The organism is Pantoea sp. B9002 (assembly GCF_013385945.1).
Classification (GTDB): domain Bacteria; phylum Pseudomonadota; class Gammaproteobacteria; order Enterobacterales; family Enterobacteriaceae; genus Pantoea.
The window spans coordinates 1-57,671 of sequence record NZ_JACAPA010000027.1 but is presented as its reverse complement, the minus strand read 5'-3'; the positions used below and the strand labels follow the sequence as shown (position 1 = coordinate 57,671).

General features: G+C 56.0%; 49 protein-coding genes (1 of these 49 running past the window's edge). 23 read left to right on the top strand and 26 right to left on the bottom strand.

The annotated features are described in order from the left end of the window. Nucleotides 1-453, bottom strand: the beginning of a protein-coding gene (locus tag HX773_RS14500) for an OmpA family protein (RefSeq protein WP_176972102.1). The gene continues 1,020 nt to the left of window position 1, outside the view; 453 of the gene's 1,473 nt are visible here — the first part of the coding sequence; the start codon lies at nt 451-453; its stop codon lies beyond the left edge, outside the window. 245 nt (nt 454-698) lie between these two features. Continuing rightward, nucleotides 699-1,607 (bottom strand): AraC family transcriptional regulator, encoded by a 909-nt coding sequence (locus tag HX773_RS14495; protein WP_176972101.1) that lies wholly within the window; start codon nt 1,605-1,607, stop codon nt 699-701. Nucleotides 1,608-1,786: 179 nt separating this feature from the next. Here HX773_RS14495 and HX773_RS14490 point away from each other — a divergent pair, with 179 nt between their 5' ends. The 3 genes from HX773_RS14490 to HX773_RS14480 all read left to right on the top strand — a co-directional run bounded on the left by HX773_RS14490 (nt 1,787) and on the right by HX773_RS14480 (nt 4,519). Further along, nucleotides 1,787-2,881, top strand: coding sequence for an NADH:flavin oxidoreductase/NADH oxidase (locus HX773_RS14490; RefSeq protein WP_176972100.1), 1,095 nt, complete (start codon nt 1,787-1,789; stop codon nt 2,879-2,881). A gap of 271 nt (nt 2,882-3,152) precedes the next feature. Next, nucleotides 3,153-4,136 carry an aldo/keto reductase gene (locus HX773_RS14485; RefSeq protein WP_176972172.1) on the top strand — a complete coding sequence of 328 codons (984 nt, stop codon included), beginning with the start codon at nt 3,153-3,155 and terminating at the stop codon, nt 4,134-4,136. A gap of 107 nt (nt 4,137-4,243) precedes the next feature. Then, nucleotides 4,244-4,519, top strand: coding sequence for a hypothetical protein (locus tag HX773_RS14480; protein WP_176972099.1), 276 nt, complete (start codon nt 4,244-4,246; stop codon nt 4,517-4,519). Between the two features lie 105 nt (nt 4,520-4,624). On the opposite strand, the gene HX773_RS14475 is transcribed toward HX773_RS14480, so the two are convergent. Next, nucleotides 4,625-5,728 (bottom strand): NADH:flavin oxidoreductase/NADH oxidase, encoded by a 1,104-nt coding sequence (locus tag HX773_RS14475; RefSeq protein ID WP_176972098.1) that lies wholly within the window; start codon nt 5,726-5,728, stop codon nt 4,625-4,627. Nucleotides 5,729-5,944: 216 nt separating this feature from the next. Further along, nucleotides 5,945-6,451, bottom strand: coding sequence for an SRPBCC domain-containing protein (locus HX773_RS14470; protein WP_176972171.1), 507 nt, complete (start codon nt 6,449-6,451; stop codon nt 5,945-5,947). Nucleotides 6,452-6,615: 164 nt separating this feature from the next. On the opposite strand from HX773_RS14470, the gene HX773_RS14465 reads away from it, so the two are divergent. Together HX773_RS14465 and eptA are read left to right on the top strand one after the other, a co-directional pair. Then, the gene (locus HX773_RS14465; protein ID WP_176972097.1) at nt 6,616-7,530 is read left to right on the top strand and encodes a LysR family transcriptional regulator; all 915 of its coding nucleotides are present in this window, start codon (nt 6,616-6,618) and stop codon (nt 7,528-7,530) included. Between the two features lie 89 nt (nt 7,531-7,619). Next, complete coding sequence (eptA, locus tag HX773_RS14460; protein WP_176972096.1) at nt 7,620-9,263, top strand: phosphoethanolamine transferase EptA; 1,644 nt, start codon at nt 7,620-7,622, stop codon at nt 9,261-9,263. 182 nt (nt 9,264-9,445) lie between these two features. Here eptA and HX773_RS14455 read toward each other — a convergent pair whose 3' ends face one another. Beyond that, nucleotides 9,446-10,222, bottom strand: coding sequence for an ABC transporter ATP-binding protein (locus tag HX773_RS14455; protein ID WP_176972095.1), 777 nt, complete (start codon nt 10,220-10,222; stop codon nt 9,446-9,448). A 194-nt stretch (nt 10,223-10,416) separates the two neighbouring features. Here HX773_RS14455 and HX773_RS14450 point away from each other — a divergent pair, with 194 nt between their 5' ends. The 3 genes from HX773_RS14450 (at nt 10,417) to HX773_RS14440 (ending at nt 13,669) form a co-directional block, all read left to right on the top strand. Then, complete coding sequence (locus tag HX773_RS14450; RefSeq protein WP_176972094.1) at nt 10,417-11,490, top strand: ABC transporter substrate-binding protein; 1,074 nt, start codon at nt 10,417-10,419, stop codon at nt 11,488-11,490. 10 nt (nt 11,491-11,500) lie between these two features. Then, nucleotides 11,501-12,508: an ABC transporter permease gene (locus HX773_RS14445; RefSeq protein WP_110867221.1), complete on the top strand. Its 1,008-nt coding sequence runs from the start codon at nt 11,501-11,503 to the stop codon at nt 12,506-12,508. Nucleotides 12,509-12,619: 111 nt separating this feature from the next. Further along, nucleotides 12,620-13,669, top strand: a complete 1,050-nt coding sequence (locus HX773_RS14440; protein WP_176972093.1) for a PLP-dependent cysteine synthase family protein — start codon at nt 12,620-12,622, stop codon at nt 13,667-13,669. 75 nt (nt 13,670-13,744) lie between these two features. Here HX773_RS14440 and HX773_RS14435 read toward each other — a convergent pair whose 3' ends face one another. Further along, nucleotides 13,745-14,803 (bottom strand): ABC transporter substrate-binding protein, encoded by a 1,059-nt coding sequence (locus HX773_RS14435; protein ID WP_176972092.1) that lies wholly within the window; start codon nt 14,801-14,803, stop codon nt 13,745-13,747. Nucleotides 14,804-15,002: 199 nt separating this feature from the next. On the opposite strand from HX773_RS14435, the gene HX773_RS14430 reads away from it, so the two are divergent. Further along, entirely contained in the window at nt 15,003-16,151 is a 1,149-nt protein-coding gene (locus HX773_RS14430; protein ID WP_176972091.1) for an acyl-CoA dehydrogenase family protein, read from the top strand. Beyond that, nucleotides 16,148-17,221, top strand: coding sequence for an LLM class flavin-dependent oxidoreductase (locus tag HX773_RS14425; protein ID WP_176972090.1), 1,074 nt, complete (start codon nt 16,148-16,150; stop codon nt 17,219-17,221). Before HX773_RS14430 ends, HX773_RS14425 begins: the two co-directional genes overlap by 4 nt. Nucleotides 17,222-17,273: 52 nt before the next feature. Here the strand turns inward: HX773_RS14425 and HX773_RS14420 are convergent, their stop codons facing one another. Genes HX773_RS14420 through HX773_RS14390 form a run of 7 tightly spaced genes read right to left on the bottom strand, consistent with a single transcriptional unit; the run spans nt 17,274 to nt 23,765 of the window. Then, entirely contained in the window at nt 17,274-18,596 is a 1,323-nt protein-coding gene (locus HX773_RS14420) for a M20 family metallopeptidase (protein WP_176972089.1), read from the bottom strand. A 3-nt stretch (nt 18,597-18,599) separates the two neighbouring features. Continuing rightward, nucleotides 18,600-19,544 (bottom strand): ABC transporter permease, encoded by a 945-nt coding sequence (locus HX773_RS14415; protein ID WP_176972088.1) that lies wholly within the window; start codon nt 19,542-19,544, stop codon nt 18,600-18,602. After that, nucleotides 19,541-20,482, bottom strand: a complete 942-nt coding sequence (locus HX773_RS14410) for an ABC transporter permease (RefSeq protein WP_176972087.1) — start codon at nt 20,480-20,482, stop codon at nt 19,541-19,543. The genes HX773_RS14415 and HX773_RS14410 overlap by 4 nt, the downstream gene beginning before the upstream one ends. A gap of 11 nt (nt 20,483-20,493) precedes the next feature. Continuing rightward, on the bottom strand, nt 20,494-21,465 hold the full coding sequence (locus HX773_RS14405; RefSeq protein ID WP_176972086.1) for an autoinducer 2 ABC transporter substrate-binding protein: 972 nt from the start codon (nt 21,463-21,465) through the stop codon (nt 20,494-20,496). Nucleotides 21,466-21,496: 31 nt separating this feature from the next. Next, nucleotides 21,497-22,264: an ATP-binding cassette domain-containing protein gene (locus tag HX773_RS14400; RefSeq protein WP_101761367.1), complete on the bottom strand. Its 768-nt coding sequence runs from the start codon at nt 22,262-22,264 to the stop codon at nt 21,497-21,499. Next, nucleotides 22,261-22,920: a TenA family protein gene (locus tag HX773_RS14395; protein ID WP_176972085.1), complete on the bottom strand. Its 660-nt coding sequence runs from the start codon at nt 22,918-22,920 to the stop codon at nt 22,261-22,263. Before HX773_RS14395 ends, HX773_RS14400 begins: the two co-directional genes overlap by 4 nt. Then, nucleotides 22,920-23,765: a BtpA/SgcQ family protein gene (locus tag HX773_RS14390; RefSeq protein WP_176972084.1), complete on the bottom strand. Its 846-nt coding sequence runs from the start codon at nt 23,763-23,765 to the stop codon at nt 22,920-22,922. Before HX773_RS14390 ends, HX773_RS14395 begins: the two co-directional genes overlap by 1 nt. A gap of 28 nt (nt 23,766-23,793) precedes the next feature. Between HX773_RS14390 and HX773_RS14385 the strand changes: the two genes are divergently transcribed. After that, nucleotides 23,794-24,663 carry a PfkB family carbohydrate kinase gene (locus tag HX773_RS14385; protein WP_176972083.1) on the top strand — a complete coding sequence of 290 codons (870 nt, stop codon included), beginning with the start codon at nt 23,794-23,796 and terminating at the stop codon, nt 24,661-24,663. A 4-nt stretch (nt 24,664-24,667) separates the two neighbouring features. Here the strand turns inward: HX773_RS14385 and HX773_RS14380 are convergent, their stop codons facing one another. Continuing rightward, the gene (locus HX773_RS14380) at nt 24,668-25,618 is read right to left on the bottom strand and encodes a substrate-binding domain-containing protein (protein ID WP_176972082.1); all 951 of its coding nucleotides are present in this window, start codon (nt 25,616-25,618) and stop codon (nt 24,668-24,670) included. A 498-nt stretch (nt 25,619-26,116) separates the two neighbouring features. Here HX773_RS14380 and HX773_RS14375 point away from each other — a divergent pair, with 498 nt between their 5' ends. The 6 genes from HX773_RS14375 to HX773_RS14350 all read left to right on the top strand — a co-directional run bounded on the left by HX773_RS14375 (nt 26,117) and on the right by HX773_RS14350 (nt 32,252). After that, a complete protein-coding gene (locus HX773_RS14375; RefSeq protein WP_110867209.1) occupies nt 26,117-27,145 on the top strand; it encodes a LacI family DNA-binding transcriptional regulator in 1,029 nt (342 codons plus the stop codon). Between the two features lie 370 nt (nt 27,146-27,515). Beyond that, the gene (locus HX773_RS14370) at nt 27,516-28,262 is read left to right on the top strand and encodes an ATP-binding cassette domain-containing protein (protein WP_176972170.1); all 747 of its coding nucleotides are present in this window, start codon (nt 27,516-27,518) and stop codon (nt 28,260-28,262) included. A gap of 18 nt (nt 28,263-28,280) precedes the next feature. Then, a complete protein-coding gene (locus HX773_RS14365; protein WP_162129959.1) occupies nt 28,281-29,282 on the top strand; it encodes an ABC transporter permease in 1,002 nt (333 codons plus the stop codon). Between the two features lie 3 nt (nt 29,283-29,285). After that, a complete protein-coding gene (locus HX773_RS14360) occupies nt 29,286-30,365 on the top strand; it encodes a phosphotriesterase (protein WP_176972081.1) in 1,080 nt (359 codons plus the stop codon). Nucleotides 30,366-30,378: 13 nt separating this feature from the next. Then, the gene (locus tag HX773_RS14355; protein WP_176972080.1) at nt 30,379-31,134 is read left to right on the top strand and encodes a glutamine amidotransferase; all 756 of its coding nucleotides are present in this window, start codon (nt 30,379-30,381) and stop codon (nt 31,132-31,134) included. Continuing rightward, nucleotides 31,134-32,252, top strand: a complete 1,119-nt coding sequence (locus HX773_RS14350; RefSeq protein ID WP_176972079.1) for a M20 family metallopeptidase — start codon at nt 31,134-31,136, stop codon at nt 32,250-32,252. The genes HX773_RS14355 and HX773_RS14350 overlap by 1 nt, the downstream gene beginning before the upstream one ends. A 115-nt stretch (nt 32,253-32,367) precedes the next feature. Here the strand turns inward: HX773_RS14350 and fhuE are convergent, their stop codons facing one another. After that, nucleotides 32,368-34,563 carry a ferric-rhodotorulic acid/ferric-coprogen receptor FhuE gene (fhuE, locus tag HX773_RS14345; RefSeq protein ID WP_176972078.1) on the bottom strand — a complete coding sequence of 732 codons (2,196 nt, stop codon included), beginning with the start codon at nt 34,561-34,563 and terminating at the stop codon, nt 32,368-32,370. 655 nt (nt 34,564-35,218) lie between these two features. On the opposite strand from fhuE, the gene HX773_RS14340 reads away from it, so the two are divergent. Next, the gene (locus HX773_RS14340; protein WP_176972169.1) at nt 35,219-35,620 is read left to right on the top strand and encodes an H-NS family nucleoid-associated regulatory protein; all 402 of its coding nucleotides are present in this window, start codon (nt 35,219-35,221) and stop codon (nt 35,618-35,620) included. Between the two features lie 65 nt (nt 35,621-35,685). Here the strand turns inward: HX773_RS14340 and HX773_RS14335 are convergent, their stop codons facing one another. The 4 genes from HX773_RS14335 to HX773_RS14320 all read right to left on the bottom strand — a co-directional run bounded on the left by HX773_RS14335 (nt 35,686) and on the right by HX773_RS14320 (nt 40,311). Beyond that, nucleotides 35,686-36,546 carry a 5'-methylthioadenosine/S-adenosylhomocysteine nucleosidase gene (locus HX773_RS14335; protein WP_176972077.1) on the bottom strand — a complete coding sequence of 287 codons (861 nt, stop codon included), beginning with the start codon at nt 36,544-36,546 and terminating at the stop codon, nt 35,686-35,688. 141 nt (nt 36,547-36,687) lie between these two features. Beyond that, nucleotides 36,688-37,887, bottom strand: a complete 1,200-nt coding sequence (locus HX773_RS14330; RefSeq protein ID WP_176972076.1) for an aminotransferase class I/II-fold pyridoxal phosphate-dependent enzyme — start codon at nt 37,885-37,887, stop codon at nt 36,688-36,690. An 18-nt stretch (nt 37,888-37,905) separates the two neighbouring features. Continuing rightward, the gene (locus HX773_RS14325; RefSeq protein WP_176972075.1) at nt 37,906-39,207 is read right to left on the bottom strand and encodes an LLM class flavin-dependent oxidoreductase; all 1,302 of its coding nucleotides are present in this window, start codon (nt 39,205-39,207) and stop codon (nt 37,906-37,908) included. A 33-nt stretch (nt 39,208-39,240) separates the two neighbouring features. Beyond that, nucleotides 39,241-40,311 (bottom strand): iron-containing alcohol dehydrogenase family protein, encoded by a 1,071-nt coding sequence (locus tag HX773_RS14320; protein ID WP_176972074.1) that lies wholly within the window; start codon nt 40,309-40,311, stop codon nt 39,241-39,243. A gap of 336 nt (nt 40,312-40,647) precedes the next feature. Here HX773_RS14320 and HX773_RS14315 point away from each other — a divergent pair, with 336 nt between their 5' ends. Genes HX773_RS14315 through HX773_RS14305 form a run of 3 tightly spaced genes read left to right on the top strand, consistent with a single transcriptional unit; the run spans nt 40,648 to nt 43,645 of the window. Next, nucleotides 40,648-41,193, top strand: coding sequence for a GNAT family N-acetyltransferase (locus HX773_RS14315; RefSeq protein ID WP_176972073.1), 546 nt, complete (start codon nt 40,648-40,650; stop codon nt 41,191-41,193). Then, the gene (locus tag HX773_RS14310; RefSeq protein ID WP_176972072.1) at nt 41,190-42,332 is read left to right on the top strand and encodes an amidohydrolase; all 1,143 of its coding nucleotides are present in this window, start codon (nt 41,190-41,192) and stop codon (nt 42,330-42,332) included. Before HX773_RS14315 ends, HX773_RS14310 begins: the two co-directional genes overlap by 4 nt. Beyond that, nucleotides 42,332-43,645 carry an MmgE/PrpD family protein gene (locus tag HX773_RS14305; protein ID WP_176972071.1) on the top strand — a complete coding sequence of 438 codons (1,314 nt, stop codon included), beginning with the start codon at nt 42,332-42,334 and terminating at the stop codon, nt 43,643-43,645. Before HX773_RS14310 ends, HX773_RS14305 begins: the two co-directional genes overlap by 1 nt. Here HX773_RS14305 and HX773_RS14300 read toward each other — a convergent pair. Together HX773_RS14300 and HX773_RS25960 are read right to left on the bottom strand one after the other, a co-directional pair. Further along, a complete protein-coding gene (locus tag HX773_RS14300) occupies nt 43,642-43,866 on the bottom strand; it encodes a hypothetical protein (RefSeq protein ID WP_008103158.1) in 225 nt (74 codons plus the stop codon). The two genes, HX773_RS14305 and HX773_RS14300, sit on opposite strands and share 4 nt — an antisense overlap. Before the next feature lie 113 nt (nt 43,867-43,979). Further along, nucleotides 43,980-44,105, bottom strand: coding sequence for a hypothetical protein (locus HX773_RS25960; protein WP_008103156.1), 126 nt, complete (start codon nt 44,103-44,105; stop codon nt 43,980-43,982). A gap of 377 nt (nt 44,106-44,482) precedes the next feature. Here HX773_RS25960 and HX773_RS14295 point away from each other — a divergent pair, with 377 nt between their 5' ends. Beyond that, entirely contained in the window at nt 44,483-48,193 is a 3,711-nt protein-coding gene (locus tag HX773_RS14295; RefSeq protein ID WP_176972070.1) for an FAD-dependent oxidoreductase, read from the top strand. A 226-nt stretch (nt 48,194-48,419) separates the two neighbouring features. Here HX773_RS14295 and HX773_RS14290 read toward each other — a convergent pair whose 3' ends face one another. The 5 genes from HX773_RS14290 to HX773_RS14270 all read right to left on the bottom strand — a co-directional run bounded on the left by HX773_RS14290 (nt 48,420) and on the right by HX773_RS14270 (nt 54,970). Continuing rightward, complete coding sequence (locus tag HX773_RS14290; protein ID WP_176972069.1) at nt 48,420-50,708, bottom strand: molybdopterin guanine dinucleotide-containing S/N-oxide reductase; 2,289 nt, start codon at nt 50,706-50,708, stop codon at nt 48,420-48,422. 34 nt (nt 50,709-50,742) lie between these two features. Beyond that, nucleotides 50,743-51,504: an amino acid ABC transporter ATP-binding protein gene (locus tag HX773_RS14285; RefSeq protein WP_137387006.1), complete on the bottom strand. Its 762-nt coding sequence runs from the start codon at nt 51,502-51,504 to the stop codon at nt 50,743-50,745. Then, a complete protein-coding gene (locus HX773_RS14280; RefSeq protein WP_176972068.1) occupies nt 51,497-52,420 on the bottom strand; it encodes an amino acid ABC transporter permease in 924 nt (307 codons plus the stop codon). Before HX773_RS14280 ends, HX773_RS14285 begins: the two co-directional genes overlap by 8 nt. Continuing rightward, entirely contained in the window at nt 52,417-53,313 is an 897-nt protein-coding gene (locus HX773_RS14275; RefSeq protein WP_176972067.1) for an ABC transporter substrate-binding protein, read from the bottom strand. Before HX773_RS14275 ends, HX773_RS14280 begins: the two co-directional genes overlap by 4 nt. 466 nt (nt 53,314-53,779) lie before the next feature. After that, the gene (locus HX773_RS14270; protein ID WP_370463610.1) at nt 53,780-54,970 is read right to left on the bottom strand and encodes a glycoside hydrolase family 5 protein; all 1,191 of its coding nucleotides are present in this window, start codon (nt 54,968-54,970) and stop codon (nt 53,780-53,782) included. A 343-nt stretch (nt 54,971-55,313) separates the two neighbouring features. Here HX773_RS14270 and HX773_RS14265 point away from each other — a divergent pair, with 343 nt between their 5' ends. Continuing rightward, nucleotides 55,314-57,485: a TonB-dependent siderophore receptor gene (locus HX773_RS14265; RefSeq protein ID WP_176972167.1), complete on the top strand. Its 2,172-nt coding sequence runs from the start codon at nt 55,314-55,316 to the stop codon at nt 57,483-57,485. The last annotated feature ends 186 nt before the right edge of the window (nt 57,486-57,671 follow it).

The window sequence follows — 57,671 nt, the reverse complement described above, 5'->3', positions numbered from 1 at the left end:
GGATTGCTGGCCGCCTTTCATCGCTGTGGCAATTTTTTGCACCTGACGCATGCCGCCGCTGGTCAGTTCTGCACTGTCGATGGCGAACATGGTACCGTCCTCAACTTGTGCAACAATCCCAACCGGCTCCTGCTTGCTGTTCTCCTGCGCCTTAAGCGCCTGAGTGCTAATGCGAATTTTTTCTTCCTGGGCGACTTTAGCCAGCGCCTGTTCACGATTCTGCCAAACGTTTCCGACCACGCATCCCGCTACGCCGCCCGCTAGTCCACCCACCAGAGCTTTCTTTGCGTCATGAGTGACAAGGTAGGTAATGCCGCCACCCAGTGCGGCACCGCCGATACAACCGGCAGCGGTACCGTAATCACGAGCAAAGTCATTCATTGAGGCACAACTGGAAGTCAGAGAAGCGGCGATCAGCACGGATGCGGCTTTTTTAGAAAAGGGTAAATTCACATCAAATCCTTGATTGAAAAATCCTCTGTCGTGCGGAGGAAACAATGATTAATGGTTGAGGCTGATTGATAAAAAAAATTCACAGGTTTGTATCGGCAGCAATGCCGATGACTTTAGACCTCAGTGGCGAATTTCTTCTATTCAAGGAGATAGGGGATTAAAACGGGTTGACGCAGGAGGAAATGATGAAATTACCTTTAGCAATATTATCCAATTACCGCTGGCAAAAGGGCAGCGAATACCCTTTATCCCTCTCCAACTAAACGCATGCGTTTGATATCTCTTTGCGGAGATTCGCCAAACTCGCGTCTGTATTCACGGCTGAACTGCGATGCACTCTCATAACCAACCATCAACGCTGCGCTGTTGGCATCGAGATTTTTACTCAACATTTGCTGTCTGGCTTCCTGTAGTCGTAGCTTTTTCTGGTATTGCAAAGGGCTGACACCGGTCATAGCGCGAAAATGCTGACGAAACGTCGATGGACTCATAAAAGCATTCGCTGCCAGTTCCTCCATGCTGACAGGCCGCGTGAAGTTTTGTTTCAACCAGCCAACAATCCTGGAAATATTCTGACTGGGCGAACCGGCGGTAGCGATATGTCTCAACTGCGGACCATGGTTGCTGGCTAATAAGCGCATCACAATCTCTTGCTGGATAAGCGGTTCAAGATGAGTAATTAAATCCGGTTCATCCAGTAACTTAATTAAGCGGCTTAACGCATCAATCAACCCCTCATCCAGAGGTTCGACTGACAGTGGATTGAGCGGTATTTCCTTGCTGGGCCTGGCGGGTGGCATCAGCGCGGCAATCTGCACTACCACGCGAGGATCAAGCGTTAACATCAAGCCTAAAAAAGGCTCACGCTGACTGGCCCGAGTCACATGCGATACCACCGGCAAATCGATGGTTGTGAGCAGAGACTCGCCCGCGCTGTAATGCGTCGGTTTCCCCGCCAGCATGATCTCTTTTGCTCCCTGCACAACCACACCCAAACCCATCTGATAAATACAGTGCACTGGCAACGTTGCCATATTGCGGCGATGAACAGAAAGTGAAGCTATAGCGGTTAAGTGGTCCCCATCGTTTTGGGCAATCCTGCTAATCAGCGCAGCCAATTTTTCAACGCCAGAATTCAAATCATTATCGACCATTTAAGCCTACCACCTGCCCCAGATTCAATCCGGCGATTTTACCATCAGTAAAATTCAATATGTACCCTTCGAGGCACATGCATCGTTTTAGGCAATTCTCTCGGCAGATCCGACAAGCCTGGCAGGCAAAAGCCGCCCCATAATAGGTCAACACTTAATCTGATGAGCCGAGACTAAAAATGCCTGATTTATTTGATTCCTACACGCTTAAAGACATTACCCTTCGCAATAGAATCGTTGCGTCACCGATGTGCCAATATCAGGCTGACGATGGATTCATTAACGACTGGCACAAGTCACATTACTCGATGCTGGCAAACGGAGGCGTGGGTTTACTCATCGTTGAGGCAACCGCCGTTTTGCCTGAAGGACGTATCACTCCGGGTGACCTTGGCCTGTGGAGCGATGCTCATACTGAAGGATTCACATCTGTTGCCTCAGCGATCAAACAAACCGGGGCGGTAGCGGGAATTCAGCTTGGCCATGCGGGTAGAAAAGCGGGATGCACTCCTCCGTGGCTGGGTGGCGCGCCTTTAGATCAGCAGGATCCAAACGCATGGATTCCGGTTGCTGCCAGCGCAGTGCCCTACGTGCAAGATAGTGATTACGTTCCTCATGAGATGTCTTTAGAGGAAATCCAGCACACCATTAATGCTTTCCAACAGGCTGCGCGTCGCGCTACGGAAGCTGGATTTGAGTGGCTTGAACTTCATTTTGCACACGGCTTTCTGGCTCAAACATTCCTTTCAACAAAAACCAACTTTCGTGAAGATCACTATGGCGGCTCTTTAGCGAATCGTGCACGTTTTATGCTTGATGTTGTTGAGGCCGTAAAGTCCGTCTGGCCTGCACACCTGCCACTCACCGCCCGACTCGGTGTCATCGAATTTGATGCCTGTCCTGAACACAGCTTTGCTGAATCTCTGGAAGTCATCCGCTGGCTGAAAAAAGCCGGCATCGACTTTGTTGATGTGGGTTTGGCGCTCTCAACTCCCGATGAGCAGGTACCTTGGGGGCCAAATTTCATGGTTCCCTACGCGGAACGAGTGCGTAGAGAAACCGGCATTCCCGTAGCAACGAGTTGGATGATCACCAGAGCCAGCGATGCTAACGATTTTATCCAGGATGCAAAACTAGACCTGGTGTTTTTTGCCCGCACGCTATTGGCCAATCCGCACTGGGTTTTCCAGGCAGCACGCGAACTGAATGTCAGCTCACCCGAGTCAGTATTACCAGTGCCTTATGCGTATTGGCTGAAGAATTGGGCGCAATAATTTCCCAACGTTTTTTGCTGACAGGCAGCTTATCGCAGCGCTGCCGCTTAACGTCATTCATCCTCTGGAGATCACCATGAAAATAAAAAAATTCGATGCTTCGGCTGAGGCATTCCCGACCTCGCCAGGAACAATCAGTCGGCGCAGTTTTATATCCAGAACAGCAATGATCAGCGCAGGTATGGCCTTTAGCTCGCTGTCGTGGGGTGCCTCCACATCCGTTGCTCCCGGGGCACAGAAAAATACCGATTCATCGCAAGCAGGAGAGATTATGTCAACGCGCAAACTTGGTAATCTTACCGTCTCAGCACTGGGCGCAGGCTGTATGAGCATCAGTGCCAACTACGGTCCGGCGGCCGACCGTCATCAGGGTATCCGTACACTGCGGGAAGCACATGATAAGGGCGTTACGTTCTTCGATACGGCGGAAGTGTATGGTCCCTACACCAATGAAGAGTTGGTTGGAGAAGCCTTAGCGCCAATTCGTGATCAGGTCATCATTGCCAGTAAATTTGGCTTCGATATCAAAAACGGTGGACTAAACAGTCAGCCTCAGCATATTCGTCAGGTTGTTGAAGAATCGCTTCGCCGACTGAAAACCGATCGTATTGATCTCTATTATCAGCATCGGGTTGATCCCAATGTGCCAATAGAAGACGTCGCTGGCACCATCAAAGATCTGATTAGCGAAGGAAAAATCCTGCATTTTGGCCTTTCCGAAGCCAGCCCTGAAACCATTCGCCGCGCCCATGCTGTGCAGGCCGTAACGGCCGTCCAGACGGAGTACTCGGCAATGAACCGCGATCCGGAGCACAACAGCGTTCTGCAAACCTGTGAAGCGTTGGGTATTGGATTTGTTCCCTGGGGGCCCGTTGGAATGGGTTATTTAACCGGGACACTGAACGCGCAATCCCATTTTGATGCGGACAAAGATCTGCGGGCTGGCTTTGACCGCTTCTCACCTGAAAATCTGGCAGCCAATCAGCCGTTTTTGCATCTGCTAAGAAAAATGGGTGCAGAAAAAAATGCCACGCCCTCTCAGATTGCCCTGGCATGGTTACTGGCACAAAAACCCTGGATTGTGCCGATTCCAGGTACCAGAAACAGGAATCATCTGCATGAAAATCTGGGCGCATTAAACATTCGATTTACGCCAGCAGAATTAAGCGAAATGAATACGGCGCTGTCTGCCTTAAAAGTTCACGGTGGCAGGATGAACAGACAACAAATGCAGATTGTTCAGCCATCTTCATAACCCTGCCTGCATCCTAAAAACCAGGATTTTTCGCAAGCTGCTTCTCATCCTCTAAAGTTTAAGCATAAGAGGACGAAAATCCTTTTAGACATTCTGGAGGATAGCGTATGTGTAAAGTCTTGGTTTTATTGTCCGGCCTGATGATGCTGCAAACGGCGATGGCCGCTGATGGCACGATTAGCTTCAGCGGTGCGATTGTGGAACCGTCCTGCACCACGGCCACTCAGCTGCAAGGGACTTCCGTTACCTGCACGCGCGAAGGTGTTGATAAAGTGCGCACTATTGCACTCAATCAGTCACAACAAGCGCTGCCTTATCAATTGGGTACCGTGCGCGTGAAATCGGTTAATAATCTTAAGTTTATTGAAGTGACGTACAAATAAGCTGAGCCGAAAATTCCGTTAAGTGTGAAGCGGTCGCCATGAATGGCGACCCTACGGGATTTTGTAAGGTGCGCATTCATGCGCACCTTCATACATAGGCTTAACTTAAGCCTCACTCACCCGATAACGCTCCAGCCAGTGCGCGTAAGGCGCGGGCAGCACCCATGATGGCTCACTCTTATCCAGCGCCAGCGCGGCCTGATATGCCCAGTTTGGATTTTTCAGGTGCGCACGCCCCACCATCACCAGATCCAGCTGACCTTTCTCGATGGTTTGATTAGCAATCGCCGGTGCATCAATGCCCCACGCCGAAGCCACAGGGATATTCGCTTCAAGGCGCACCCGCTCAGCGATCGACGCCAGGAACGCGGGACCCCACGGAATATTGGCATCCGGCGTGGAGAAGCCCACGCTGACGCTCAGCAAATCAAGACCCTTTTCACGCCACTGTTTGGTCAGCGTGATGGATTCCTGCAGCGTCTCTTCATCGCGGCCATCAAACTCCAGCACGCCAAAACGCGCCGTCAGCGGCAGATTTTCTGGCCATACCGCGCGCACCGCATCGAAGGTTTCATGCAGGAAGCGGCTGCGACCCGCCAAATCGCCACCGTATTCATCCGTGCGCTGATTGGCGTGCACCGAGAAGAAACTCTGCGCCAGATAGCCGTGCGCGAAGTGCAGCTCCAGCCATTCGAAACCAGCATCACGCGCGCGTTGAGCGGCACGCACAAAGTCGTCGCGCACGCGCTGAATATCCGCATGCGTCATGGCTTGTGGCACGCGCGGCAGGTTTTGACCAAACGCCACCGCTGATGGCGCAATGGTTTCCCAACCGGCAGCGTCATCGGCGGCGATATGGTCGTCACCTTCCCACGGCTTATTGGCGCTGGCTTTGCGTCCGGCATGACCAATCTGAATGCCCGGCACCGCACCTGACGCTTTGATTTCACGCGCAATCTGCGCCAGCTTTTCCGCCTGCTCGTCGTTCCAGATGCCAAGGCAAGCGGGAGTGATGCGCCCTTCCGGCGATACTGCGGTGGCTTCGACGATCACCAATCCCGCGCCGCCGCGCGCCAGGCTGTTGTAATGCACGCGATGCCACTCGTTACTCATGCCATCCACGGCACTGTATTGGCACATCGGTGGCACGGCGATGCGGTTACGCAGCGTGACATCTTTCAAGGTAAAGGGCGTAAATAGGCCTGACATAACCACCTCTGAATCTGATTAAAGCAAAATGATCTGCTTGCCGCTGAAGTTGCGATGTTGCAACGCCAGCAGCTGCGCAGGTAATTGATCGCCAGCAGTTTATCCGCCAGACGCGCGGCCTGTTCCGCGCCGATGTGTCGCTTCGGCATTGTGCATTAAATCACTCAGGCAGCGCTTCGCACCCTGTGCGTGCGGTGGTCGCCATGAATGGCGACCCTACGGTTGAGCGGCAGCAATCAGGCCATTCAGCCAATCCTGATGACCGTTAATCATCGGGTTTGGCTGCGCTTTTGCCAGCTCAACCGCCGGTTTGCCGTTTTGCGTTTCCTGAGTAAGGATGCGCACGCGATTATCGGAAAGATCTTCAATCAACCACGCATGCAGCACGTCCAGCCGATCGTCGCTGCCCGGCTCGCCCGCCCAGCCGTGCCATGAAACGCGCGCCGGTTCGCCCGCTGCAGGCGCCACATATTCAGTGACCTGCGCTTCAACCGGGAAGCCAAAGGTTTCAAAGTAGAAACGCACGCCCTGCTCAAGCTCGGGGCCTTTGTTGTCATAAAAGCGCGCGTTGGCGGAGTTCTGGTAGTAACTCGGCCACAATGCTGGCGTGTTGAGCAGTGGCCAGATATCGGCGGTTGTCAGGCCAGCGACGATCACTTCATTCGAGCAATAATTATCAGTAAAACCAGGCACAAAGCCTTCGGGCCAGTTAATCGCGTTCATTTTCATCGGGTCAATCTCAGGGTTAAAAGTGGGTTGGTATTGGACAGACGCAGTATCCGGCGGGCAGAGACATAAGACCAATCGCCATTTTTTATTTGTGATATCACTTACTGTGATATCTGCATCACGCTATGCTTGCTGCATCCCCGTTGAAGATGAAAACCATGAAAAACGATCTCCGCACCTTGGATCTCAACTTACTGAAAGCGCTGGACGCCTTACTTGATGAGCGCAGCGTGACGCGCGCGGCGGAGCGTTTATCGCTGACGCAGCCGGCGGTCAGCGGCATGTTGACGCGGTTACGTGAATGTTTTGACGATCCGCTCTTTACCCGCACGCAACGCGGCATTGTGCCGACGCTGCGCGCGCTGGAAATGGCGCTGCCGGTAAAAAACATTCTGACGGAAGTGAGTACGCTGCTGCAGCCGAAGCAATTTGATCCGGCCACCGCAGAGATGACCATCAACATTGCCGCCACCGATTACGCGCTGCGCGCGGTGATCGTGCCGTTTATGGCGGCGTTGCGTCAGCAGGCGCCGGGGATTCGCGTGGCGGTGTTGCCGGTGAACAATGAGCAGTTGGCGTCACAGTTCGAACGCGGATCGGTGGATATCGCCTTAATCACGCCCGATACCGCGCCGCCCGAACTGCATGCCCGCGCGTTGTACGCTGAAGAGTATGTTTGCCTGATGCGCGACGATCATCCGCTAGCCCACCTTGAAAATCTCACGCTAGACGATTTCTGCTCGCAGGATCACGCGCTGGTGTCTTATCTCGGCGGGAGTTTTCATGGCGTCACCGATGCCGCACTCAACGCGATGGGACGCTCGCGCCGCGTCACGCTTTCGGTGTGTAGTTTTCTGGTGCTGCCGGAGATTTTGCGCGTCAGCGATTTGATCAGCGTGGTGCCGCGTCTTCTGGCGCTGCACCACGCGGGATTGAAAGTCTTCGCGCCGCCGCTGGAGATTCAGGGTTTCACTAAAACCGTGGCGTGGCACGAAAGAACGCACCGCGATGCCGGACATCGCTGGTTGCGCGAATTATTGTTCACCACGGTCAGCCGCAATGATGCTGTCTAAAGATAAATCTGCCTGACAGGATTCAGCCTAAGGTTCACTTAACCTTCATTTCTTAATCTGGCGCCATCTTCACTATTACGGATGGACCAATGACGTTTTCGCTGCGCAAAAGACCGACGCTAAGTCGGCTGACTCTTATTTCGCTATTTTCCATTTATATTGCGGTGTTTCTGAATATTGCCTTTTATCGACAGGTAATTGCAGCGATGCCGCTCGATACGCTGCGCACGACATTCGTTTTCGCCTCAATGCCGCTGGTGGCTTTTAGCGTGATCAACATTATTGCTACGCTCGCCTCTTTTGTCTGGCTCGACCGGCTTATTCTTGCGCTATTCGTATTGGTGGCGGCTGCCGCGCAATATTTCATCTGGAGCTTCGGCATTGTTATTGATCGCTCGATGATCGTGAATATTCTGGATACCACGCCGTCTGAATCCTTTGCTTTATTGTCGCCGAAGTTAATTATTACGCTGGGTGGCAGCGGCCTGCTTGCTGCCCTTTTGCTGTTCTGGATTCGGGTTAAACACAACGAATCTCTGTGGAAAAATATCGCCAAACGCGCCGCGTCGATTGCGGTGTCGGTAATCTGCATCACCTTAGTGGCGACGTTTTTTTATAAGGATTACGCCTCACTGTTTCGTAATCAAAAAGAGCTGATTAAATCGCTCAGCCCGTCGAATTCGATTGTGGCGACACTTTCCTGGTATAACCACAGCCGCACCGCCAATTTGCCGCTGGTGAAAATTGGCTTAGATGCCAAACAAAAACCGCAGATGCTGGCAGGTGCAAAGCGCAATCTGACGATTTTGGTGGTGGGTGAAACCACGCGCGCGGTGAATTTCCAGCTCAATGGTTATGGCCGCGAAACCACGCCGTTGCTGGCAAAAGATGACGTCTCTTATTTCCCCAATACGCAATCCTGCGGCACCGCTACCGCGGTCTCTTTGCCGTGCATGTTCTCGAATATGCCGCGCGCGCATTATGACGATCAGCTCGCTGAACATCAGGAAGGCATGCTCGATATTATCCAGCGCGCCGGCGTGCAGGTTTTATGGAATGACAATGACGGCGGCTGTAAAGGTGCCTGCGATCGCGTCCCGCATCAGGATATGACTAGCCTGAATCTGGCGGATATGTGTCACGATGGGGAGTGTTATGACGAGATATTATTCCACGGTATCGAGGACTATATTAAAAACCTCAAAGGCAACGGCGTAATTGTATTGCATACCATTGGCAGTCACGGCCCAACTTATTACAACCGTTATCCGCCGCAGTTTAAAAAGTTCACGCCGACCTGCGACACCAATCAAATTCAGGATTGTTCACAACAGCAGCTGGTGAATACCTACGACAACACCATTCTGTATATCGATTACATTGTCGATAAAGCGATCAATGTATTGAAGGCGCATCAGGATCAATACACCACCAGCCTGGTTTATTTATCGGATCACGGTGAGTCGTTGGGGGAAAATGGCGCTTATTTGCACGGTATGCCGTATGCGATTGCACCGGATGTGCAGAAACATGTGCCGATGCTGATTTGGCTGTCAGCGGATTATCAGCACCGTTATGGCGTGAGTAAAACCTGTGTCGATAAGCAAGCGGCGCATCAGGGGTATTCGCAGGATAATCTGTTCTCCACACTGCTGGGATTGACCGGGATTCAGACCAGTGAGTATCAACCTGCGGATGATATTTTGGCCGGTTGCCGGGGGACGCAGAGTTAAATGTTAGGAGGTCGCCATAAATGGCGTAAGGCTCGTCAGTTAAGACATGAAAACCCTTAATTACCGAGAGCACACATTGTAGCGGCGCAATTCATTGCGCGATAAATCGCGCCGCTACGGAATGTGCGGTGATTTGATACGGTGCTTAACTGATCGGCATTACGCCATTCATGGCGACCGCATCACGCTGCCACCCGATCCGCACCCAACAAATCCAATATCCTGCTGCGCAGCGCCACCAGCTGCGGATCGTCTCGACGACGCGGCCACGGCAGATCAACCTCAATCACATCCACCACTTTCGCCGGTCTTGGGCTGAACACCACCACGCGATTCGCCATTACCAGCGCTTCCTCGACATCGTGCGTCACCATCAGCGTGGTGAACTGTTGCTCCTGCCACAGATCAACAATCTCCTGCTGCATCCGCAACCGCGTTAGGGAATCGAGCTTGCCGAGCGGCTCATCGAGGATCAGCAAACGCGGCACGTTAACCAGCGCGCGAGCCAACGCCGCACGCTGCGCCATGCCGCCGGAGAGCTGATGCGGCCAGGCGCGGGCAAACTGCCTGAGGCCGACGCGATCCAGCATCGCGTTAATACGTTGTTCGCGCAGCGGGCGGCTCTCTCCACGAATCTGTAAACCGAGGCCGACGTTGTCATAGACGGTGCGCCACGGATAGAGCGTGGGATCCTGAAACACCACCACGCGCGACGGATCCGGCGCGGTAATCGCTTTACCCTCCTCCGCCAGTAACCCGCTGGCTGGCGGTTCGAGCCCGGCCAGCAAACGCAGCAGCGTCGATTTGCCGCAGCCGGACGGCCCCAGCAGCGCGACAAATTCACCGGCCTTCACCTGCAAATTAATATTCTCCAGCACCGGTAAATCTTCGCCTTCTAACGTGAAGTGATGATTCACCTTCTCAATCGCAATATTAACGCCCGCCGAGGTCGTGGCCATATTTCCGCTCCTGCTTGATATGCTAAGAAATAAAGCATAAGCCGCGCCTTTCCCACATCGAAATAGCCATTTCGGCAAACCTATCCGCAAATATTCATAATGAAAAACTGCATGATGTCATGCGGGATTGTTATTTGGTCGCGCTAATTGCCTTTGCCATAGTGCCTGTGAACTTTATCTACAAGGAAGACAGGATGGCATTTCAACAATTCTCTCTGAGCCGCCGCGCGTTATTACGCGGGCTGGGTCTCTTTAGTGCCGGCGTGGCGGTGAATCCATTGCTGAGCAGCAACGTGTTTGCCGACGATAAATCCCTTAAAACCATCAAGCTGGCCTGGGGACAAACCGCAGTGTGTCAGTCACCAATTTCGGTGGCGCTGAAGCAAGGTTTCTTTAAAAAGTACGGCTTGAATGTTGAGCCGGTCAACTTCAGCGGCCCCACCGATGCGCTGTTACAGGCGATTGCCACCGGTCAGGCCGATGGCGGCATCGGCATGGCGCTGCGCTGGCTGAAGCCGCTGGAGCAGGGTTTTGATGTTGATCTTACGGTCGGCACGCACGGCGGCTGCATGCGTTTACTCGCGCCGCAGAACAGCGGCATCCGTGATGTGAAAGATTTGGTGGGCAAATCGGTGGCGGTGAGCGATCAGGCCAGCCCGATTCGTAACTTCTTCGCCATTCAGCTGGCGAAACAGGGCATCGATCCCGATAAGCAGGTCAACTGGCTGCAATATCCGCCCGACCTGTTCGGCGAAGCGCTGCGCAAAGGCGAAGTGCAGGCGCTGGCCACCGACGATCCGCAGGGCTGGCTGCTGAAGAAGCAGCACGATCTGGTGGAAGTCGATAACAACCTGAAAGGCGAATACGCCAACCTCACCTGCTGCGTGCTGGGCCTGCGCGGCTCGCTGGTGCGCGACGATCCCGCCACCGCGCGTGCTATCACCCAGGCGATTGTCGATGCGCAGCAGTGGACCGCCGAACATCCGGAAGAGACGGCGAAAATATTCCAGCCGTTTGTGCCCGGCTCCGTCGCGGTGGCGGATATCGCCGCGATGCTGAAAGAGCACACTCACAGCCATCACTCCACCGGCGTGAAGCTGCGCAAAGAGGTGGCGGTGTATATCGATGAGCTGAAGAAAATCAATGTGATCCGCCCGGATACCGATGCGCAGCGCTTCGCCGAACACTATGTGCCGGAGCTGTTGCCAGCGGAATCCGCCCATCAGCACGCCAGCAATATGGCGCACATGAGCAACATGTCCAGCTAAGGAGACGAGAATGGCCAGTGAAACCCTGACGATTGCCCGCAACCGTGATGTGCCGCGCCGCCTTCAACCGGCGGTTTGGGCTGCGCTCCTGCTGTGGTGGGCGCTGGTCGCGCTAATGGTGGCGGTGCCGGATAAGCCGCAGGGTTTTGCCGCCCCGCGCTTTGTCAATGAAACGCACGAGCTGTTCGCTGCTATTGCGCTGCTTCTCACTGGGCTGGCGATTGCCTCGGGCCTGTTCCCGCGACTGACGTTACTCGCGCCGCTCAAACGCAGCGGTCCGTGGCTGATTGTGCTGGCGCTGCTGATTGGCCTGTGGGAAACCGTCACCGGCAAACTGGCGCTGCTGCCCGCGCCGTTTTTTGCCCCGCCGCGTGCGCTGGTAGAAGCCTACGCCACCGACTGGCCGCGCCTGCTGGATAGTGTGCTCAATTCGCTGCGTCTGCTGGCGTTCGGCTTTATCTACGGCAGCGTGGTTGGCTTTATTACCGGCGTGGCGATTGGCTGGTCGCGCGGCTTGGGTTATTGGGTGCATCCGATTCTGCGCTTCCTTGGCCCGGTGCCTTCTACTGCGCTGCTGCCGCTGTCGCTCTACTTCTTCCCATCAAGCTTCTCGGCGGCGGTATTCCTGATTGCGCTGGCGACCTGGTTCCCGGTGACGGTGCTGACCTGGTCGGGCGTCTCCAGCGTTGATACGCGTTATTACGATGTGGCGCGCACGCTCGGTGCCAATTCGCTGTTCCTCGTGTTGCGCGTGGCGGTGCCGGCAGCGCTGCCGCACTTGTTTGTCGGCCTGTTTATGGGTTTGGGCGCGTCGTTCTCGGTGCTGGTGGCGGCGGAGATGATGGGCGTGAAGTCCGGGCTCGGCTGGTATCTGCAGTGGGCGCAAGGCTGGGCGGCTTACGCCAATATGTACGCCGCGCTGATTGTGATGGCGCTGCTGTTCTCGTCGCTGATCTCCCTGCTGTTCCTGGTGCGCGATCGCCTGCTGTCATGGCAGCGCAGCGCGGTGAAATGGTAACGACATACATTGCGCAAAAAATTGCGCCGCTACGGATGGGTGCACATACCGTAGCGGCGCGATTTATCGCGCATTCATTCAGGCTCATATCATCTATTTCTGAGGTCGATTATGGCTGCAAAAATCTCTGCTTCTATCACTGAATTGATTGGCAACACGCCGCTGCTGCGCCTGTCTCGCTACGCACAACAGCACGATATTCAGGCGGATTTGGTCGCCAAACTCGAACTGTTTAACCCCAATCACAGCGTGAAAGATCGCATCGCCCTCAGCATGATTGAAGCCGCCGAACGCAACGGCATTATCCAGCCCGGCGATACGCTGGTTGAAACCACCAGCGGCAATACCGGCATTGGTTTAGCGGCGATTGCGGCGGCCAAAGGCTACAAGTTCCGCGTCTATATCAATGATTTCGTTAGCATCGAACGCAGCCAGATTATTCAGGCGTACGGTGCCGAAGTGGTGCCGTTCAGCACCATTGAAGGCTTTAAAGCGTTTTACGATGCCAGCAACGGTGATTTCGTCGCCGCCACCAAATGGCTGGCCGAGCAGGTCACTGCGGCGGAACCGGAGGTGCACTTCCTGCTGCAGCTTGATAATCCGGCCAATCCGGCGGTGCATGAGCGCACCACCGGGCCGGAAATCTGGCGTGACAGCGGCGGCGAGCTGGATATCTTTATCGCCGCAGTCGGCACCGGCGGCACGCTCTCCGGCACCGGACGCTATCTCAAACAGCAGCATCCGGGATTACAGGTGATCGCCGTGGAGCCGGGCGTGGGTTCACAGCCGAGCGAACTGCGCCCGGATCCGCTGGAAATCACCGGCGTGCATGCGTTTAGCAACCAGACGCCAGAGCGCATTCCTGCCAATCTCGATCACCGCGTTTACGATGAGGTGATCGCGGTGGAAACCTGGCAGGCGTACACGGCAGCGCGGCAGCTGGCGCTGAGCGAAGGCGTGCTGGTGGGGGATTCGTCCGGTGCAGTGTTGTGGGCGGCACAACAGGTTGCAGCGCGACCAGAGAATCGTGGCAAGCGCATTGTGGTGTTGCTGGCCGATGGCGGCAGCAGTTATTTGACCACCCAGCTGTTCGCGCATCAGGTACCAGCGGAATCGCTGAAGCTGGCAAGCGCCGTGCAAACCTCCAGGAAAATTGCCTAATAATGCGCAATAAATTGCGCCGCTACAAAATCCTGCACGTATTCGTAGCGGCGCGATTTATCGCGCGCTGTTAATTTAAACCAGCACGTTGCTGGTAATCCCTTTGGCAAACAACAGCGGATCGGTTTCCGGTCGCAACACGTTGATCGCCTTTAAATCGCGCGCATACACGTCGATCTCATTCACAAACGCGTTCCCCACCGAATAGTGTCCGTGTGTATGGGTTTTCAACACGCTGGCGATCTCCTGCGGCGTGGTGTTGAGCGCCTGGCCGTTAAACTCGCTGCCAATCGCTTCCGGGTGTTTGGCCGCATAGGCATGCGCCTGCAAAATCGCGTGGGTGATCGCCGCCGCCACTTCCGGCTGCTCGCGAATCAAACTGCCGCGCGTGCCCACCACACAGCAACTCAGTTTGGCGTACTCGTCCATTAAGTTGGTTCCAATCTCGCGGTAGCCCGGCTTCTGGGTTAAGCGCCACATCACCGGATCGGAACCGCTGGCGGCCTGAATCTCGCCCTTCTCCAGCACCATCGGCAGCAAATCCTGCGGGAACACGCGCCAGTCGACATCGGTATTGGGATCGACGCCGTGTTTTTTCAGCATCAGCGAGAAGAAGTTTTTATCCGCGCCCGCCATGTCGGTGACGCCAATGGTTTTGCCTTTCAGCTGCTCCAGCGTGGTCGGCCCGCCATCGCGCGCCAGCAGGCGCATACAGCCGCCGTGCGTGCCGGCGGTGAGTTTGACGTCAAAGCCCTGCTCCAGCGCTTTCAGCCAGCGCAGCGCCATACCAATGGCAGCTTCGGCTTTGCCGGTGGCGATGGATTCCAGCAGCAGTTCGGTTGAGTTGCCGAAGTTAACAAACTCCACTTCCAGGTTGTGCGCTTTAAAGAAGTTATGCTGATCGGCCACCACCACCGGCGCGAGGCAGATGGCGTTGAGATTCACCGCCAGACGCACATGCGTCGGCTTCGCCAGCGCCCATTTTCCGGGGCCATCTTGCAGTAAATCGCCGGGCATCTGCATACCCGACATATGATCGTCGGCAAACACGCGGCCCGGTAACGTTGCCGCCAGCGCCGCTGCGGCGGAATATCCCAGAAAATGCCGACGGGAAACTAAATAATTATTTGGCATTAAATGACTCCCAAAAATAAATGCAGGTGAAGGTGTTGACCTAATTAATGGCATGCACATAAACAGCCATTGCAAATTAACACTTCAACCGGCGGCAGAATTATGCCGATTCCGCATGTATATAGCCGGTTTATTGCTTTTACAGCGGTGGCAGAACAGGAAACAATTAAGCCTGATTTAATAAGGGGATTAATAACGCATGGCAAATAACCCGCCCTTTCTGGCTGAAATATTGCCGGTGATTATTCAGGCCTTAGAAAAAGACGCTGAAGAGGTTGATCGCAGCGGCGAATTTCCTAAAAACGCTTTCAAGGTGTTGCAGCAGCATGGCTTGCTGCACTTTGTATTACCGACGGCGTCGGGCGGCAGCGGCGGCGATCTGCTGGCAAGCCAGGCGATTATCCAGGCCGTGGCGCGTGGCGAACCTTCTGCCGCGCTGATCCTCATCATGCAATATCTCAACACGCGTCGCCTCGACGACAGCTCAAACTGGCCAGACGCGGTGCGCCGCAAGGTGGCGGAGAGCGTGATTCGCGACGGTGCGCTGATTAACGCGCTGCGCGTCGAACCCGAATTAGGCACGCCCGCGCGCGGCGGATTGCCTGCCACCCGCGCACGCCGCACCGCTGAAGGCTGGCGCATCAGCGGCGAGAAGATTTACTCCACCGGCAGTTATGGGCTGAGCTGGTTTCTGGTCTGGGCCAGCAGCGACGATGCCGATCCGCTGGTCGGCGGCTATCTGGTGCCGGCCAACGCGCCCGGCATCCACATCATTGATGAGTGGGATCATCTCGGCATGCGCGGCACCTGTAGCCATCGCGTGGTGCTGGACGAGGTGCTGATCCCGCTCGATCACGCGGTCAACGTCGCGCCGTGGAGCACGCCGCGAGCGGGCCTCAACGAAGAAGAATCAGTTTGGATGGCGGTGCTGCTCGGTTCACTGTACGACGCCATTGCGCACAGCGCGCGCGACTGGTTTATCGGCTTTTTGCAGCAGCGCGTACCGGCCAATCTTGGCGCACCGCTGGCATCATTGCCGCGCTTTCAGGAGCTGGTTGGCCGCATCGATACGCTGCTGTTTACCAGTCAAACCCTGCTGAGCAGCGCCGCCCACGGCCACGTCGCCAGCGGACATGCCGCGCAAATCAAACAGGTGGTGACCGAAAACGCCATTCGCAGCGTGCAGCTTATGGTGGAAAGCATCGGTAATCACGCGCTGACGCGCCACCATCCGTTACAACGTCACCTGCGTAACGTGCTGTGCGGCCGCATTCATACGCCGCAGGACGACGCCATTTTCACTTCCGTGGGCAAATCCGCCCTTTCTGCTGAGAGGAGTACATCATGACGCTGGAGTTTATTGGGCTGGTTGGGGCGCAGGAGAGCAGCGAATCGCTGGCGGCGCATGGGCCGACTGTCGATGTGCCGTTTATCAAAGCCTTTTCCCACGCGCAGGAGTACGCCGGTTTTGACAAGGTGCTGCTGGCGGTGAATACCCGCGCGCCGGATTCGATGATCATCGCCAGTTATGTTGCGGCTTTTACCGAAAAATTGGGCTTGCTGGTGGCGCATCGACCCGGCTTTCAGGCACCGACTTTTGCCGCCCGCCAGTTTGCCACGCTCGATCAGCTCAGCCAGGGACGCGCGGCCATCAATGTGATTACCGGCGGCGACAGCGGCGATTTGCAGCGCGACGGCGATTTCCTTAGCAAAGATGAGCGTTACGCGCGCACCGGCGAGTATCTCGACATCATGAAACTGACGTGGGAATCGCGTACGCCGTTCCGCTATGACGGCAAGTTTTACCAGGTAGAAGATAACCTCACCGAGGTAAAACCCTGGCAGCAGCCGCGCGTGCCGGTCTATTTCTCCGGTGCTTCAGAAGCCGCCATCGATATCGCCGCGCGTCACGCCGACGTGTATATGATGTGGGGCGAACCGCTGGAGCAGGTGAAAGCGAGAATTGAGCAAGTGCGTGCGGCGGCGAAGAAATATGGCCGCGATAAACATATTCGTTTCAGCCTGTCGCTGCGCCCGATTCTCGGCGATAGCGATGAACAAGCCTGGGCGCGTGCCAATCGTCTGCTGCGGGATGCGCAGGCCAACATTGGCGGCAAAGCGATTCAGCCTGATAGCAATACCGGATCGCAGCGGCTGTATCAGCTCGCCACCGCGCGCAAAGTTTACGATAGCTGCCTGTGGACGGAGATCGCGGCGCTGTCCGGCGCGGCGGGCAATTCAACCGCGCTGGTGGGTTCGGCGGATACCGTGGCCGATGCCGCGCTGGAGTATTATAAGCTCGGCATCACCACGTTCCTGTTCCGTGGATTTGATCAGCTGCGCGATGCCACCGATTACGGACAACATTTGTTGCCGCGTATCCGTGAGCGGGTGAAGGCGTTAGCGGCCGCGGCGTGAGATGTTTCGTGGGGGCGCATTGATGCGTGAAAGGTCGCCATAAATGGCGACCCTACGATGCGACGCCGCACCAGCGCACTAACGTCAATGCGATGGCTTTGGTGCAGGCTACCAGATCGGCGATTGGCACATGCTCGTTGGGTTGATGCGACATCGCCGGATCGCCCGGTCCAAAATTCACCGTCGGCGTTTGCCCTAATGTGCTCGGCAAACCAATGTCGCTGTGCGCGCCGAATCCGGCCAGTTGCGGATTGAGTGCCGCATCGCTCACACCCTGCTGGAAGGTGGTGACAAACGGGTGATCCGCTTCGATTTCGGCGCAATCGGCATCCAGAATCCATTCCACTTTGGCCGGATGTTGCGCCAGATAAGGATCGAGCGCACAGACTTTACCAACGTGCGCCTCAATCTCTTTTTTAACGTGTCCGCCCAGCCCCATCTCATCCTTCTCGCCCGGCAAATATTGCACATCAATCACAATCTCGGCGCGGCCAGCAATCGAGGCCGGATGTTCACCCACTTTCAGCTGCGTAACGATAATCTGGTTTGGTAATTCCATCAGCGGATGGTTTTTGCTCGGCTGCGTTTGCCAGCGGCGATTCAGCACATCCAGCCCATCGAGCATCTGGCGGCACAGCGTCACCGCATCCACCGGGCCGCTGCTGTCCCAGCTGTTAGGCGTCAGCTCCGCGTGGCCGCCGATGCCGTCGAGAATAATGCGGCCCCACAAAATGCCGTGGCAGATTGGCGAGATGCGGTTGGCGGTCGGTTCCGTCATGATGCCGGCATCGGCTCTGAATCCGCGATCGACCATCGCCAGCGATCCCATGCCGCCGATCTCTTCATCCACCACGGTGGTAAACACCACGTCGCCCGCCAGACGAATATTGAGATCCTGCAACAGCTCGACCGCCATCAACATGCAGGCCACGCCGCCTTTCATATCCACCGCACCGCGACCGTACACCGCTGCGTTTTTGATCTCCGGCACAAAAGGATCGGTGAGCCAATGTTCCGGCGGACCCGGCGGCACCACGTCGATGTGGCCGGTGAGCATCAGCGATTTACCGCCGCCCGCGCCGGTTAACGTGCCGCCGAGATTGGGACGACCTTCAAAAGTGCGGCCTTTATTGGCGCCCGGTCGGCCCTGATACTTGGCGTAGAGCGCCGGGCCATCCGGATCCCACAGATCGGTTTCCATGCCCAACGATTCCAGACGCTGCTGCAGATAGCGCTGGCAATCGCGCTCGCCCGGCCCCGCTTCACGCGGATCGACCTTGACGATGGAGGGAAACGCCAGCAGATCGCACAGCGTGTTGGCGATGCGTTCGGCGCTCGCCTCAACGTGCGCGCTGATTTGTTCAGTCAGATTCATTTGTTATCTCCGATAGATAAAAAGTCGTTGTGCCATCAATACGATAATCAACAGAATGCCCACCACGCCGAGTTGCCAGACGCTATTCAATCCCAGCTGCAACATGCAGGTTTTGATGGTGACCAGCATCAGCGCGGCGGCTAATACGCCGATCACGCTGCCGCGCCCGCCAAAGATCGCCACGCCGCCGAGCAGAGCCGCGGTAAGGGATTCGAGCTCCAGATTGACGCCGATTTCCGGGCGCGCGCTGCCCAGCCAGCTGAGCGAAACGAATCCCGCGCAGCCCGCCAGCAAGCCGCTCAGGCAGTACGCGAGAAAGCGCAGGCGATCGACCGGAATACCGACCAGCCGCGTGGCGTGTTCGTTGAAGCCACAGGCGTATATCCATTTGCCCCACGCGCTTTTGCTAAGAATCAGCCAGGCGATGAGGAATGCCGGAATCACGCAGGTGAGGAACGGCAAAGGAATAAAGTACTGCGCGCCGCGTCCCCATTGCGTCAGTTCTGCAGGCACTCCGGCGACGGCGGCGCCGCCGGTGAGCGCCAGCGCCAGCCCGGAAAACAAGTAGAAGCTGCCGAGCGTGACGATCAGCGGCCAGAGACGCAGCCGCGCGATCAGCCAACCGTTAATCGCGCCCGCCAACGTGCCGGTGATCAAGCAGATCGGCGGCAGCCAAAGCGGATTGATGCCCTGATTGAGCGCCAGCATGCCGATCACCGCCGAAAGCGAAACGTTGCCGCCCACCGAGAGATCGATACCGCCGCCGCCGCTCATCACCACCAACGATTGGCCGAGCGCCACCAGCGACAGCAAGGTCGCGAACTGCAGAATCGAGGTGATTGACCAGGCAGCCAGCATCTGCGGCAGCACCAGCACAATGCCGATGGCCAGCAGCAGCCACAGCGCGCTGAGCAGCGTCAGGTCGGGAGATTTGCGCCACAACGTCATGCGATCCTCCTGAAGGCAAAAACGCGACCGCTTGCCGCTTCACTGCTTAGAACGATCAGCAGCACCGCGCCGGTGACCACGGTTTGCCACAGCGACGGAATGCCCACCAGCAATAAGCCGTTTTGCAGAATGCGCAGCAGCAACACGCCGAGCAGCGTGCCCAACAAACTGCAGGCACCGCCGGTAATGCGCGTCCCGCCCAGCACCACCGCCGCGATGGCTTCCAGCGCCAGACTGCCGCCGACCGTCATTTCGACGTTGCGATAGGTGGCGATGTAGCAGGTTGCAGCGATGCCGCACAGCAGGCCGCTGATCATAAAGGTCGCGATGCGCACCTGAGTGACCTGAATGCCCGCCAGCCGCGCTTTCTCCTCCGAGTTGCCCGCCGCCAGCAGCCACAAACCGTACGGCGTGTGACGTAACGCCAGCCAGACGCAGGCCCACACCAGCACGATGATCCACGCCATCACCGGTAAACCCAGCAGCGGATGCATCAGGCCGCTGGTTAAGCTGCCGGGCAACCCGGATAACCACTGTCCGCCGAGCAGCGCAAACAGTCCGGTGCGCCACACGCCAAACAAACCGAGCGTGCCAACAATCGCCGGAATGCGGCCTATCACCACCACCAGCGCGGTCATCAAACCCAGCAGCAAACCGAGCAGCGGACCGGCCATTGCCGCCAGCCACGGCGATTGCAGCAGCAACAGCTGGCCGACGCCCCATGCGGCAACGCCCATCACCACGCCCACCGAGACATCCACGCCGCCCATGGCGATCACCAGCGTCATACCCAGCGCGATCAGCAGCAGTTCGCTGCTGTTGCGCAGAATAGTGAGCAGGTTATCGACGGTGGCAAACCAGGGTGAAAACCAGGAAAAACCGGCGATGGCTAACAGGGCAATCGCCAGCAAGGCGATCTCCCGTGAAGTCATGTGCATGCGAAGCCCCGTTAGAATTTGAACTGATCGACATTCTCTTTGGTGAATACCGCTGGCGAACCGAGCAGCAGCACGCCGGTTTTGCTGTCAAACTTCACCGCTTCGGCGAAGCCCGGCACGCGGTTTTCCGCGCTGAAGGCTTTGCCATCAATCAGCTGTTTGCCCGCCCAGACAGTGAGATAGCCGAGCTTCTCCGGATCCCACAACACGGTGTAACCAAAGGCGCCGCTTTTCAGGTAGGCGCGCGTGGTGTTCGGGCTGCAGAAACCGCTGCCGATCACTTTGCCATTTTTGCCTGCGGTCTCAATCGCCTGTGCCACGCCAGGGCAAGTGGTGGAGGCCATAGCAATCAGGCCTTTGATATCCGGATTCGCCGACATCAAATCGGTGGCGATCTGCGCCGCACGGCTGGCGGAACCGCCGGCATATTGCGGTTTCAGCAAGGTGATATGGGGATATTTGCTCTTTACGCGCTGCTGCATAAAGCCAATCCAGCTGTTGAGGTTGGAGGCGGTGGCTTCGCCGGAGACGATGCCGATTTTGCCGTGATCGCCGACGCGCTTGACCATCTCATCAATGATGGTGTCACCCAAACCCTGATCGGTGGCCTGCGCCACATAAACCGGGCGTCCGCTGTCCGGCGCGTCGCTATCGCTGGTAAACAGATGCACATTGTTGGCTTTCGCCTGCGCCAGCACCGGCGCGATGCTTGAGGCATCGAGCACGCTGATGCCAATCGCATTCACCTTCTGCGCGATCAGGTTCTGCACAATCTGCAATTGATCCATTGGGTTGGTATCCACCGGACCGCTGTAAACGAACTCGACGCCCAGATCGCTGGCCGCGCGTTTACCGCCCGCTTCCATCGCCTGAAAATAGGGAATACCGATGATCTGCGGCACAAAGGCCACTTTCTCGGCGGCGAGGGCATATCCTGAAAACAGTAATGAGAGAGAACAGACTGCAGTGGTAATTCGACGCATCTTTATTTCCCCTGGGTTAATGGCACAACAATTACTGATTCTCAAAGGCGCGCGCATCGGGATGCGCACCGGTAATTAATGAAACGATTTCATCGGGTGAGGTTTCGGCGTGACGGCGCTCGGCAATTTTTCGCCCACGGCGGAACACCACCATGCGATCGGCCACCGCGAACACATCGCTGATGTTGTGGCTGATCAGCACCACCGCGCAGCCGCGTGCGGCGAGTTTGCGGGTGAGCTGCAAAACTTTCTGCGTTTCGGCCACCGCCAGCGCGGCGGTCGGTTCATCCATGATCACCAGCTGCGCGTTAAGGTTGAGCGCACGACAGATCGCCACCGCCTGGCGCTGTCCACCGGAGAGGCTGCCGACCGAGGCTTCGGCATCGGAGATATGCGCATCAAGATCCTTTAACAGCTGATCAACCTGCTCGCGCATTTCCCGGCGACGCAAAAACGGAATGCCCAGCACGCGCCGCTTGAGCTCACGGCCAAGGAAGACGTTTTCCGCGATGCTGAGGTTCTCCGCCAGCGCCAGCTCCTGATAAATGGTGGCGATGCCGTGTTCAGATGCCTGGCGCGGCGAGGTGAATTTCACCGCTTTGCCATCGATCCACAACTCGCCATCGCTGGCGCTGTAGGCGCCCGATAACACTTTGGTGAAGGTGGATTTGCCCGCGCCGTTATCCCCCAGCAGGGCCAGCACTTCACCGCGATGGATGCTGAGATTGACCTGATTGAGGGCGGTTAAGGCGCCAAAGCGTTTGCAGATGTTGCGCGCTTCAATAAAACAGCTGCTCATCTCGCCTCCCCGCCGCTGAGATAGGCGGCGCTGTGGAAATCGATTTCCCACTGCAGCACCTGCGCGTAGAGATCGGATAAGCGCTGCTTCTCTTCCTCAGCCAATGTCAGCGCGGCGCGATCCAGCTCAGCTTTCAGCCACCGCGCCTGCTGGTGAAACTCCTCTTCGGCATGCATATCGACCCAATGGCGAATGTCATCATCCAGCAGCGGCTGGGCACTGACGCGCGCGCACCAGTGGTAATACATCCACTCGGCACCAAACATCAGCGTGAGGATGTCGGCGAAACTGCCCTGCTTTGCCACGTTAAACATGCCATCGCGGAAGGCGATGACGCCGGGCAGATCGTCGGGATAATCCAGTGGGTTGATGTTGCGGCGCGCCAGCACCGCTTCAAACCAGGCGATTTGCGTGTCCACCAGCGCATTCAGCACGCCGATCAACCAGCGCTGCTGACGGATATCCGGCGCTTTGCTCACCGCCAGCGCGAAGATGTTGATGGCGGTGGCGACAAAGTTGCCTTCGAATACCAGATAGCGATTGAATACCGCGTCGGGCAGCTGATTGCGCTCGATATCCAGCACAAACGGATGCTGCTGCATCGCCTGCCACAGCGTGCCGTGCTGCTGCAAAAGCTGGTCAGTGAAGCTGTTCATTACGCGTCCTCCAGCGCCGCTTGCGCCACGGACATAAAGTGTTTCACGCGTTCCAGCTCGACCTCGTTCCACCACACGCCATCAACTTTCAGGGTGCTGGCGACGATCACGCCTTGAGTACGACCAAGAATCTGGCAGACGTTGGCAGGCGTGACGCCGGAACCGACCAGCAGCGGCAGCTCGGTGGCGGCGCGGATTTCGTCGATCTCATCCAGCGTGGCGCTGTCGCCGGTGCGTTGCCCGGTGGCGATCACCGCATCTGCTTCAAAGAAATCAACGTCGCGCGTCAGCTCCTGAATCGAGCGATCAGCCACAATCGCGTGGCTGCCGTGTTTGACGTGGCTGTCGGCAAACACACGGATATGTTCGGCGCGCAGCTGGCTGCGGTAGCGCAGCGCTTTCGCCGCCGCACCTTCAATAAAGCCTTCGTTGGCGATATAGGCGTTGGCCCACTGATTGACACGCACAAAATCCGCGCCGCCGGCTAAAGCGGTGGCAAAGGCGGGAATCGCGGCGTTCGCCAATACGTTAATCCCCAACGGCACGCCAAAACGCTCGCGGATCTTTTCGGTGATCACCGCCATAAAAGCGGCAGTTTCCGGTCCAATATCGTCTGGTTTGGCAAACGGAATATCGCCGTGGTTTTCGATAATTAACCCATGCACGCCACCGGAAATATAATTATCGGCATCGCGCAGCGCACGCTCAATAATAGCCGAAAGCGGTTTTCCCCGATATTTAGGCGCACCTGGGAAAGCATCACAATGCACAACACCAATCACTGCTTTCTTTCTGGAAAAAATATCTTGTATTGCGCTGGTTTTTCCTGCTGATATAGAAACCATCTTCTCCACCTTATTAACGAGAATCATTATGCAAATTTATGTTGCAGGGAATATTGTTGTTGATGAAACCTGGTCGATTGGCGATCTGCCACAAAAAGGCGCATCGATCCACGGCGTAAAAACCTCGCAGGATATTGGCGGCAAAGGCGCGAATCAGGCGATTATTATTGCACGCTGTGGTCTCGACACACGATTAATTGCCGCAGTCGGTCACGACAGTAACGGACAATGGCTGCGTGAAAAAATAGCGCATGAGCCGGTTAAGCTGTTTCCCACTGAATATTCATCACCCCACAGCGACTCCTCAATTATTCTTAACAGCAGCGATGGCGATAATGCCATTATTACTACCACCGCAGCGGCAGATGCATTAACCGTCGAACAGATGCTGCCTTATTTAGCCGATGCGAAGAAAGGCGATATATTGCTGCAACAGGGCAACTTCTCGGTTGAGAAAACCCGTGTTCTTTTTATCTGGGCAAAAGCCAACGGCATGAAAACGGTCTTTAATCCTTCGCCGGTCAATGCTGATTTCGCCCAACTTTGGCCGCTGGTGGATATCGCGGTGGTTAACCAGCTGGAAGCTGAGCGGCTGCAACCGGCTGGCGTCAGCACCTTAGTGATCACCCAAGGCGCACAAGGCGCATGGCTGATCACCGAAACCGAGCGCCACTTCTGTCCGGCAGCGGCGGTAAACGCGGTGGACAGCACCGGCGCGGGCGATACTTTCCTCGCCGTGCTGCTCGCCTCCTCACTGTTACGCGAAGTGGAACCCGATGCGCTTGCCCTGCAGCATGCCAGCCAGGCCGCCGCTATTACCGTGAGTCGTACCGGCACCGTTAACGCTTTCCCCACACAACAGGAACTCGCTGCGCTGCTGACTTCGCGCAGCGAGTGATCGGTTACTTAAACAGCGAACGGTAACTGTCGACGTTCGCTTTGGTGACCACGGTGGCCGGCACCAGAATGGTTTTGCTCACCGTTTTGCCTTCGGAGAGCGCGTTGAGGGCTTTCAGCGCCTCTTCACCCATCTTTTTCGGATCCTGCTGCAACACGGCGGTGACGTAGCCGCCATCAATCCCGCTGATGGCTTTAGCCGTCAGATCCCAGCCAAATACTTTGATATCTTTCTGGCGGCCCTGGTTTTCCACCGCCGCAATCGCACCCAGCAGTGCCGGTTCGCCGGTGGCGTATATCGCGGTTAAATCAGGATTACCGGTGATCAGGTTTTCCGCCGCCGTCATGGCGTTGTCCTGAATATTCTGGCCATCCACCACATCGGCAACGGTGATTTTGCTGTTGCTTTTGATGGTCTCTTCGAAGCCTTTCTGACGCTGGTTCTGAATCGCCGAGTTCAGTGCACCAACAATGCCGAGACGCGCTTTGCCGCCCATCTCTTTCGCTACGTAATCGACGAAATATTTACCGAGGATTTTGCCGCCTTCGAGATTATCTACGCCAACCTGCGCTGCTTGTGGACCGGCGGGTAATACCGCATCAATAGCGATGACCGGAATGTTAGCCGCCGCGGCTTCTTTAATGGCGGGCATAATGCCGTTTACGTCAATGGCATCAACCAAAATACCTTTCACACCTTGCTGAATATAATTTTCTATAGCATCGTTCTGCGCCACTGGATTATCGGTGGCGTTAAAGATAACCAGATCTTTTCCGCTGGCTTTTGCGGCTTCTTGTGCGCCCTGATTCATTAGATTAAAAAACAGCGCCTGCTGATTAATTTGCACCAACGCATACGTCGGCGCAGCCTGCGCCAGCGAGAAAAATGAACCCGCAGAAATTAAGGTGGAAGCCAAAACCAATGAACGCAGTTTTCCGGTGAAAGATAACATCATGGTGTTCCTCGTCGGGAATAAATAATAATCAGCGTTTCCCAGCGTTAAGACACTGAGATTATTTTTGGCGGGCAAATATCGATGGCGTGATGTACACACTGCAGAGTGACAGTGTTTTTATAGCGACCTGCTTAAGTTTGTTTCGGTAACCCATCCGCTAGGAATACCTGGTGAAATAACTTAAGTCGGTTTGGGAAGTGATTCCCGGTAATGCGGTAAACTGTGCATACAATTCGCTGAGTAAATATTTTTGTCAAGTGTTTATTTGGCTGGCGATGTGTAATGATTAACGCGTAGGGTCGCCATTCATGGCGTAGTGCTCGTCAGTTAAGCATCTTTCGGTCACCATAAATGGCGACCCTACAAAGGATTGGCGCGTTTTTCGTAGGGTGCGCATTCATGCGCACCTTCATACATATGCAAACTAATGCTTAACTGTGCGGTATTACGCCATTCATGGCGACCTTGCAAACCCCACACAATGATCCCGATGTAATAATGGCGAGGAACATGAATTCAAAACGCGTGTTGTTATCCGACGTGGCACAATTAGCCGGGCTCTCCAAAGCCACGGTCTCTCGCTATATGAATCACAGCATCGTGTTGCCGCAGGAGACAATTGACCGCATCGAAGCGGCGATTCGCCAGCTGGATTATCGCGGCAACAGCCTGGCGCGACGCCTGAGCAAAGGTGGCAGCGAAACCCTGGGTTTGGTGCTGCCCGATATCACCAACTCCTTCTTTGCCGAACTGGCTGATGCCGCAGAAGAGGCAGCGTCGGCACGCGGTTACAGTTTGGTGCTGTGCATCACCCGCAATAATCCCGACAAAGAAGCACAGTTCATTCGCTGGCTGGATACGCGCCAGGTGGATGGCCTGCTGTTCACCACCAACCGACCGGATAACGGTTTGTTGCGTAAAGAGATTCAGCGCCATCAGCATATTGTGTTGCTCGATGAAGATATTCCCGGCAGCAGCGTGCCGAAAGTGTTTGCCGACAACGTGCAGGGCGGACGCATCGCCACCGAACAGCTGATCGCCGCCGGACATCGCCACATCGCCTTTATCGGTGGCCCGGAACAGTTGATGAGCGTGCGCGAACGTTATCTCGGCTTCTGCACCGCGATGAAGCAGGCCGGTTTGTCGGTGCCTGCTGAATGGGTGATGTACGGCAACTACGAGCGCGAGTTCGGTCAGCAGGCTTTGCAGCGGCTGTTCAGCCAGTCGCCGCGCCCTTCCGCGGTGTTTGCGGCCAGCGATTATCTGGTGCTGGGATTGCTGGACGGTTTACGCGCCAGCGGCTTACAGGCACCGGATGCCCTTTCGCTGGTCGGCTTTGATGATGCCAACTACACCGACCTGACGCAGCCGCGCATCTCCACCATCCGCCAACCCGCGCGCGAACTGGGTTATACCGCCGTGGACATCATGCTGCGCCTGCTGAATAACGACGTGAATATCCCGCTGGAAACGCGTCTGCCCGTTGAATGGGTGGGACGCGATTCGATCCAAATCCGCCTGCCCTGATCCACCGTGGCGCAAAATTGCACAGCTTTGGCGCAAAAGTTGATCAATGAAGCGAAGTTCAGTACTGCGAGGTAAACCGGTTTACTCAACAATAAAATTTTAACCTGCTGAATCTTCTTGCATTTAATGCAGGCCAAACTGACTAAATTCTAACCTGGCACAGAAGCTGCAACGTTCCCAGCGGCAAACAAATATCGTTGTAACCCATTGCTCTGGAAGTGCAGCCAGTGTTTTAACTGACAGGTAAACCGGTTTACTAGCGTGTAAATCGTGTCAGTTAAAGCATTGCTGCGCTAACAGGTCAAGTTCCCGGCAACCGATTGGGAGTGTTCAGATGCAGCAGCCACACGCTACCCCAGCGCGGGTAGAGATGATTAACATCACTAAAACTTACGGTTCGATACGATCCTTGCGCGGCGTCAATCTGCAACTGGCGCCGGGCGAAGTGCTGGGCTTAGTCGGCGACAACGGCGCGGGAAAATCGACGCTGACCAAAGTGCTCTCCGGCGCGGTGGTGCCCACCAGCGGCACCATTCGCATCGACGGTGAACAGCAACACTTCACCAATCCGGCCGATTCGCGCCGCTGCCATATTGAAATGGTCTATCAGGATCTGTCGCTGTGCGACACGGTGGACGTCGCCGGCAATTTGTTTATGGGCCGCGAGCCGATGAAAAGCGTGCTCGGCATTCCCTTTCTCGATCAGGCGAAAATGCACGCCGAAGCGCGCGAGATGCTGAAAGGTTTGGGCATTTCGATTCCGGATACGCGCTTGCTGGTGCGCAATTTGTCGGGCGGCCAACGTCAGGCGATCGCCATTGCGCGCGCCGCCGCCTTCGAACCGAAAGTGCTGATCATGGATGAACCCACCGCTGCCTTAGCGGTGGCAGAAGTGGAAGCGGTGCTGGAGTTGATTCGCCGCGTCTCGGCGCGCGGCGTCAGCGTTATCCTCATCACCCATCGCCTGCAGGATCTGTTCCTGGTGTGCGATCGCATCATGGTGATGTACGAAGGCACCAACGTGGCGGACCGGCGCGTGGCGGATACCAGCTTAAGCGATATCGTTAATTTGATCGTGGGTGAGAAATTTACCGCTCACTCAGCGGCTGCACACTGAGGTAACGGGATGAGCATCATGAATTTAAGCAGTTCGCGCATGATCCAGCATTCGCTACCGCGTCGCCTGTTGCACAACCATTCGGGCGTGGTGAGCATTGCGCTGTTTTTCATCTTTTGCTGCGTGGTGTTTTCGCTAATCACCAGCAACTTTCTCTCCAGCACCAACTGGCTGAACATCATTCGTCAAAGCGCGCCGCTGCTGATCGTCGCCACCGCGATGACGCTGGTGATCACCACCGGCGGCATTGATTTATCGGTGGGTTCAACGCTGGCGCTGGTCGGCGCGCTTTCGGCTATCGCGCTAAATAACTGGGGATTGCCGTGGCCGGTGGTGTTAATTGGCGGACTGCTGCTGGGCGGATTGGTTGGAGCCATCAACGGCTTCTTTATCGCCTTTGAGGGGATTCCGGCGTTTATCGTCACCCTGGCTACGTTAGCGGTGGTGCGCGGGATCGCGCTGCTGGTCACTCAGGGTTACTCGATTCCGGTGCCGGCCGACAGCCTGTTTACCTTTATGGGCCGCGCGTGGGTGCTGGGCATTCCGATGCCGGCGCTGATTGGCATTGTGGTGCTGTTCGCCGGGCATATTGTGCTTAATCACATGCGCTTTGGTCGCTACGTGACGGCGATTGGTTCGAATGCCGAAGGCGCGCGCCGCAGCGGTATCAATACCAAAGCGGTTACCATGAAGGTCTACATTATCAGCGGCATGGCGGCGGCGCTGGCCGGGATGATCATCACCGCGCGTCTCGGCAGCGGCTCATCCAATCAGGGCGAAGGCTTTGAGTTGCAGGTGATCGCCGCCGTGGTGCTCGGCAGCACCAGCCTGTTTGGCGGCTTCGGCACCATTATCGGCACGCTGCTGGGCGCGCTGTCGATTGCGATTATCCAGAACGGGCTGATCCTGTCGCACATCTCGCCGTTCTATACGCAAATCGCGACCGGCACCATCATTCTGCTCGCCATCTGGCTCAACACCCGCATTCTCAATCCCACTCGCGCACCGGCAAAAGGATAGCTCATGAAAGGATCGATTTTTCGCCATGCGGATCCGTTACCGCTTGGCGTGAGCAGCGGACATGTGATGACGGTTTTAGGGCCGCTGCCGCTGGCCGAGATGGGCGTTACCTTGATGCATGAACACATTTTGCTGGATGCGTCGGGCAAATGGGTGCCGCCCTGCTGTTGCAGCGATCGTCATATCGCTGAGATGCCGGTGAAAATGGAGAACCTCGGCGAACTCAACATGAACCCGCTGATGAGCCGCGATAACTGCCAGCTGTTTGATGTCGATATGGCGATTGACGAGCTGATGAAGTATCGCGCGCTGGGCGGCGAAACCATTGTCGATCCCACCAACATCGGCATTGGCCGCGATCCAAAAGGGCTGCAACGCATCGCGCGCTTAACCGGGCTCAACATCGTGATGGGCACCGGTTTATATCTGGAGCCGTCGCATCCGGAATGGGTAAAGAGCATCAGCGTTGAGCAACTCACCGAGAAGCTGATTTTTGACCTTGGCGGCGCCGCGGAGAAACCCGAGGTGATCGCCGGATTGATCGGCGAGATCGGTATCTCCAGCCGCTTTACTGCCGATGAAGAGAAGTCGCTGCGTGCCGCCGGACGCGCCAGTGCGGCAACCGGCGTGCCGATTCAGGTGCATCTGCCGGGTTGGGAGCGTTTAGGTCACAAAGTGCTGGATATTCTGCAGCAGGAAGGTGCCGATCTGCGTCACACCGTGCTGTGCCATATGAATCCCAGCTTTGCCGATAAGATCTATCAGCGTGAACTGGCCGACCGCGGCGTGTTCCTCGAATACGACATGATCGGCATGAGCTATTACTACGCTGATGAATCCGCGCAATCGCCTTCCGATGAAGAGAACGCGCGCGCCATCTGCGAATTGATTGATGACGGCTACATTCAGCAGATTTTGCTGTCGCAGGATGTGTTCCTGAAAACCATGCTGACGCGCTTTGGCGGTCACGGTTATGGCTACATCCTCAAACATTTTGTCCCGCGCCTGAAACGTCACGGCGTTAGCGGCGAACAACTCGAAACCTTAATGATTGCTAACCCGCAGCGTGTATTTGGCGGGTAAAAGGGAAAATATCATGCAGAAACAAGTCTTGCTGGTGGGCGAATCCTGGACCAGCACCTCGAACCACATCAAAGGCTTTGACCAGTTCTCCACCGCCACCTGGCACAGCGGTGCCAGCGATTTCATCGCGGCGCTGAAGGATAGCGATTACGCCATTACGCACATGCCCGCGCATGCCGCCGCCACCGATTTTCCGCTGACGCTCGAAGGGCTGCAAAAGTGGGATGTGATTATTCTGTCGGATATCGGTGCCAACACGCTGCTGCTGCATCCCGATACCTGGCTGAAAAGCCGTCGTACCGCCAATCGCCTGGCATTGATCCACGATTACGTCGCCGCTGGCGGCAGCCTGATGATGATCGGCGGCTACTTCAGTTTTCAGGGCATCAACGGCGGCGCGCGATTCCGCAATACGCTGGTGGAAAAGGTGTTGCCGGTGCGCTGCCTTGCCTTGGATGACCGCATCGAAACGCCGGAAGGTTCCACGCTGGAGATGACGCAATCACATGCGCTGTTCGATAACATCTCCGGCGAATGGCCGTGGATGCTGGGCTACAACGAGGTGGAGATGCAGCCTGAAGGCACGCTGCTGGCGACCGTCGCCGGGACAGCGCACCCTTTATTAGCGGTGCGGGAATATCAGCAAGGCCGTTCGCTGGTGTGGACCAGCGATATGTCGGCGCACTGGCTGCCGGAAGAGTTTACCCAATGGCCCGGCTATCGCCAGCTGTGGATTAACTGCTTCGACTGGCTGACGGAGCGCGCCTGATGCCGCCCGCTTCACTGGCACTCGCTCAGCAACTGCTCGGCTTCGACACCATTAATCCACCGGGCAACGAAGCTGCCTGCATGGCGTTTTTTGCCGCGTGGCTGAGCGAGCAAGGTTTTGAGGTGCAGCTGTCGTCGTTTGGCGAAGGTCGCTGCAATCTTGTGGCGCAGATGCGCGGCTCCGCTGCGGGCAAACCGCTGGCGTTTACCGGGCATCTCGACACCGTGCCGCTCGGCAATCAGCCGTGGCAGCACGATCCTTTTGGTTCGGAGATTGCAGACGATCGGCTTTATGGGCGCGGTTCGAGTGACATGAAAGCGGCCATCGCCGCTTTTGCCCACGCCTGCATCGAGCAGCAACCGGCGATTCGCGCCGGGCGCGGCATGGTGTTGCTGATTACCGGCGGTGAAGAGACCGGCTGCGATGGCGCGCAGGCGCTGATTGCGGCCGGAACGTTGCCAGAGATTGGTGCATTGATCGTTGGCGAACCCACCGCCAACTATCCGGTGATTGGTCACAAAGGCGCGCTGTGGCTGCGCTGCGAGACGCGTGGCAAAACCGCGCACGGTGCGATGCCGGAATTGGGCATTAACGCCATCTATCTCGCTGCCGATGCGTTAGGCAAAATCCGCCACTTCTCGCCGGGCGCACCGCATCCTTTAATGAAGCAACCGACGCTCAACGTTGGCCGCATTCAGGGCGGCCTGAATATTAACTCGGTGCCGGATCGCACGGCGTTTGATGTTGATATCCGCAGCGCGCCAAACCTGCAACACGCCGCTATTCGCCAGCGGTTAGGCGAATTAATGGGCGATGCGGTGCACATCACCACTTTGGTCGATCTGCCTGCGGTGTTGAGTTCCGAAGAGAATCTATGGATTCAGTCGATCTATCGTCATTGTCAGGCGTTTTTCGAGCAGCCGTTGCAAGCGCGCGTGGTGCCCTACTTTACCGATGCCTCGTTGCTGTTGCCCGCGCTGGGTGATCCGCCGTGCATTATTTTAGGTCCGGGCGAACCGACGATGGCGCATCAAACCGATGAGTATTGTCTGGTGAGTAAGCTGGGGGAAGTCGAGCAGTTGTATGGGCAGATTATTGCGGAGTGGATGAAGGGTTGAAACGGTCGCCATGAATGGCGCCCCTACAAAATCTCGTCAATTACTTGTAGGGTCGCCATTCATGGCGACCGCCGAGAACTGCTGGGTACACAGTCCTGCGCACCCCGCATCTTTATCAGAAACGATAGCTAGCCGAAACTGAGAAATTACGTGGATCGCCGTACACGATGCCGCCGTTGCTGACGTTGGTGTCGTACTCTTTGTCGAACAGGTTGTTGATGTTCGCCTGCAGCGAGACGTTTTTGGTGACGTCGTAGCGTGCGAACAGATCCACCACCGAGTAGCTGCCCTGACGTGCGCGCCAGGTGCCTTCGCCGTCTGGACCGCCAATGTCGCCGTAGGTTTTCGACTGCCAGGTCACGCCGCCACCCAAGGTCAACTGATCCAGCATCGGCAAGCGATAGCTGGTGAAGAGGTTGAATGAGGTGCGTGGCAGCTGAGAATTATAATTCTCGCCTTCGCGATCTTCCGCCACATAGCTGGTACCGCCGAAGGTCATCTGCCAGTTATCGGTTACCGCGCCGTTAACTTCAAACTCTACGCCACGGCTTACTACGCCACTTTTACCCACATAGATGGCATTGCCCGTTTCCGGGTTGGTTTGCCCGGTCGCTTCGCCAACGTTGTCCAGCTCGGTGCGGAACACAGAAACGGAGGTGGTCAGGCGGCTGTTAAACCAGTCTGATTTCACGCCCGCTTCGTAGTTCTTGCCAATCACCGGCGCCAGGAATCCGCCCGAGGCATCCTGATAATCCTGCGGCTGGAATACCGAGGTGTAGCTGGCATACGCCGACCAGTTGTCGTAGAAGTCCCAAATCACACCACCGTACGGCGTGATGTTGTTCTTCTCCATCTCTTCGCTCAGCGTCTGACGATTCCAGTTGGTGTAGCGCGCGCCGAGAATCACATGCAGCGGATCGGCCAGCGAGATGCGGGTAGCCAGATAAGCAGATTTCTGACGCACCAGTTGCGTATCCGATGCCGGTTCGCGCGGATCCCAGTTGGATTCCGGGAAATCACCGTTGTAGTTATTGAAGTTACCCAGCTCTTCGGAGGAGATGTTTTCCCACGAGCTGTAGTACTTGTTGTCCTGACGGCTGTAGTTAACGCCGATCATCAGCTCATGCTGACGTCCCAACAATTCGTATGGGCCGCTGGCGAAGGCATCCACCGCATCCACTTTACGTTTGCCGGTGTTATAGCCGGTGCCGCCGATAACCGGATATCCCGCGTAAGAAGAAGAGCCCGCGCCGGTGGTTTTATCAAAGAAACCATCGATATACAGCTGTTTGCTGTCGAGGAACATTTCGTTGTGCGTGCCGTTAAGCGTGATGTTCCAGCCGTTATCGAAGTTCTGCTGCAGGTTAACAAAGACCTTTTTGTTTTCTTTGTTGTTGTAAGCCCAGTCCGGCGCGGTGTTGTAACCACGACGCAACTTCGTTTGTGAGCCGTCGGTATACCAGCGCGGTGTACCGCCCCACATTGGCGAATCGGTATTCACCTGGGTGAATTCGTAACCGACCGACAGTTTAGTGGAATCGGTCAGATCAGCGTCAACCACGCCATAAACGAACTTTTTGTCTGCGCCGTAGCGTTCGATAAAGCTGTTTTTGTCTTCATAACCCGCGACCAGGCGACCACGCACGTTCCCTTCTGGCGACAGCGGTGCAGAGAGATCGGCAACATAACGCTGCTTGTTCCAGCTGCCGTAGCTGGCAGAAACATTACCGGTGAACTCTTTGCTATCGGCGTGCTTGCGCACCATGTTGATGGAGGCGGATGGATTGCCTGGGCCAGTCAGCAAACCGGTAGCACCGCGCACCACTTCGACGCGCTCATACAGCGCCATATCGCTCTGCGCATCGCCAAGGTTCCAGCGGGAGGCGAAGGCGGTTGGAATACCGTCGACCATATAGTTGTCGATGATGAAACCGCGCGAATAGTAGTTGGTACGATCCATATCGGAAGAGACGCCGTGGATGCCGGTGGTGTTCTTCAGCACATCGTTTAGCGATTGCAGCTGCTGGTCTTCCATACGCTGCTTGCTGACGATCGAAACCGATTGCGGGATATCGCGCGCGGTGAGCGCCATTTTGGTACCGGCACGCGTCACCGGCACGCTGTAATCCTGCGCCGCCTGCTGTTGCTGATCTGCGCTAGCGCTGGCATCAACGTTCAGCGTCTGTTCGGTATTGGTGGTCTCTGCTGCCTGCGCGATACCCGACGCAACCATCACAGCCAGTAAAGAGAGACGCAACGCACGCTGAGGCGCACTGCCGGGTTTCCTGACACGCAAATCACTGAAAGACATACGATTCCTCGATCAACTTATCATTATTTTTTTCCGGCACCGCTGCTGACGTCTGAAAGAGGAACGACAGTAAGGAAGCCGTTAAGAAAGCAAATGAGAAATATACGCATTAAGATTTCCAATGCAAGAAATTGTTACCGGTTTACTGACACTTTTACATTTGGTGAAAAACCTTATTCTTCAAGGAGTAATAGTTGATAAAGGTTATTTTCAGGAAGGATTGCGAAGGGATTTTCGGCAACTATGTGAAATTGAAGAGATTCTGAATCGAAGGATCGCCTTTCGTGGCGCAATGCTCGTAAGTTAAGACATCAAAACCCCTAATTACCGAGAGCACANNGCGATAAATCGCGCCGCTACGTAAGGTGCGGTGATTTGATATGGCGCTTAACTGATCGGCATTACACCATTCATAGCGACCTTCACACACGCCGCATTCAAACGCAGAATAAATCACCCACTATTATTCCCATTACTCTCCCGCGTTACGTGAATAACCTAAACAGCTTAAGAAAGCGTCACGAAATATAAAGAAAGGTCTGATCAAGCGGATATTTTACAGACAATTCTGCCCACGTCTGATTATTTTAATTTGGCAAAAAATCTCGTAGAATATGCGGCTTCAAACTTTCAAATTAGTAATAAGGATTTATTCATGAGCGATGCACTCAAAGCATTGAACAATCTTCGTACGCTGCGTGCCGAAGCGCGTAATATTGAAATCGCAGCATTAGAAGAGATGCTGGAAAAATTCGCCGTGGTCGTCGCAGAGCGCCGTGAAGAAGCGGAAGCAGAAACTGCAGCCCAGCGCGAAAAAGAAGAAAAGCTGGCGCTGTATAAAGAGATGTTGTTGAAAGACGGCATTGATATTAGTGACCTGGCGCAATTAAACACCCAGGAAAGCAAACCTAAGTCGAAACGTGCTCCGCGCCCCGCCAAGTATAAGTTCATCGACGAACAGGGTAACGAGAAATTGTGGACCGGCCAGGGCCGCACGCCGTCACCGATTAAAGCCGCACTGGAAGCTGGCGGTTCAATGGATGATTTCCTGATTTAATCGGGGATATGCAGTACAGCGCGTGAACAGTAAAAACGCAGCACAAGTGCTGCGTTTTCTACTTATTACTTCTGCGCGTTAATCTGTTTGATATACGCTTTTAAAACGTCGTAAACATAATCCTGACAAGCGATACCAGTTTGCGCGTCATACTTTCCGTCATTGGTGATGTTGTTAGATAACACGCGAATGCCGATAAACGGGATATTAAACAGCGATGAGATCTGTGCAGCCGACGCGGTTTCCATCTCCTCGACGGAGGTGTTGAAGTTCTCATGGAAGAAGCGAATACGATCCAACTCGCTATTCCACACATCCGCCGATCCGATCACGCCTTCCACCACTTTGCCTTTGGTGTAGGACGGCATCGTCTGCTCGGCCGCTTTCATCAGCAGTGGATCGGCAGCAAACTGGCGAATGCTGTGAGCATTTTTGTCTTCACCTGCGCTGCCTTTCGAGGCCAGCAAGTCCATCGGTTTCCACTCAACGGAATTACTGCCCGCGCCCTGTAACTTGTGTGGCGTTTTAAATGCGCCGAGATTTACCGAATATTTGCCCACCACGATGTCATAGACATGTAATGCCGGATCGTGACCGCCCGCAGTGCCCTGATTAATGATGGCTTTGGGTTTGAATTCCACCGCCGCAATCGAGGTGGCCGCCGCCACATTCGACATGCCTTTCAGTGTTTCAGAAACAATCACCGGATAACCGTCAACCGTGCCCTGCCAGAAACGCCATTCGCCAATCTGGCGCTCTTTCGCGTTTTCCAGTTTGGCGGCAAAATGCTCCGCTTCAACCGGCATCGCGCCCTGAATAATAATCGGCGCATGAGAAGTTTCTGTATTCGCCATGGCGTGCAGTGGCGCGAAAATAGCCAGACCGCTGATCAAAGCGGTATTCAGATTCAAAGATAATTTAGACATGAAATAATAACCGGCAATAATGAAAAAAGGCATTATGCGGGATGAAAGGCGTGTTGGAAAGTTGTTAATTCATTGAAGAAGATATGGCGATAAGACGTCAGATAATTCCCAGGAAATATCTGACGTCTTTTAATCGTAAGCTTATTTCAGCGCCGCACAGGCTTGCGCAATTCTGCGGCCCGCGTCACGCACCGTTTCAATATCGGTGGCAATCGACAAGCGGAAATAAGGCGATAAACCGTACGCGCTGCCCGCCACGCCAGAGACTCCGCTTTCGAGCAGATAATTCATCACATCCTGCTCGCTTTCGATCCTCTGACCATCGGGACGCGTTTTGCCTAATAAACCGGCGCAGCGGCAGAAAATAAAGAACGCGCCATCAGGATTGAGCACGTCAATTTCCTGCACCGGCTTTAACAGCGCCATAATCGCATCGCGGCGATCCTGATAAGCTGCGCGTTGCGGCGGCAGGAAGTCGAGTCCACCGTTATACGCCGCCACCGCCGCTGCCTGGCTGATCGCGCTGGCACCGGAGCTATTTTGCGACTGCACCACCACCATCGCGTCAATCAAAGCTTTAGGCCCGGCACCAAAACCGATACGCCAGCCGGTCATGGCGTAGGTTTTCGACACGCCGCCCACCAGCAGAATGCGCTCGGCTAAATCCGGTGCGACGTGCAGCAAGCTGACGTGTTCACGGCCATCAAACAGAATATGCTCGTAGAGTTCATCCAGCATGATCAGCACATTAGGATGATCGCGCAGCACCGTCGCCAGCGCGGTCAGCTCATCTTCGCTGTACACCATGCCAGAAGGATTGCCGGGATTGTTCAGCACCAGCCAGCGGGTTTTAGCGCTGATCGCCTGCGCCAGCTGCTGCGGCTGCAACTTGTATTCCTGCTCCAGCGGACACGCCAGCAGCACCGCTTCACCGCCGTTGAAACGCACGCTATCCGGGAACGTCGGCCAGTACGGCACCGGCACAATCACCTCATCGCCTTCATTCAGCGTGGCAGCAAAGGCGTTGAAGATAATCTGCTTAGCGCCGTTGGCGATGCAAATTTGCGCCAGCTCATAGTCGAGCTGATTTTCATTTTTCAGCTTAGCCAGCACCGCTTTACGCAGCGGCGTGGTGCCGTTGGTTGGCGTGTAGCGCGTTTCACCGGCTTCCATTGCCGCCACCGCCGCCTGGCGAATATGCGCGGGCGTGTCAAAATCTGGCTCACCGGTGGTGAGATCGAGAATATCCACGCCCTGCTCTTTCAGCTGGCGCGTCAATTGACGCGCCGCCGCATTGGCAGAGAGCGACACGGACTGCACACGCTTTGATAAGGTGACCATGTTGAGCTCCTGAATGAGTTAAGCCACCGGCAAGCCGAGGTTTTCACGCAGCGTGGCGAACTCGTAATCGTCACGGAACAGGCCGCGACGGCGCAGTTCGGGGATCACCAGCTCAACAAACAGATCCAGCTGTTCGGACATGATCGCCGGCATGATATTGAAACCATCCGCGCCGCCCTCGTTGATCCACAGCTCGAAATCGTCGGCGATATCTTCGGCGGTACCGACAATCACGCGATGTCCGCGTGAACCGGCAGCCACCGCCGCCAGCTCGCGCAGCGTCAGATTTTCGCGCTTCGCCATGTCGGTCATCAGTTTGACGCGGCTCTGGTTACCTTCACCCAGCGGCACTTCTGGCACCGGACCATCCAGCGGGAACTGGCTGAGATCCATGCTGAAACGCAGCGACAGCTGACGCAGACCGTTTTCGATATCCACCAGCGTGTTCAGCTCTTTCCACAGCGCTTTGGCCTCTTCACGCGTGCGGCCCACAATCGGCATCACGCCCGGCATGATCACCACATGATCCGGATTACGACCGGCGGCAATAACCTGATCTTTCTGCGAACGGTAGAAGGTTTGCGCTTCTTCGAGGCTGGCAGCAGCGGTGAAGATCACTTCAGCGGTTTCCGCCGCCAGTTTCTGACCATCGGCGGAGGAACCGGCTTCGATGATCACCGGACGACCTTGCGGCGAACGGGTGATATTCAACGGACCTTGCACCTGGAAGTGCTCGCCTTCATGGTTAATCGGCTGAATTTTGTCATCAACAAAGTACGCGCCAGTCTCTTTATTCGGCTGCACCGCGCCATCTTGCCAGCCAGCCCACAGCTTGTCGGCCACTTCGAGGAATTCGCGCGCACGCGCATAACGCTCGGCGTGGTTTGGCATATCGTTGCGGCTAAAGTTGCGTGCTACATCGGTAGAGAATGAGGTCACCACGTTCCACGCCGCGCGACCACGGCTGATGTGATCCAGCGAGGAGAAGCTGCGCGCCATGGTAAACGGATCGCTAAAGGTGGTGGACGCCGTTGCCGCCAGACCGATGCGTTTGGTATTCACCGCCAGCGCCGACAACATAGTCAGCGGCTCAAGGCGCGCCATGGTCGATGGCAGACGATACATGCTGGTGGCCAGCGCATCGCCGACGAAGAACAGATCGAATTTACCGGCTTCGGCTTTTTTGGCGATGGTGATCAGCCAGTCGATATCAGTTGGATCGCCGAGTTTTTCCGTTAGTCGCCAGCCGCTGACGTGTTGTCCTACCGGCTGCACGAAAAGGCCTAAACGGATGCGGCGTTGTTGTTGTGAGTTAGCCATTAATTTGTCCTGGTCAATAAAAAGTGGTGCGATTTAAAACGTGTTCTCGGTCGCCAGCAGCGCCTGTTCCAGCGCATCGGCAGAGATGCGGAATGGCAGACGTTCGGCGCTGGCCGCCGGGAATTTAATCTGTTCTGCGATGGTGCGAATCGTCGCCGCGCGATCGCCGGTTAACGGCGCTAAGGTCAGCGGCATGTCGTACGCACGCAGCAACGCCAGCAGATCGGCATCCGGCACGCCGTTATGCTCAATCAGTGATTGCACCAGCAGGCTGTAACCCACTTTTTCGCCGTGCAGCCATTCGTGCAATTCCGGCTGATGCGTCAGACGATTGTGAATAGCGTGGGCAAAACCTGGCGTCGGCAGCACATCGCGCACGCTGTTGGCTAATCCGGCCAACACGATATTGGCATCGATGATTTTCACCAGTTCCGGCGTGACAATCTGCTGCTCGTTAGCGGCAACCGCCGCTGGGCCCAGCTCGCGGTAGAGATCCACCGCGCGTTTAGCGGTCATCACTTTGAGATCGAGCGCCAGATCGTTGGGGTTGTTACGCTGATACGGATAGAACTCGTAATATTTTGCCAGCGCATCAACGATGCCGGCCTTCAGATAACGCACGTCGCTGCGCGCGATAATCTCGCTATCTACCAACACCAAATCCGGCATTTTGCCCAGCGGTTGGCTGCGCACATGGCCGCCTTGCTGATTGTAAACAATCGCCACCGGCGACCAGGCAGCGCAGGTCGCCGCCACCGTCGCGAAGTTGATCACTTTGAGATCGGGCAGCTGGCTGCCCACCGCTTTCGCCGCATCCAGCACGCGTCCGCCGCCGACCGCAAACAGCAGTTCAGCGCCCTGCTGTTCGACATTGTGTTTGAGGGTTTCAATCGCGTCATCGGTGCATTCACCGGTCAGATACTCTATTTCCCAGCGAATATTATTGGCTTCAAGGCTCTGGGTTAATTCCGGATTAACGGCCTGCCAGGCGCGTGGAGAAGTAAAGATGCGAATATGGGAAGCGTAAGGTTTGATAAATTCACCGGCGCGCGCACGCAAACCGGATTCATGTGCATATGCACGTGGAGATTTGATCGCTAACACGGCGTCACCCTGATTAAGAATAAGGCTATAACGGATTAAATTAAGATAATTCAGAGGGTTAATATAGAATAGTTATAGCGCTATGTATTTTCTGCATACTACGGCAAATAACGATTTAAGCAATGCAAAAGGGGCGATTTCATTTTCACAAATTCGCATTAGCTTAGTTATTTTTCACATATAGCGGGGAATGGCTTTGCTGGTAATCTGAACCCTTATATCAGACCAGCACCTTCCGTAGCGGCGCAATTTATTGCGCGATGAATCGCGCCGCTACGGAAGGTGCCTGATTTTTTTGATTCTCCGCCTAATGGCGGTTTTTTTCCGGGGATGTCTATGTCACTTGAATTTCGTCAGGTCAGAGAAGACGAGGTGGAAACCTATCAGGCGCTGATGCATGCCGCGTATGCACCGACGCTGGCGCTCGGCATCAAATTTGATGCTGCCACCGCCGACCTTGCCAAAACGCTGCGTCATCTGCAAAGCCACGGCGTTTATGCCCTGTATGCCGATGATGTGATGGTCTCATCCGTTACCGTACGCTATCCGTGGGGACCGCTGCCCGGCCCGTTTGGCCTGCCGCATATCGGCTGGTTTGGCGCGCATCCCGATTATCCCGGCCAGCAATTTGGTCGTCAGGTGCAGGATCGCCTCGAGCAGGAGATTTTGCTGGGCAAATTACGCGCACCTGCGGTATCGCTCGGCACCGCCACCAGCCATCCGTGGCTGATCGAGATGTACAAAAAGCGCGGTTTCCAGCTGATGCACACCACCGATCTTGGCAAAGGCCACATCACGCAATATATGAAGAAAGTACTGGATGAAAGCGCCCACGATGCGTGGTTAACGCGCCAGGCGGCACAACAAGGAGTAAAATCATGAGCCAATCTCTTGACACCTTAGGCGAACAGCTAATCGCTTTCCGCCACGAACTGCACCGTTTTCCCGAGCTCTCCAATCAAGAGTTTGAAACCACCGCACGAATTCGTCAGCAATTAGAGCAACACCAGATTCGCGTGCTGGATCTGCCGCTCAAAACCGGTTTAGTGGCGGAAATCGGTGCGGAAAATGGCCCTTTGATGGTGTTACGCTCCGATATAGACGCGCTGCCGATTGAAGAGCAGTCAGACGTGAGCTTCCGATCTGAACGTCCCGGCGTGATGCACGCCTGCGGCCACGACTTCCACAGTTCGGCGGCGCTGGGTGCGGCGATTTTGCTCAAACAGCAGGAAGCTACGCTGCCAGGTCGCGTGCGCATTCTGTTCCAGGCCGCGGAAGAGACCGGCCAGGGCGCGCCCGATGTGATCGCGACCGGCGCGCTGGATGACGCGGTGGCTATCTTCGGCATCCACAACGATCCGTCGCTGCCGCCAGGCGTGATTGGCAGCAAAGCCGGTCCGCTCACCGCAGCGGTTGATCGCTTTGATATCAGCATCACCGGCATTGGTAGCCACGCCGCCAAACCGCATCAGGGCAACGATCCGATTGTGATTGCCGCGCAAATTGTCTCGGCCGCGCAAACGCTGATTAGCCGCAATGCGCCATCCGGCGATAACGCGGTGGTCTCGATCACCCAGATTCACAGCGGCAGCACCTGGAACGTGATTCCCGATAGCGCCTGGCTGGAAGGCACGGTGCGATCCTTCTCGCAGGAAACGCGCGAACGTCTGGAGCAGCGCTTCCGTGAAATCGTGCAAGGTATCGGCGCAGCCTTTGCTGCCGAGGTGAAATTCAACTGGCACGCGGGTCCGCCTTCGGTGGTGAATGACGCACACTGGGCGGATTTTGCCTTGCAGCAGGCCAGCGCCAGCGGCTTTGAGGCGCGCGTGGTGGAAGCCAGCCCGATCGGCGAAGACTTCGCGTTCTATCAGCAACAGCTGCCCGGCGCGTTTATGATGATTGGCACCGGCGAGCCTTATGCGCTGCACCATCCGGCGTTCCGCATCAATGATGATGTGCTGCTGCCGACGTCGCGCTATCTCGCCAATCTGGCGGTTGCAGCGCTGAAGAGCGTGAGCTGATGAGCCTGACCGCCGCGCTGGCTGAGCGCATTGTTCACAGCCAACCGGACGCCGCTGCACGTGCTGCAGCGCGCGAAGGCGTGCGTGATTTCCTCGCCGTCAGCTGGCCGGTGTTGCAAGGTCAGGTGCCGGACAGCGGTTTGCCGGCGCTGCGCAGCGTGTATGGCGATGGCAGCGCGCGATCCAACGCGCTGCTGCTCGGCTATGCCAGCCACGCGCTGGATTACGATGATTTCCATGCGGATTTTCGCGGCCATCCCAGCGTGGTGATTCTGCCCGCGCTGTTTGCCTGGCAGCAGCTGCAGCCTGCTGAACTGGATCATTTCCTCGATGCTTATGCGATTGGCGTGGAAGTCGCTGGACGTTTGGGCCTCGCCGTCAGCCAACAGCATTACGCGTTAGGCAATCACAACACCGCGACGCTCGGCACGGTTGCCGCCGCCGCCGCGCTGGCGCGTTTGCTGGCGTTAGATGTGTCTGCCACCGCGACGCTGCTCGGCATTGCCACCACGCAGGCCAGCGGCTTACGCGCGCAGTTTGGTTCGGCGGTGAAGCCGCTGCACGCCGGGTTTGCGGCTGAACGCGCGGTGAGCGCCGCGCAGCTGACGCTGGCGGGCTTTGATGGCAATCAGGATGGCGTGATTGAAGCCTTCATCTCCGCCACCAGCAATGGTCAGGCGCAGCCGGAAAAACTGATTGAGCTTTGGGCCCAGCCGTGGCGCATTGTCACGCCTGGACTGGAGTTCAAACCCTTCCCCACCTGCGCCGGTACGCACAGCGCCGCCGAAGCCACGCGCATTTTGCGCAATCAATGGCTGGCGAGCGGTAAATCACTGGAAAGTTTGCTGGAAAGCATTAGCGAAATTAGCGTGGCGTTTCCGCCGGGCGGCGATATCGCGGCATCAGTGCGCGTACCGACCAACGGTATTGAAGCGCGTTTCAGTCTGGAATATGTGATCGCCGCGATGCTGATGTATGGCGATTTGCGCTTGCAGGATTTTGCCGAAGGCGAGTTGAATCAAGACGTGATGCCGCTGGCGGCCAAGGTGCGTCGTACGCCAGATGAAGATGCGCCACCGGATGCGAGTAACCCGGCGCTGCGTTTTCATCTGGTGACGATTAGGCTACTCGATGGCTCGCAGTTGCAGCATCACCGCACGCGTCAGCAATCGCTGGCCGATGCGGTGGATGTCGCAGGCAAGCTGCGCGCGGCACTGCAGCAGGAATCCCCGCAACGCCAGCAACAACTGCTAAACAGCAGCAAGCTGGCTAACAGCGCGCATCTGGCGCAGTTAACCCAGCTGCTGGTTTAAAGTGTTTCGACCGGCTCCAGCGCATCCTGAATGGCATCGGCCAGATTTGCGATCTCATTGGCAACCGCCTGCAAATCCCACGATGCCTTTGATCCGCTGGCAGAGGTCGAGGCGCTAACCGACTCTTTTGCCACCGCTAAAGCCGCCGCAACGGCAACGGTGCGTTTATGCTGTTCAACCGTGACGCCAATCGCTGGCTGTGTGAAATAGTCGTTGACCATCGTATCTCTCCCTTAAGTGTTAAAAAATAAATGAATCCTGGAGAGGTATTATGGGGGAATTACAGCAGAGTGCACTCTAAATAGTGAGCCGCCAGCGGCGGCTCGACCCATTTTCAGATTTTAGGTTGCTGATCTTCAGGGAATTCAGTATCGCGGGGTAAATCATCATCTTCGTCGGGTAATGTTTCATCATCACCTGGCAGTGGAATTACATCATCATCATCTGGACGTTCTGACATACGTACCTCCGTAAACCCGAATTGGGTTAATTAAAGTGTAGTAATGAAATAAATTAAAAATCGCCCTTCTTTTCATTATGTGAGTTAAGCGTAAGAAATAGCGCAACAATAATATTGTTATTTCTTTATGCCGCTTCACTTAAATAAACGAAAGTCACGCTGTGCTTATTTTCTTTTAGCTCAGCCATTTGCGTTAAGCCAAAGCGTGGTTATAATTTGAATTAGGTTCAACAGTCATTTCCCCTGGTCGCCATTAATGGCGCCCCTACGAGATTCGTGCTGTTTCCGTAAGGTACGCATTTATGCGCATCCCATAATCAAACAATTAACTTCTTTTATTTATTTCTATTTCCTGAATTTTATTCCGGGGGAACACCATGCCGCCATTTTCCAGCTTTTGGCAAGCCGGTTATGAGGGAGCGGATCATATCAATCCCTTCGGCGAACGGCTTTCAATGAATGCGTTGACCGACCATTTATCGCAATACCATAACGATTACGCCGCGCTGCAGCAGTTTGGCATTACCTCCGCCCGCGAAAGTATTGGCTGGCGACTGGCGGAAATGGAACCGCAAACCACGCTCGAAAGTTTAAAAAAACGCATGAATTCAGCGCGCTCATTTGGCGTGCAAATTAACTGGACCTTTTGCCATTACGGCTGGCCGGATGACTTAACCTTATTTTCCAGCGAATTTGTGCCGCGCTTCGCCGCTTTTTGTCAGCGCATGGCGCGCTTTCTCGCGGAATATTATGAAGACGCCCCCATTTATTCGCCGATGAATGAAATCTCGTTTATGGCGTGGGGAATTTCTGTCGGCCTGTTTGGCAATAATGCCCACACCGATCCCGATGAGATTAAGCGTCAATTGATTCGCGCCACGCTGGCGGGTTGCGCTGCCATTCGCCAGGTCGATCCGCGTGCGCGTTTCCTGCACTGCGACCCGATTATTCACGTGGTGCCGGATGAAGACAGCGATGCGTGTCGGCAGCGCACCCGCGATATCAACGCTTCGCAATATCAGGCGTGGGACATGATCGCCGGTTTGCGCGAGCCGGAACTCGGCGGCAAACCGCACTTTCTCGATGTGGTTGGCGCTAATTATTACCATGGCAATCAGTGGCTCACATGGTCCGGCTGTCGGCTGGAGTGGCATCTGGGCGATGCGCGCCGCGTGCCGCTGCATCCGCTGCTGGCGCAGTTAACCGAACGTTACCAGCGGCCCATTTTGCTGGCGGAAACCAGCCACGTCGGCAGCGGACGCGCCGCCTGGATTGCCCAGGTGACCGCCGATGTCGCGCAGGCACAGCTCAACGGCTGTGATATTCGCGGCATCTGCCTCTACCCGATTATCGATCGCCCACTTTGGGAAGATCTCGATCACTGGCCACGCAGCGGATTGTGGGATGTCGATCCCCACAAAAAGCGCCTGCTGAACCCTGTTTATGCCGCGTCATTACAGCAATCACAACGATTATTAGCCCGTTTTCAGGGTCTTATCACCGCGGCCAGCAGGCCAGAGGAAAGCGTCATGAAACAATCCGTATTAGTGGTATTCAGTCATTTACGTTGGGGATTTGTCTTTCAACGTCCACAGCATCTGTTGTCGCGCCTCGCCCAGTTCCACCGCATTGTGTTTATCGAAGAGCCGATTTATCAGCCCGGTGAAGCCGCGTTACGCCAATATCAGCCAGCACCGAATGTGACGGTGATCGAACCACATACCGATGTGGCCGCGCCCGGCTTCCACGATAGCCAAATCGCCGTGCTGCAACCGCTGCTGGCCGAACTGCTTGATGACGATGAAACGCCGCTGGTGTGGTTTTACACACCGATGGCGCTGCCGCTGCTGGCTTGCTTTACGCCGAGCGCCATTATCTATGACTGCATGGATGAGCTTTCCGCCTTTAACCAGGCGCCGCGTCAGCTTCAGCAGCGTGAATCGGCGCTGTTGAGCCGCGCCGATTTAGTGTTCACCGGCGGCACCAGCCTGTATGAAGCGAAGCAACATCGCCATCCGCAGGTTTACTGCTGCCCAAGCAGCGTCGATGCGGGACATTTTGAACAGGCGCTGGATCGCACTAACAGCCATCCGCTGCAGGAAAACCTGCCAAAACCGCGTCTCGGCTATTACGGCGTGATCGATGAACGCCTCGATTTGACGCTGATTGCCGCGCTGGCGGATGCCCATCCCGACTGGCAGATTGTGATGGTTGGTCCGGTGGTGAAAATTGATGCCGCCAGCCTGCCACAGCGCAGCAATCTACATTGGTTTGGTCAGCAACCCTATGCCGCCCTGCCGCACTTTCTCGCCGGCTGGGATCTGTGCCTGATGCCGTTCGCGCTGAATCCTTCGACGCGCTTTATCAGCCCCACCAAGGTGCTGGAATACATGGCGGCGCAGCTGCCGATTGTCAGCACCGCGATTGCCGATGTGGCGCGACATTACACCGATGTGGTGAGCATCGCCGACTCACATCAGAGCTTTATTCAGGCCTGCGAAGCGGCGCTCAACATGCCGGTGGAAACCCGCTATCAGCTGGCGAAAAACATGGCGGCACGCGTAGCGGAAACCTCGTGGGATCGCACGGTCGAGGAGATGCAAGCGCATATCATGGCGCTGACGAAACGCCAGATTTCCCATCCAGAAGTAGCCGCCGCACGCCCGCCCGCGCTGGCGCACAATACCGTTGAGTGCTTGATTTTGGGTGCCGGGCCAACTGGGTTGAGCGCCGGGTATCATTACGGCGCGGGCGCGGTGGTGCTGGAGAAAAATGCCACGGTGGGCGGCTGGTGCCGTTCGGTCGAAGATCAGGGATTCACCTTCGATCACGCCGGCCACATCATGTTCTCCAACGATCCTTACGTGTTGCGCCTGTACGATATCCTGCTGGGCGACAATCAGCACTGGCAAACGCGTGAAGCCTGGGTTTACAGCCATGATGTTTACACCCGCTATCCGTTCCAGTCGGCGCTGCATGGTTTGCCTGCCGAAGTGATTGGCGAGTGCGTGTTGGGCGCGATTGAAGCGCGCTATGAGTCGCCTCCCGCTTTGCAGGCGGTGACTACCGAGGCGCGTCGTGACTGCTGCGCCGATGGTGCCATCCCGGATGGCGAAAGCCTGGCCTGTCAGCCGGAGAGCGAAGATTTCGAAAGCTTTATTTTCCGCACCTGGGGCAAAGGCATCGCCCGCCATTTCGCCCTGCCGTATAACCAAAAACTGTGGAAAACCCCGCTGGTGAATATGGAAACCTCATGGCTCGGCGGACGCGTGCCGCTGCCGGATTTGGAGCAGATCATCTCCGGTGCGCTGGCGCCGCTGGATAAGCCGGTCGGCCCCAATGCGCGCTTTGGCTATCCGCTGCGCGGCGGTTTTCAGGCGCTGATGGAAGGATTTCTGCCACATCTGAACTGTACGCTGGAGATGGAAGCGGGCGTCAGCGAGATCCAGCCGCTGCAACGGCGCGTGCTGTTGAGTGATGGCCGACAGTTCCATTATGACCAGATGATCAGCACCCTGCCGCTGCCAGAACTGGTGCGATTGATGGGTAATTTTGCACCAGAAGCGGTGCAGAAAGCGGCGAAGCAGCTGCGTCATATCTCGGTGCGCTGCGTCAATCTGGGCATTGGTCGTGCCAATATCAGCGACAAACACTGGATTTACTATCCCGGCAACACACTGTTCCACCGCATCTTTTTACAGGGCAACGCCAGCCCGTACTGTAATCCAGAAGGCGGTTTTGGCCTGACCTGCGAAATGACCTATCGCGACGATCAGCCGCTGCCTTACGAAGGGGATGCGTTAATTGAACGCTGCATTGCGGATTGTATTCGGGTTGGCATCATCAATGCCGATGATGAGATCGTTACCGCCAGCGAAGTGGATATGCCTTACGCCTATGTGGTGTACGACCATCAACGCACCGCCAACGTCACGCTGATTCGCAGCTGGCTGGCGACGCAAGGCATCCATCTTTCCGGGCGCTACAGCGAGTGGGAATATTACAACTCTGACCACGCGTTCCTCGCCGGTAAACGTGCAGCGGAAACGGTGAAAGATTTGACGCATAACCGGAAAACCACGGCGTGAGATGAAAAAGCGAGTCAGTTAAGGGTGAATGGGTCGCCATGAATGGCGTAATGCCGCTCAGTTAAGCGCCGTATCAAATCACCGCACATTCCGTAGCGGCGCGATTTATCGCGCAATGAATTGCGCCGCTACAATGTGTGCTCTCGGTAATTAGGGGGGGTCATGTCTTAACTGACGAGCATTACGCCATTCATGGCGACCTTTTTACATTTATCCGCCAAAATCATTATGAACCTGGCGGATTAAACGCCTGTACCGGCGTCAATTCGCCGCGATATTTCCGCACCTGCACCACGGTGATTTGCCCGCTGCAACCTTGTGCCAACGAAGACGTGCCGATATCCAGCGTCAAGACATTGGGATTACCGTGACGGCACAGCGGACGCAGCGCGGTGGGATCGACCGGATCGTACCAGGCGCCGGTCGGCAACTGCACCACGCCGCGCATGATGGTTTCGGTCAAGCGCGCACTGGCGAGCACGTGGCCGCGCGCGTTGTAGAGCTCGATAATATCGCCATCATTAATGCCTGACCCCGCCGCATCCGCCGGATGTAAACTGCACACTTCGCAGCCATCGCGTTTGCCGCTCAGGCTGTAATCACCAAAATCGAGCTGGCTGTGCAAACGCGTCGCCGGCTGATTGGCGATCAGCCAGAACGGATGATCGGCATTCGGTTTCTGCTGCGGTTCACGCCATACCGGATGACCTGGACAGTTTTCATAATTAAAGCTGGCGATGGTGGCGGAGAAAATTTCGATTTTACCGCTCGGCGTCGGCAGCGGCGACGCTTCCGGGTCGGCGCGGAACGCGTTGATCATGCGGCCGCCATCCTTCAGCTGCGGCAACTCCAGCACGCCTTGTTGCCAGAACTTATCGAAGTCGGGGATCTCAACCTGATGCGCCGCCAGCTTCTGTTGCAGCTGGGCGTAATGATGCTGCAACCAGCCGCGCGTATCGCGCCCTTCGGTGAAGGCCTCTTCGCGGCCTAAACGGCGCGCCAGCTCGGTGAATATCGCGTAATCATCTTTGGCTTCGCCGAACGGTTGCGCCACCGGCTGCATGGCAAACAAGTGGCGATCGGTGGGTGCGCCGCCAATGTCTTCGCGCTCCAGCGTCATGGTAGCGGGCAAAACGATATCGGCATGGCGCGCGCTGGCGGTCCAGGCGATCTCATGCACGATCAGCGTATCCAGCTGGCAGAAGGCCTGACGTAAGCGCGCGAGATCCTGATGATGATGGAACGGATTGCCGCCCGCCCAATACGCCAGACGAATGTGTGGATAGGTTAAGCGACGGCCATTGTAATCAAACGGCTTGCCGGGATTGAGCAGCATATCGGAGATGCGCGCCACCGGAATCAGGCGATCGATGCCGTTTTTGCCCTGCGGCAGCGCCGGAAAACTCACCAGATTGTGATGCTTGCCGTAATGGCCCAGCGCGCCAAGCGCATAGGTGTAGCCGCCGCCCGCCAAGCCCGGCTGACCGAGCGCGGCCGCCAGCACCAATCCCAGCCACACCGGCTGTTCGCCGTTTTCTGCGCGCTGCAAGGCATGCGCCACCGTCACCAGCACGCGTTTGCCGTGCAGCTGGCGGGCAAAATCGCTGATGAACGCAGCGCTCACGCCGCAAATTTCTGCTGCCCACGTTGCATCACGCGGCGTGCCATCTTCTTCGCCACGAATGTAGGCCGCCATTTGTGGCCAACCCACGGTGTAGCGCGCAAGGAAAGCCTCATCGGTCAGCTGTTCGGCGATCAACACTGATAACACGCCGAGGATAAAGGCCGCGTCGGTGCCCGGTCGCAGCGCCAGCCATTCGCCCTGCGCTTCTTCAGGTAGATCGCTTTGCAGCGGACTGACCGAGATAAAGCGCGTGCCGCGCTGCGCCGCCTGCTGCATAAAGCCGCGCTCGGTGTGTTCGCTCAAACCGCCGCTGGCAACCTGGGAATTTTTCAGCGCCAAACCGCCAAATGCCACCACGATGTCGCTGTGCTGGGCGATCTCTTCCCAACTGACGCCGCGACGGGCAATTTCATTCATGTCGCCGACGATGTGTGGCAGCAATACCGATGCGGAGCCGGAGCTGTAGCTGTTGACCGAACGCACGTAGCCGCCGAGCGTGGTGTTGAGGAAGCGATGCACCTGACTTTGTGCGTGATGGAAGCGGCCGGCGCTTGACCAGCCGTAAGAGCCGCCGAAGATGCCTTCCGGGCCATACTTGTCGCCGACGCGTTGCAGTTCGCGCGTGACCAGCGCGTAAGCTTCGTCCCAGCTCACCGCGACGTATTCATCGTTGCCACGACGATTGTCCGGGCCCGGTCCGTTCTCCAGCCAGCCACGACGCACCATCGGACGGGATACGCGCGCCGGATGGTTTAACGCAGTGCGGAAATTTTGCAGCAGCGGGCTGGGATCGGGATCGCCCTTGAACGGTTCGATGGTGAGCTGATCGCCCTGTTGCTGGGCATGAAAAGCGCCCCAATGGGCGCTGTGCATTACCGGTTTTTGCGTCATCACTTTTCCTGGCATCAAAAAAGAAAAACGGTGCCTAAAGCACCGTTGCAATAAAGTTTCTTACGCGCCCGTTTTCCGGGTCGTCGAGCACTTGCTGGGTTGGCCCCGCCGCCACGATTTTGCCGCTTTCCATAAACACAATGTTGTCGGCAACCTCACGCGCAAATCCAATCTCATGCGTCACCACCACCATGGTGATGCCGGAGTGCGCCAGCTGTTTGATCACCTGCAGCACTTCGCCCACCAGTTCGGGGTCGAGTGCCGAAGTCGGTTCATCAAACAGCATCACGCCGGGATCCATCGCCAGCGCGCGGGCAATCGCCACACGCTGCTGCTGTCCACCGGAGAGATTCTGCGGCCACTCATCTTCGCGGCCAGACAAACCCACTTGCTTCAGCAGCGACAGCGCTTTGCTGGTTGCTTGCTGTCGGCTCTGCTTCTTCACGCGCATCGGCGCATCGACGATGTTTTGCAACACGGTGCGGTGCGGAAACAGATTGAACTGCTGGAACACCATGCCGATTTCGGCACGCTGACGCGCAACTTCACCGCTGCTTAACTCGTGCAGCGCCTGGCCTTTCTGCTTGTAGCCGATGATCTCGCCGCCGATGCGAATGGTGCCGCCATCCAGTTTTTCCAGATGGTTGATGCAGCGCAGCAGCGTGGATTTCCCCGAACCCGATGGCCCAAGGATCACCGTCACTGAACCGGCGGGAATATCCAGATTCACTTCATCCAGAATGGTGACGCCAGAGAAGCGCTTGGTGACTTTACGTAAGGCGATCGCTTCACCCATTGCTGACGCTCCTTTCTGCTTTCGGCGCTGAGAAGCCCGGCAGCGACTTCAACAGGCTGCGTTTTTCCCGGCGCGTGACGCCACGACCAAAATAGCGTTCCACATAGAACTGCCCCACTGACAGCACCGAGGTCATCAGCAGATACCACAAGGTTGCCACCAGCAGCAGCGGAATCACTTCATAGGTGCGCTGATAAATAATCTGCGCCGAGAACAGCACGTCCTGCAGCGAGATCACTGAGACCACCGCAGTGGTTTTCAGCTGACCAATGATTTCGTTGCCGGCGGGCGGCATGATGGCGCGCATCGCCTGCGGCAGCACGGTGTGACGGAAAATCTGCGAAGGACGATAGCCGAGCGCACGCGCGGCTTCCAGCTGGCCGTTGCCGACGCTTTGGATGCCAGCACGCACAATTTCAGCGGCATAGGCAGATTGGTGCATCACCAGCGCGATCACCGCCGCACTGAATGGGCTCACCAGCGCATTAGATTGCGTGCTCCAGAGTTCGCCGAGGCCCGGAATCGACAGGGCGATGGTGGGATAGAGCGCCGCGATGTTGTACCACAGGAACAGTTGCACCAGCATTGGCACGCCACGGAAGAACCAGGTATAGAACCAGCTCACGCCCACCAGCACCGGATTGGAGGAGAGGCGCATCAGCGCCAGCACCGTACCGAAAGCAAAACCCAGCACCACTGAGATCGCGGTGAGCTGCAGCGTCATTAATACGCCTTGCAGGATCGATTCGCCGGTAAAGTTCTCCGCAATCACGCTCCATTCGAAGCGTGGATTGTTAATCATCGAGTTCGCCATCGCCACCACGCACAACAACACGACCAGCGCACTCAGCCAGCGTCCGTAGTAACGTTTGCCGACGATTTTCAAATCGCCGGTGTGGTCGTGAATGTCACTCATTGAAAGATTTCCTGATTGCGTTTGGCTTGTTTAACAGCACCAAAGCCGATGCCCCAGTTGTCGAGGATCTTGTTGTAGCTGCCATCTTTGATCAGCGAGTTAAGCGCGGCCTGTACGGCGGGCTCCAGCGCAGAATCTTTCGGGAAAGCGACCGAGACTGGCGCGTCGTGTACGGTGATTTCGCCGCTCATGGTCAGCGGTTTGATCACTTTCACCTGCCACAGCAAACCTTCATACGGGCCGAGGAACATTGGCACGCGACCGCTTACCACCGCCTGCACGCCAGCTGGACGATCCGGGAATACCGAGACTTTGATTGGCTTTTTACCGGCTGCTTCACAGGCTTTGCTGGCGTCTTCAAGGCGCGTGACCTGCGTGGTACCGGAACCGGCACCCACTTCTTTACCGCAGACATCGGCCAGTTCTTTGAATGGCGCGATGTTGGCATCTTTCCGCGAGATAATGCCGAGGCGGCTGGCATCGTAGTAACCGACGAAGTCGATGATTTTGGCACGCGCTGGCGTGGCGTTGATGTTGGAGAGCGCCACATCGTAACGGCCGGTTTTCAGGCCCGGAATGATGTTGTCAAAACCGCCGGTGTCGCGCCACTGAACCTGAATTCCCAGACGCTCGCCCACGGCATTCATGATATCGATTTCACGACCGGCCAGCGTTTTGTTGTCTTCTTTATAGAAGGTGGTTGGCGGCGTATTGGGGTTGGTTCCCGCAACAATGTAGCCACGTTTAACCACATCCGCAGGCAGCAGGCTTTTCAGCGCAGGATCGGCCTGCACGTGGATTGAGCTGTCAGTTGGGACGTTTTCATCGGCGGCGAACGCGGTGTGTGCACTCAGCGCGAGCGCAAGAATAGTCATGCCTTTGGCGAATTTCACTGGAACCTTTCTCCTGATTTATAAAAAGTTTCCCCTCAGGGAAAAGGCGTTGAGGTAGCGATGGTTTTTTCTCCTGACTCACCTCGCGCGAACGGCGTGCGGTGGTAGGAATTGTCATCCTCAAATACCCTAATAATTCCAGCTGCAACAAGGCGGCAAGTGTGTGAATCCCCGGGAGCTTACTGAAGTAAGTGACTGGGGTGAACACACGAAGCCAACGCAGTTGCGGCTGAAATTATGACGGGTATTTACGTCCCGGGGACATTGTGTTTGAAGATATACGGCGATCACAAATGCGAAAAAAACATATCTATTGCCGAAATATGGCAATAGAAGGATGCGCGGGTTTATAGGGGGATTTCCGCGTCAGTTGGGACGCGGAATTTAAGACGCAATTCAGATTTTGCCACTGAATCAATAGCCTGCTTATTCAGCGGCAAGCTGCGATTATCGTCTAAATAAGAATTTAATGATCTAAGCGTTTGCGAATAGGTTCAAACTCTTTGGTGGCATGACGCGGTACGGTATCCGGGAGATTCTGCTCAATTTCCTGCCAGTAGCGCCACGGCACTTTTTTATCACCGAGTTCGTAATCCATGCCGTCCCAGCTGTCCTCGCGGAAGCTGTAAAATGCCCAGTGCGCTTGCTGTTTATCCAGCACCGTCAGCACATCTTCCAGATACTGCTTACAGCCGCGCAACGTGCGGACACAGCCCAATTCACCTACCACCATTTGATGGTTGCCGACGCCCTTTTCCTTTGCCCACGTGAACGGCAATGCCAGATACCGGGCTACGCGCGCTGCATCCCATTGCTGCATTTCACCGGCAAACGGCACTTTACCCGGATAAACCCACGGCTTCTGCCGTTTGGCGTTCGGCGCGCTGGTGGCGTCATAAGGTTCATACATATGCACGCTGTACAGCACGCGCGCATCGCTCAACGCATGTGGCCAATAGCTGAAGGCATCCGCAGCCGCGTACCAGCCGCTATCGACCATGATCGGCGTGGACTTATCCACTTCCCGAATTGCGGCGATGATGGTGCGATAGAAATCCGGCAGATCGCGCGCGCTGCCCTGCTCACGCTGATACCAGACCTGCATTTTCTTCGGCGAAGCGTGCTCTGCGAGATCGCTCATCTTCTCCGGCGCAGGTTCATTAATAATGTTGTAAGCCACGATGGCGGGATAATCCTTTAGCGCGCTGGCTAAATCGCGCCAGAAGCGTGCGCTTTGCTGCCAGTATTTTTTATTCTGCCACAGCCGATCGTCAAACTTGCCGCCATTGTTCTGCGACCAGCGCATTCCGGGCAGCGACAGCGGCGTGATAGCCACTTTAATCCCTGCAGCCTGCGCATGATCCAGCACCGTTTTTAGCGTGGCGAGATCTTCCGGCATCAAGCCGTGATAATCATCTGCATTACCGATCAGGAAGTCGCGATCCTGCTTTGGCCATTTATCCCACGATAGTCGTACCCAACTCGCGCCGTAATCATGGAGCGCTTTGAAATAGGTATCGTTGGGAGGAATGCGATTAAAACTGTTGCCACCGTGCTGCGTTTGAAGCCAGAAATCCATCTTATCGGCGGCATTTGAGCTACCAATACTGAGTAAAACACTCAGCAGGAGTGTAAAGGTTTGTATGATGTGGCGCACATTTTCTCCTTAATTTGCGGTGCATTTTTCGCCGTTCCCGACGACGCCATGCAGAATATGGAAATAACCAGTTAATTACCGTGCGTGACTTCTCTTTATCATCACCCTGATTTTAATTGAATTATTGTAATACATTGTTGTCACCCTCTTCTTTCCTGCCAGGTTTTTCCCGCTTTCTTATCTGCTTTACGTTTCTTCACCTTTGCTGCACAAAGCAGCGTAATCATGGAGAAATAAAGGAGAGCCGATTTCACCAGATATACAATGAGAACCGTTATCATTATCATGCGCATTTACTTACAATTGTTAACGTAACAGGGAGAACACTTAAGTGAATGTAACTATGCGTGGCAAAAAGCGTCCGATTGCGCTTTTTTTAGCGGGAATGCTAACGTCGCCTGCTTTTGCAGCTGAAACTACAGAAAAGCTGGCTGACGATGAATCGATGATCGTCACCGCCGAGCAGGAGCTCAAACAGCAACCGGGCGTATCCACCATTACGGCTGAAGACATCAAGAAAAATCCCCCTGTTAACGATCTCTCCGACATCATCCGCAAAATGCCGGGCGTGAACCTTACCGGTAACGGCGCCAGCGGCAGCCGCGGCAATAACCGTCAAATTGATATCCGTGGCATGGGGCCGGAAAACACGTTGGTGATGATTGATGGCGTGCCGGTTTCCTCACGTAACTCGGTGCGCTACAGCTGGCGCGGCGAGCGTGATTCACGCGGCGATACCAACTGGGTACCGGCGGAAATGGTTGAGCGCATTGAAGTGATTCGTGGCCCGGCCGCCGCACGTTACGGTTCTGGCGCGGCGGGCGGCGTGGTAAACATCATCACCAAACGTCCCACCAATGACTGGCACGGCTCGCTGTCGCTGTACACCAGCCAGCCGGAAAATAGCAAAGAAGGCGATACCCGACGCGCTAACTTCAATCTCAGCGGCCCGCTGGCCGGTGATGCCTTGACCATGCGCCTGTACGGCAACATCAACCGCACCGATGCCGATGCGTTCGATATCAACACCGCCGAAAACGGTTCATACGCGGCGGGCCGTGAAGGCGTGCGCAACAAAGACATCAATACCGTGCTGTCGTGGAAAATCACGCCGCTGCAAGTCATCGACTTCTCCTACGGCTACAGCCGTCAGGGCAACATTTACGCCGGTGACACGCAGAACAGTAACAGCAACGCCAGCACTGACGGTTTAGTGGAATCGCTGTACGGCGATGAAACTAACCGCATGTATCGCCAGAGCTACGGCATCGCGCACAACGGGATCTGGGATTGGGGAACCTCGAAGCTCAATTTCAACTACGAGAAAACCAACAACACGCGCCTGCAGGAAGGCACCGCCGGGCGTACCGAAGGGATGATCAACAGCGATACGTACGCCACCAGCCGTTTGGAAAGCTATCGCGCGGGCGGTGAGATCAACTTCCCGCTGCAGCTGCTGGTTGATCAAACCGTGACGCTGGGCGCGGAGTGGAACCGCGACGAGCTGAACGATCCGGCATCGATGCTTTCGGCCAGCGCTACCGGCGTGAATTTGCCAGGCAGTTCTGGCGATCCCTCGCAGCGCAGCAGTAAAAACAGCGCCACCATCAGTTCACTGTTCTTTGAAGACAATATTGCCGCCACCGATAGCACCGAAGTGATTCCGGGCCTGCGCTTTGACTATCACGATCAGTTTGGCGCCAACTGGAGCCCAAGCCTGAACCTCTCACAAGGATTGGGCGACTACTTCACCCTGAAGGCCGGTATTGCGCGGGTGTTTAAAGCGCCTAACCTGTATCAGTCCACGCCGGGTTATCTGCTCTCCACGCGTGGCAACGGCTGCCCGATTGGTCTCAGCCAATGTTATCTGCTGGGGAATAAAGATCTCGATGCTGAAACCAGCGTCAACAAAGAGATTGGGCTGGAGTTCAGCAACGAAGGCTACGTCGCGGGCATCACCTGGTTCCGCAATGACTATAAGAACAAGATTGTGTCCGGCACCGAGCCGGTTTATTCCAGCACTCGCCCGGTTTATAACGTGCTGCGCTGGGAAAACGGCGGCAAAGCGATTGTGGAAGGACTGGAAGGAAATCTGACCATTCCTTTAATTGCCGATACGCTGGAATGGCGCTCCAACGCCACCTACATGTTCCGCTCCGAGAGCAAGAAAACCGGCAATCCGCTGTCGGTGATCCCGGAATTCACCATCAACTCGCAACTGGAGTGGCAGGCGACGCAGGATCTCAGCGCCAACATCAACTGGACGCAGTATGGCCGCCAGAAACCGCGTCAGAATGTTGAGACCAATATCGATACCTCGAGCATGACGACGCAGGAGATAAGCCCGTATTCGGTGTTTGGTTTGAACGTCAATTACGACATCACCAAAAACCTGCGCGCCAATGCCGGTATCAATAACCTGTTTGATAAACGCATTTATCGCGAGAATTCGGGTGCTTCAACCTATAACGAACCGGGGCGCGCCTATTATGCTGGGGTGACGATGTCGTTTTGATTGAGCTGGGTTTTGGTCGCCATAAATGGCGTAATGCTCGTCAGTTAAGACATGCTCCCCCTGATTACCGAGAGCACATATTGTAGCGGCGCAATTCATTGCGCGATAAATCGCGCCGCTACGGAAGTTGCGGTGATTTGATACGGCGCTTAACTGATCGGCATTACGCCATAAATGGCGACCCTA

What these genes read in the sequence shown, in the direction of transcription:
- HX773_RS14375 (WP_110867209.1), top strand. Translation starts at nt 26,117, where the DNA reads ATGGCGAGGAACATGAATTCAAAACGCGTGTTGTTATCCGACGTGGCA.
- HX773_RS14365 (WP_162129959.1), top strand. Translation starts at nt 28,281, where the DNA reads ATGAATTTAAGCAGTTCGCGCATGATCCAGCATTCGCTACCGCGTCGC.
- HX773_RS14390 (WP_176972084.1), bottom strand. Translation starts at nt 23,765, where the DNA reads ATGGTTTCTATATCAGCAGGAAAAACCAGCGCAATACAAGATATTTTT.
- HX773_RS14355 (WP_176972080.1), top strand. Translation starts at nt 30,379, where the DNA reads ATGCAGAAACAAGTCTTGCTGGTGGGCGAATCCTGGACCAGCACCTCG.
- HX773_RS14290 (WP_176972069.1), bottom strand. Translation starts at nt 50,708, where the DNA reads ATGACGCAAAAACCGGTAATGCACAGCGCCCATTGGGGCGCTTTTCAT.
- HX773_RS14350 (WP_176972079.1), top strand. Translation starts at nt 31,134, where the DNA reads ATGCCGCCCGCTTCACTGGCACTCGCTCAGCAACTGCTCGGCTTCGAC.
- HX773_RS14330 (WP_176972076.1), bottom strand. Translation starts at nt 37,887, where the DNA reads ATGGTCACCTTATCAAAGCGTGTGCAGTCCGTGTCGCTCTCTGCCAAT.
- HX773_RS14360 (WP_176972081.1), top strand. Translation starts at nt 29,286, where the DNA reads ATGAAAGGATCGATTTTTCGCCATGCGGATCCGTTACCGCTTGGCGTG.
- HX773_RS14485 (WP_176972172.1), top strand. Translation starts at nt 3,153, where the DNA reads ATGTCAACGCGCAAACTTGGTAATCTTACCGTCTCAGCACTGGGCGCA.
- HX773_RS25960 (WP_008103156.1), bottom strand. Translation starts at nt 44,105, where the DNA reads ATGTCAGAACGTCCAGATGATGATGATGTAATTCCACTGCCAGGTGAT.
- HX773_RS14305 (WP_176972071.1), top strand. Translation starts at nt 42,332, where the DNA reads ATGAGCCTGACCGCCGCGCTGGCTGAGCGCATTGTTCACAGCCAACCG.
- HX773_RS14480 (WP_176972099.1), top strand. Translation starts at nt 4,244, where the DNA reads ATGTGTAAAGTCTTGGTTTTATTGTCCGGCCTGATGATGCTGCAAACG.
- HX773_RS14475 (WP_176972098.1), bottom strand. Translation starts at nt 5,728, where the DNA reads ATGTCAGGCCTATTTACGCCCTTTACCTTGAAAGATGTCACGCTGCGT.
- HX773_RS14415 (WP_176972088.1), bottom strand. Translation starts at nt 19,544, where the DNA reads ATGACGTTGTGGCGCAAATCTCCCGACCTGACGCTGCTCAGCGCGCTG.
- HX773_RS14295 (WP_176972070.1), top strand. Translation starts at nt 44,483, where the DNA reads ATGCCGCCATTTTCCAGCTTTTGGCAAGCCGGTTATGAGGGAGCGGAT.
- HX773_RS14450 (WP_176972094.1), top strand. Translation starts at nt 10,417, where the DNA reads ATGGCATTTCAACAATTCTCTCTGAGCCGCCGCGCGTTATTACGCGGG.
- HX773_RS14410 (WP_176972087.1), bottom strand. Translation starts at nt 20,482, where the DNA reads ATGCACATGACTTCACGGGAGATCGCCTTGCTGGCGATTGCCCTGTTA.
- HX773_RS14325 (WP_176972075.1), bottom strand. Translation starts at nt 39,207, where the DNA reads ATGGCTAACTCACAACAACAACGCCGCATCCGTTTAGGCCTTTTCGTG.
- HX773_RS14370 (WP_176972170.1), top strand. Translation starts at nt 27,516, where the DNA reads ATGATTAACATCACTAAAACTTACGGTTCGATACGATCCTTGCGCGGC.
- HX773_RS14495 (WP_176972101.1), bottom strand. Translation starts at nt 1,607, where the DNA reads ATGGTCGATAATGATTTGAATTCTGGCGTTGAAAAATTGGCTGCGCTG.
- HX773_RS14380 (WP_176972082.1), bottom strand. Translation starts at nt 25,618, where the DNA reads ATGATGTTATCTTTCACCGGAAAACTGCGTTCATTGGTTTTGGCTTCC.
- HX773_RS14285 (WP_137387006.1), bottom strand. Translation starts at nt 51,504, where the DNA reads ATGGGTGAAGCGATCGCCTTACGTAAAGTCACCAAGCGCTTCTCTGGC.
- HX773_RS14265 (WP_176972167.1), top strand. Translation starts at nt 55,314, where the DNA reads ATGCGTGGCAAAAAGCGTCCGATTGCGCTTTTTTTAGCGGGAATGCTA.
- HX773_RS14470 (WP_176972171.1), bottom strand. Translation starts at nt 6,451, where the DNA reads ATGAACGCGATTAACTGGCCCGAAGGCTTTGTGCCTGGTTTTACTGAT.
- HX773_RS14420 (WP_176972089.1), bottom strand. Translation starts at nt 18,596, where the DNA reads ATGAATCTGACTGAACAAATCAGCGCGCACGTTGAGGCGAGCGCCGAA.
- HX773_RS14280 (WP_176972068.1), bottom strand. Translation starts at nt 52,420, where the DNA reads ATGAGTGACATTCACGACCACACCGGCGATTTGAAAATCGTCGGCAAA.
- HX773_RS14490 (WP_176972100.1), top strand. Translation starts at nt 1,787, where the DNA reads ATGCCTGATTTATTTGATTCCTACACGCTTAAAGACATTACCCTTCGC.
- HX773_RS14465 (WP_176972097.1), top strand. Translation starts at nt 6,616, where the DNA reads ATGAAAAACGATCTCCGCACCTTGGATCTCAACTTACTGAAAGCGCTG.
- HX773_RS14310 (WP_176972072.1), top strand. Translation starts at nt 41,190, where the DNA reads ATGAGCCAATCTCTTGACACCTTAGGCGAACAGCTAATCGCTTTCCGC.
- HX773_RS14340 (WP_176972169.1), top strand. Translation starts at nt 35,219, where the DNA reads ATGAGCGATGCACTCAAAGCATTGAACAATCTTCGTACGCTGCGTGCC.
- HX773_RS14395 (WP_176972085.1), bottom strand. Translation starts at nt 22,920, where the DNA reads ATGAACAGCTTCACTGACCAGCTTTTGCAGCAGCACGGCACGCTGTGG.
- fhuE (WP_176972078.1), bottom strand. Translation starts at nt 34,563, where the DNA reads ATGTCTTTCAGTGATTTGCGTGTCAGGAAACCCGGCAGTGCGCCTCAG.
- HX773_RS14315 (WP_176972073.1), top strand. Translation starts at nt 40,648, where the DNA reads ATGTCACTTGAATTTCGTCAGGTCAGAGAAGACGAGGTGGAAACCTAT.
- HX773_RS14445 (WP_110867221.1), top strand. Translation starts at nt 11,501, where the DNA reads ATGGCCAGTGAAACCCTGACGATTGCCCGCAACCGTGATGTGCCGCGC.
- HX773_RS14455 (WP_176972095.1), bottom strand. Translation starts at nt 10,222, where the DNA reads ATGGCCACGACCTCGGCGGGCGTTAATATTGCGATTGAGAAGGTGAAT.
- HX773_RS14300 (WP_008103158.1), bottom strand. Translation starts at nt 43,866, where the DNA reads ATGGTCAACGACTATTTCACACAGCCAGCGATTGGCGTCACGGTTGAA.
- HX773_RS14400 (WP_101761367.1), bottom strand. Translation starts at nt 22,264, where the DNA reads ATGAGCAGCTGTTTTATTGAAGCGCGCAACATCTGCAAACGCTTTGGC.
- HX773_RS14435 (WP_176972092.1), bottom strand. Translation starts at nt 14,803, where the DNA reads ATGCCAAATAATTATTTAGTTTCCCGTCGGCATTTTCTGGGATATTCC.
- HX773_RS14425 (WP_176972090.1), top strand. Translation starts at nt 16,148, where the DNA reads ATGACGCTGGAGTTTATTGGGCTGGTTGGGGCGCAGGAGAGCAGCGAA.
- HX773_RS14405 (WP_176972086.1), bottom strand. Translation starts at nt 21,465, where the DNA reads ATGCGTCGAATTACCACTGCAGTCTGTTCTCTCTCATTACTGTTTTCA.
- HX773_RS14440 (WP_176972093.1), top strand. Translation starts at nt 12,620, where the DNA reads ATGGCTGCAAAAATCTCTGCTTCTATCACTGAATTGATTGGCAACACG.
- HX773_RS14385 (WP_176972083.1), top strand. Translation starts at nt 23,794, where the DNA reads ATGCAAATTTATGTTGCAGGGAATATTGTTGTTGATGAAACCTGGTCG.
- eptA (WP_176972096.1), top strand. Translation starts at nt 7,620, where the DNA reads ATGACGTTTTCGCTGCGCAAAAGACCGACGCTAAGTCGGCTGACTCTT.
- HX773_RS14430 (WP_176972091.1), top strand. Translation starts at nt 15,003, where the DNA reads ATGGCAAATAACCCGCCCTTTCTGGCTGAAATATTGCCGGTGATTATT.
- HX773_RS14335 (WP_176972077.1), bottom strand. Translation starts at nt 36,546, where the DNA reads ATGTCTAAATTATCTTTGAATCTGAATACCGCTTTGATCAGCGGTCTG.